Source organism: Phreatobacter stygius (assembly GCF_005144885.1).
GTDB classification, from domain to species: Bacteria; Pseudomonadota; Alphaproteobacteria; order Rhizobiales; family Phreatobacteraceae; genus Phreatobacter; species Phreatobacter stygius.
This window is the reverse complement of record NZ_CP039690.1, coordinates 1,866,382-1,917,500: the sequence shown is the minus strand read 5'-3', so window position 1 is coordinate 1,917,500 and position 51,119 is coordinate 1,866,382. Positions and strand designations below refer to the sequence as shown.

The 51,119-nt window shown below is 66.1% G+C and carries 54 protein-coding genes and 1 pseudogene (1 of these 55 running past the window's edge); 35 read left to right on the top strand and 20 right to left on the bottom strand.

The window, feature by feature from the left end:
* Positions 1-361: 361 nt before the first annotated feature.
* The 4 genes from upp to E8M01_RS08770 form a co-directional block, all read right to left on the bottom strand.
* On the bottom strand, positions 362-991 hold the full coding sequence (gene upp, locus E8M01_RS08785; protein WP_136959782.1) for a uracil phosphoribosyltransferase: 630 nt from the start codon (positions 989-991) through the stop codon (positions 362-364).
* 38 nt (positions 992-1,029) lie between these two features.
* Positions 1,030-2,268: a URC4/urg3 family protein gene (locus E8M01_RS08780; RefSeq protein ID WP_136959781.1), complete on the bottom strand. Its 1,239-nt coding sequence runs from the start codon at positions 2,266-2,268 to the stop codon at positions 1,030-1,032.
* Positions 2,269-2,270: 2 nt separating this feature from the next.
* A complete protein-coding gene (locus E8M01_RS08775; protein ID WP_136959780.1) occupies positions 2,271-3,524 on the bottom strand; it encodes a GTP cyclohydrolase II in 1,254 nt (417 codons plus the stop codon).
* Positions 3,525-3,676: 152 nt separating this feature from the next.
* Complete coding sequence (locus tag E8M01_RS08770) at positions 3,677-5,467, bottom strand: cation:proton antiporter domain-containing protein (protein WP_136959779.1); 1,791 nt, start codon at positions 5,465-5,467, stop codon at positions 3,677-3,679.
* A 709-nt stretch (positions 5,468-6,176) separates the two neighbouring features.
* On the opposite strand from E8M01_RS08770, the gene E8M01_RS08765 reads away from it, so the two are divergent.
* The 3 genes from E8M01_RS08765 (at position 6,177) to E8M01_RS08755 (ending at position 8,456) form a co-directional block, all read left to right on the top strand.
* Positions 6,177-7,322: a type III PLP-dependent enzyme gene (locus tag E8M01_RS08765; RefSeq protein WP_136959778.1), complete on the top strand. Its 1,146-nt coding sequence runs from the start codon at positions 6,177-6,179 to the stop codon at positions 7,320-7,322.
* Positions 7,323-7,438: 116 nt separating this feature from the next.
* Positions 7,439-8,020 carry a GNAT family N-acetyltransferase gene (locus E8M01_RS08760; protein ID WP_136959777.1) on the top strand — a complete coding sequence of 194 codons (582 nt, stop codon included), beginning with the start codon at positions 7,439-7,441 and terminating at the stop codon, positions 8,018-8,020.
* A gap of 103 nt (positions 8,021-8,123) precedes the next feature.
* On the top strand, positions 8,124-8,456 hold the full coding sequence (locus E8M01_RS08755) for a hypothetical protein (protein ID WP_136959776.1): 333 nt from the start codon (positions 8,124-8,126) through the stop codon (positions 8,454-8,456).
* A gap of 63 nt (positions 8,457-8,519) precedes the next feature.
* On the opposite strand, the gene E8M01_RS08750 is transcribed toward E8M01_RS08755, so the two are convergent.
* Both E8M01_RS08750 and E8M01_RS08745 read right to left on the bottom strand, forming a co-directional pair.
* Positions 8,520-9,533 carry an ABC transporter substrate-binding protein gene (locus E8M01_RS08750; RefSeq protein ID WP_136959775.1) on the bottom strand — a complete coding sequence of 338 codons (1,014 nt, stop codon included), beginning with the start codon at positions 9,531-9,533 and terminating at the stop codon, positions 8,520-8,522.
* Positions 9,534-9,651: 118 nt separating this feature from the next.
* Positions 9,652-10,803, bottom strand: coding sequence for an iron-containing alcohol dehydrogenase (locus E8M01_RS08745; RefSeq protein WP_136959774.1), 1,152 nt, complete (start codon positions 10,801-10,803; stop codon positions 9,652-9,654).
* Between the two features lie 115 nt (positions 10,804-10,918).
* Between E8M01_RS08745 and E8M01_RS08740 the strand changes: the two genes are divergently transcribed.
* The 3 genes from E8M01_RS08740 to E8M01_RS08730 are packed head-to-tail and all read left to right on the top strand — an operon-like array spanning position 10,919 to position 12,651.
* Positions 10,919-11,392, top strand: a complete 474-nt coding sequence (locus tag E8M01_RS08740) for an Lrp/AsnC family transcriptional regulator (RefSeq protein ID WP_136959773.1) — start codon at positions 10,919-10,921, stop codon at positions 11,390-11,392.
* A gap of 58 nt (positions 11,393-11,450) precedes the next feature.
* A complete protein-coding gene (locus E8M01_RS08735; RefSeq protein WP_136959772.1) occupies positions 11,451-11,840 on the top strand; it encodes a RidA family protein in 390 nt (129 codons plus the stop codon).
* Between the two features lie 4 nt (positions 11,841-11,844).
* Positions 11,845-12,651 (top strand): creatininase family protein, encoded by an 807-nt coding sequence (locus tag E8M01_RS08730; protein ID WP_136959771.1) that lies wholly within the window; start codon positions 11,845-11,847, stop codon positions 12,649-12,651.
* Between the two features lie 12 nt (positions 12,652-12,663).
* Here E8M01_RS08730 and E8M01_RS08725 read toward each other — a convergent pair whose 3' ends face one another.
* The 3 genes from E8M01_RS08725 to E8M01_RS08715 all read right to left on the bottom strand — a co-directional run bounded on the left by E8M01_RS08725 (position 12,664) and on the right by E8M01_RS08715 (position 15,254).
* Positions 12,664-13,191, bottom strand: a complete 528-nt coding sequence (locus tag E8M01_RS08725; protein WP_136959770.1) for a DedA family protein — start codon at positions 13,189-13,191, stop codon at positions 12,664-12,666.
* A 103-nt stretch (positions 13,192-13,294) separates the two neighbouring features.
* The gene (locus E8M01_RS08720) at positions 13,295-14,386 is read right to left on the bottom strand and encodes a transketolase family protein (RefSeq protein ID WP_170181835.1); all 1,092 of its coding nucleotides are present in this window, start codon (positions 14,384-14,386) and stop codon (positions 13,295-13,297) included.
* Between the two features lie 13 nt (positions 14,387-14,399).
* A complete protein-coding gene (locus tag E8M01_RS08715) occupies positions 14,400-15,254 on the bottom strand; it encodes a transketolase (RefSeq protein WP_215908871.1) in 855 nt (284 codons plus the stop codon).
* A 208-nt stretch (positions 15,255-15,462) separates the two neighbouring features.
* Here E8M01_RS08715 and E8M01_RS08710 point away from each other — a divergent pair, with 208 nt between their 5' ends.
* Complete coding sequence (locus E8M01_RS08710; RefSeq protein WP_136959768.1) at positions 15,463-16,443, top strand: phosphoribosylaminoimidazolesuccinocarboxamide synthase; 981 nt, start codon at positions 15,463-15,465, stop codon at positions 16,441-16,443.
* 163 nt (positions 16,444-16,606) lie between these two features.
* Here the strand turns inward: E8M01_RS08710 and E8M01_RS08705 are convergent, their stop codons facing one another.
* From E8M01_RS08705 to E8M01_RS08695, 3 genes are all read right to left on the bottom strand, one after another.
* Complete coding sequence (locus E8M01_RS08705) at positions 16,607-17,230, bottom strand: 2,3-bisphosphoglycerate-dependent phosphoglycerate mutase (protein ID WP_136959767.1); 624 nt, start codon at positions 17,228-17,230, stop codon at positions 16,607-16,609.
* Between the two features lie 16 nt (positions 17,231-17,246).
* Positions 17,247-18,062, bottom strand: a complete 816-nt coding sequence (gene dapB / locus E8M01_RS08700) for a 4-hydroxy-tetrahydrodipicolinate reductase (RefSeq protein ID WP_136959766.1) — start codon at positions 18,060-18,062, stop codon at positions 17,247-17,249.
* Between the two features lie 134 nt (positions 18,063-18,196).
* Complete coding sequence (locus E8M01_RS08695) at positions 18,197-19,432, bottom strand: M20 family metallo-hydrolase (protein WP_136959765.1); 1,236 nt, start codon at positions 19,430-19,432, stop codon at positions 18,197-18,199.
* A gap of 181 nt (positions 19,433-19,613) precedes the next feature.
* Between E8M01_RS08695 and E8M01_RS08690 the strand changes: the two genes are divergently transcribed.
* Both E8M01_RS08690 and E8M01_RS08685 read left to right on the top strand, forming a co-directional pair.
* Complete coding sequence (locus E8M01_RS08690; protein ID WP_170181834.1) at positions 19,614-20,258, top strand: DUF1007 family protein; 645 nt, start codon at positions 19,614-19,616, stop codon at positions 20,256-20,258.
* Between the two features lie 5 nt (positions 20,259-20,263).
* Entirely contained in the window at positions 20,264-21,250 is a 987-nt protein-coding gene (locus E8M01_RS08685; RefSeq protein WP_136964522.1) for a nickel/cobalt transporter, read from the top strand.
* A gap of 2 nt (positions 21,251-21,252) precedes the next feature.
* Here the strand turns inward: E8M01_RS08685 and E8M01_RS08680 are convergent, their stop codons facing one another.
* A complete protein-coding gene (locus tag E8M01_RS08680; RefSeq protein WP_136959763.1) occupies positions 21,253-21,789 on the bottom strand; it encodes a GcrA family cell cycle regulator in 537 nt (178 codons plus the stop codon).
* Between the two features lie 388 nt (positions 21,790-22,177).
* Here E8M01_RS08680 and E8M01_RS08675 point away from each other — a divergent pair, with 388 nt between their 5' ends.
* The 3 genes from E8M01_RS08675 (at position 22,178) to argF (ending at position 25,455) form a co-directional block, all read left to right on the top strand.
* Positions 22,178-23,221 (top strand): alpha/beta hydrolase family protein, encoded by a 1,044-nt coding sequence (locus E8M01_RS08675; RefSeq protein WP_136959762.1) that lies wholly within the window; start codon positions 22,178-22,180, stop codon positions 23,219-23,221.
* A gap of 78 nt (positions 23,222-23,299) precedes the next feature.
* The gene (locus tag E8M01_RS08670; protein ID WP_136959761.1) at positions 23,300-24,496 is read left to right on the top strand and encodes an aspartate aminotransferase family protein; all 1,197 of its coding nucleotides are present in this window, start codon (positions 23,300-23,302) and stop codon (positions 24,494-24,496) included.
* Entirely contained in the window at positions 24,493-25,455 is a 963-nt protein-coding gene (gene argF / locus E8M01_RS08665; RefSeq protein ID WP_136959760.1) for an ornithine carbamoyltransferase, read from the top strand. The genes E8M01_RS08670 and argF overlap by 4 nt, the downstream gene beginning before the upstream one ends.
* A gap of 21 nt (positions 25,456-25,476) precedes the next feature.
* Here argF and E8M01_RS08660 read toward each other — a convergent pair whose 3' ends face one another.
* Complete coding sequence (locus E8M01_RS08660) at positions 25,477-25,815, bottom strand: NIPSNAP family protein (protein ID WP_136959759.1); 339 nt, start codon at positions 25,813-25,815, stop codon at positions 25,477-25,479.
* Positions 25,816-26,030: 215 nt separating this feature from the next.
* Here E8M01_RS08660 and leuC point away from each other — a divergent pair, with 215 nt between their 5' ends.
* Positions 26,031-27,440: a 3-isopropylmalate dehydratase large subunit gene (leuC, locus tag E8M01_RS08655; protein WP_136959758.1), complete on the top strand. Its 1,410-nt coding sequence runs from the start codon at positions 26,031-26,033 to the stop codon at positions 27,438-27,440.
* Between the two features lie 3 nt (positions 27,441-27,443).
* Positions 27,444-28,274, top strand: a complete 831-nt coding sequence (locus E8M01_RS08650) for a hypothetical protein (RefSeq protein ID WP_136959757.1) — start codon at positions 27,444-27,446, stop codon at positions 28,272-28,274.
* Here E8M01_RS08650 and E8M01_RS08645 read toward each other — a convergent pair.
* The gene (locus E8M01_RS08645; protein WP_246088649.1) at positions 28,258-28,794 is read right to left on the bottom strand and encodes a sigma-70 family RNA polymerase sigma factor; all 537 of its coding nucleotides are present in this window, start codon (positions 28,792-28,794) and stop codon (positions 28,258-28,260) included. The genes E8M01_RS08650 and E8M01_RS08645 overlap by 17 nt on opposite strands.
* A gap of 408 nt (positions 28,795-29,202) precedes the next feature.
* Between E8M01_RS08645 and E8M01_RS08640 the strand changes: the two genes are divergently transcribed.
* From E8M01_RS08640 to E8M01_RS08580, 13 genes and pseudogenes are all read left to right on the top strand, one after another.
* Entirely contained in the window at positions 29,203-29,781 is a 579-nt protein-coding gene (locus tag E8M01_RS08640; RefSeq protein WP_246088648.1) for an invasion associated locus B family protein, read from the top strand.
* A gap of 198 nt (positions 29,782-29,979) precedes the next feature.
* A complete protein-coding gene (gene rlmN, locus E8M01_RS08635; RefSeq protein WP_136959756.1) occupies positions 29,980-31,239 on the top strand; it encodes a dual-specificity RNA methyltransferase RlmN in 1,260 nt (419 codons plus the stop codon).
* Positions 31,240-31,691: 452 nt separating this feature from the next.
* Entirely contained in the window at positions 31,692-33,134 is a 1,443-nt protein-coding gene (locus E8M01_RS08630) for a serine hydrolase domain-containing protein (protein ID WP_136959755.1), read from the top strand.
* A 106-nt stretch (positions 33,135-33,240) separates the two neighbouring features.
* Positions 33,241-33,702: a thiol-disulfide oxidoreductase DCC family protein gene (locus E8M01_RS08625; protein WP_136959754.1), complete on the top strand. Its 462-nt coding sequence runs from the start codon at positions 33,241-33,243 to the stop codon at positions 33,700-33,702.
* Between the two features lie 50 nt (positions 33,703-33,752).
* Positions 33,753-33,944, top strand: a pseudogene (locus E8M01_RS08620) (DUF4166 domain-containing protein); the annotation flags it as partial.
* Positions 33,945-34,019: 75 nt separating this feature from the next.
* A complete protein-coding gene (locus tag E8M01_RS08615; protein WP_136959752.1) occupies positions 34,020-34,478 on the top strand; it encodes a hypothetical protein in 459 nt (152 codons plus the stop codon).
* Complete coding sequence (locus E8M01_RS08610) at positions 34,475-34,774, top strand: cupin domain-containing protein (RefSeq protein WP_136959751.1); 300 nt, start codon at positions 34,475-34,477, stop codon at positions 34,772-34,774. The genes E8M01_RS08615 and E8M01_RS08610 overlap by 4 nt, the downstream gene beginning before the upstream one ends.
* Positions 34,775-34,917: 143 nt before the next feature.
* Positions 34,918-36,570: an ABC transporter substrate-binding protein gene (locus E8M01_RS08605; RefSeq protein ID WP_136959750.1), complete on the top strand. Its 1,653-nt coding sequence runs from the start codon at positions 34,918-34,920 to the stop codon at positions 36,568-36,570.
* Between the two features lie 96 nt (positions 36,571-36,666).
* Positions 36,667-37,650, top strand: coding sequence for an ABC transporter permease (locus tag E8M01_RS08600; protein ID WP_136959749.1), 984 nt, complete (start codon positions 36,667-36,669; stop codon positions 37,648-37,650).
* A gap of 7 nt (positions 37,651-37,657) precedes the next feature.
* Positions 37,658-38,608 (top strand): ABC transporter permease, encoded by a 951-nt coding sequence (locus E8M01_RS08595; RefSeq protein ID WP_136959748.1) that lies wholly within the window; start codon positions 37,658-37,660, stop codon positions 38,606-38,608.
* Between the two features lie 14 nt (positions 38,609-38,622).
* Entirely contained in the window at positions 38,623-39,606 is a 984-nt protein-coding gene (locus E8M01_RS08590) for an ABC transporter ATP-binding protein (protein WP_136959747.1), read from the top strand.
* On the top strand, positions 39,603-40,604 hold the full coding sequence (locus tag E8M01_RS08585; protein WP_246088647.1) for an ABC transporter ATP-binding protein: 1,002 nt from the start codon (positions 39,603-39,605) through the stop codon (positions 40,602-40,604). Before E8M01_RS08590 ends, E8M01_RS08585 begins: the two co-directional genes overlap by 4 nt.
* Before the next feature lie 39 nt (positions 40,605-40,643).
* Positions 40,644-41,795, top strand: a complete 1,152-nt coding sequence (locus E8M01_RS08580) for a hypothetical protein (protein WP_136959746.1) — start codon at positions 40,644-40,646, stop codon at positions 41,793-41,795.
* A gap of 9 nt (positions 41,796-41,804) precedes the next feature.
* On the opposite strand, the gene hppD is transcribed toward E8M01_RS08580, so the two are convergent.
* Positions 41,805-42,935, bottom strand: a complete 1,131-nt coding sequence (hppD, locus tag E8M01_RS08575) for a 4-hydroxyphenylpyruvate dioxygenase (RefSeq protein WP_136959745.1) — start codon at positions 42,933-42,935, stop codon at positions 41,805-41,807.
* Between the two features lie 126 nt (positions 42,936-43,061).
* On the opposite strand from hppD, the gene E8M01_RS08570 reads away from it, so the two are divergent.
* The 6 genes from E8M01_RS08570 (at position 43,062) to E8M01_RS08545 (ending at position 47,092) form a co-directional block, all read left to right on the top strand.
* Positions 43,062-43,538 carry an Lrp/AsnC family transcriptional regulator gene (locus E8M01_RS08570; protein WP_136959744.1) on the top strand — a complete coding sequence of 159 codons (477 nt, stop codon included), beginning with the start codon at positions 43,062-43,064 and terminating at the stop codon, positions 43,536-43,538.
* A gap of 88 nt (positions 43,539-43,626) precedes the next feature.
* Positions 43,627-43,989, top strand: a complete 363-nt coding sequence (locus E8M01_RS08565; RefSeq protein ID WP_136959743.1) for a nuclear transport factor 2 family protein — start codon at positions 43,627-43,629, stop codon at positions 43,987-43,989.
* Between the two features lie 122 nt (positions 43,990-44,111).
* On the top strand, positions 44,112-44,744 hold the full coding sequence (gene eda / locus E8M01_RS08560) for a bifunctional 4-hydroxy-2-oxoglutarate aldolase/2-dehydro-3-deoxy-phosphogluconate aldolase (RefSeq protein ID WP_136959742.1): 633 nt from the start codon (positions 44,112-44,114) through the stop codon (positions 44,742-44,744).
* Between the two features lie 87 nt (positions 44,745-44,831).
* Positions 44,832-45,899 carry a tellurite resistance TerB family protein gene (locus E8M01_RS08555; protein ID WP_136959741.1) on the top strand — a complete coding sequence of 356 codons (1,068 nt, stop codon included), beginning with the start codon at positions 44,832-44,834 and terminating at the stop codon, positions 45,897-45,899.
* A gap of 144 nt (positions 45,900-46,043) precedes the next feature.
* Positions 46,044-46,598, top strand: a complete 555-nt coding sequence (locus E8M01_RS08550; RefSeq protein WP_170181833.1) for a permease — start codon at positions 46,044-46,046, stop codon at positions 46,596-46,598.
* Positions 46,595-47,092: a hypothetical protein gene (locus E8M01_RS08545; RefSeq protein ID WP_136959739.1), complete on the top strand. Its 498-nt coding sequence runs from the start codon at positions 46,595-46,597 to the stop codon at positions 47,090-47,092. The genes E8M01_RS08550 and E8M01_RS08545 overlap by 4 nt, the downstream gene beginning before the upstream one ends.
* A 9-nt stretch (positions 47,093-47,101) precedes the next feature.
* Here E8M01_RS08545 and E8M01_RS08540 read toward each other — a convergent pair whose 3' ends face one another.
* Positions 47,102-47,854, bottom strand: a complete 753-nt coding sequence (locus E8M01_RS08540; protein ID WP_136959738.1) for an SDR family NAD(P)-dependent oxidoreductase — start codon at positions 47,852-47,854, stop codon at positions 47,102-47,104.
* Between the two features lie 168 nt (positions 47,855-48,022).
* Here E8M01_RS08540 and E8M01_RS08535 point away from each other — a divergent pair, with 168 nt between their 5' ends.
* Positions 48,023-48,844, top strand: coding sequence for an AAA family ATPase (locus E8M01_RS08535; protein ID WP_136959737.1), 822 nt, complete (start codon positions 48,023-48,025; stop codon positions 48,842-48,844).
* Positions 48,845-48,887: 43 nt separating this feature from the next.
* Here E8M01_RS08535 and E8M01_RS08530 read toward each other — a convergent pair whose 3' ends face one another.
* The 3 genes from E8M01_RS08530 to E8M01_RS08520 form a co-directional block, all read right to left on the bottom strand.
* Complete coding sequence (locus E8M01_RS08530; protein ID WP_136959736.1) at positions 48,888-50,072, bottom strand: pyridoxal phosphate-dependent aminotransferase; 1,185 nt, start codon at positions 50,070-50,072, stop codon at positions 48,888-48,890.
* Positions 50,073-50,111: 39 nt separating this feature from the next.
* Entirely contained in the window at positions 50,112-50,327 is a 216-nt protein-coding gene (locus E8M01_RS35515) for a PIN domain-containing protein (RefSeq protein ID WP_342778693.1), read from the bottom strand.
* Between the two features lie 171 nt (positions 50,328-50,498).
* On the bottom strand, positions 50,499-50,780 hold the full coding sequence (locus tag E8M01_RS08520) for a hypothetical protein (protein WP_136959734.1): 282 nt from the start codon (positions 50,778-50,780) through the stop codon (positions 50,499-50,501).
* Between the two features lie 216 nt (positions 50,781-50,996).
* Here E8M01_RS08520 and E8M01_RS08515 point away from each other — a divergent pair, with 216 nt between their 5' ends.
* Positions 50,997-51,119, top strand: the beginning of a protein-coding gene (locus E8M01_RS08515) for an IlvD/Edd family dehydratase (RefSeq protein WP_136959733.1). 1,683 nt of this gene lie beyond the right edge of the window; the window shows 123 of its 1,806 coding nt (coding positions 1-123); it begins with the start codon at positions 50,997-50,999; its stop codon lies beyond the right edge, outside the window.

Below are 51,119 nucleotides of genomic sequence, written 5' to 3'. Positions count from 1 at the left end.
GCCGGTCGATGAGCGGAGCGCCGGCAAGGTGGCCCTGCCGTGGCGCCGGCAGGCGAAGAGGCGGAGGCGCTCCGGCATCGAGGGGCTCTCCGGAGCCGCAGCTCCTGACCGCGCCCGAAGCCCGGCCAGGGCCGCGGCCGAAAAGAAAAGGCCCCACTCCGTGGGGGCGGAGTGGGGCAGATTGGGAGGAAGAAACCGCGATTCGCGGCCGTCGGGCACCTAGACCTCGCATATATAAGCTGAGAATCAGCTGACATAGAACAAGATCTAATACCGATATCCTGCCCGTTTCGCCGGGCAGACGCAAGCTGCTCGATCGGAGGGCCCAGGACATCGGCGCGCGGTTGCTCACATGCTTGGGCTACTTGGTGCCGAACATGCGGTCGCCGGCATCGCCGAGCCCCGGCACGATATAGCCGTGTTCGTTCAGGTGGCTGTCGATCGCAGCCGTCCAGATCGGCACTTCCGGATGATGGCCATGGAAATTGGCGATGCCTTCGGGGGCCGCGAGCAGGCAGACGAAACGGACATTGGTGACGCCGCGCTCCTTCAGGCGCTCGACCGCGGCGATCGCCGAATTGGCGGTGGCGAGCATGGGGTCGGTGACGATGACCAGGCGGTCGGCCACGTCCTCGGGCGCCTTGAAGTAATATTCGACCGCGGTCAGCGTCTGCGGATCACGGTAGAGGCCGATATGGGCGACGCGGGCGGAGGGCACCAGCTCGAGCATGCCGTCCATGAAACCGAGGCCAGCCCGCAGGATCGGCGCGAAGACCAGCTTCTTGCCGCCGATCTGCGGCGCCATCATCGCGCCGAGTGGCGTCTCGATCTCGACCTGCTGCAGCGGCAGGTCGCGTGTCACCTCGTAACACAGCAGCATGCCGATTTCATGCAGCAGCTGGCGGAAGCCCTTGGTCGATCGGCTCTTGTCGCGCATCAGCGTCAGTTTGTGTTGCACCAGCGGATGCTCGACGACGGTCACATTGTTCATCACTACCCCTCCCGGTCTTTCGCCGGCTACTAAAGTCTCTAGAAAACGGTTCCGTCGCTCACCACCCGGATCGGCGGGCCGCCATCGGCACGCTTCTCGCGGGCCAGCCTGCGGCCGGCGGACCACGTGCCGCCCTCGAGCACGCGCGCCAGCGGAAAGGCTTCGGCGTCGACGCCCAGCCGCTCACGCACCAGCGGCGCGATGCGGTCAAGCAAGGCAACCGTCAGGCCGCGCCATTCGACAACCAGCGCCGAATCGACCGTGTTGGGCGCGTCGGCGGCAGCCGGGTCGCGCAAGGCCAGTACGCCCATATCGACGAACAGCCCGCCATTGCGATATTCAGGCAGACCGGTCAGGCCGTCGACCTCGGTCACCGTGATACCGCTCCATTGCAGCGGCTCGATCAGCGAATAAGAAAGCCACTGGGACAGCTTGTGGAACGGGATCAGCCCGTCGCTGGCATCGCCGGCCTGAATCAAGGGATGGCGCCAGGTGTCGCCGAGTGCGATGCCGCCGAGCGTGATCCGGCTCGGCCAGATCGCGCCGAGATGGGCGAGCACCGCGGCCAGGATCTTGGTCGCCGGCAGGGTCGCGGTCTCGGCCTGGGCGCTCAGATGATCGAACAGTCCGCCCGGCCGCGGCGTATCCCGGGCGCCAAACACTTCCGGGTTGGCCGCCACGGTATCGCCGAGCCGGCAAAGAAGTCGCGCGCGACCCTCCAAGCCGACCAGCGGATTGGTCTCCGAGACCTGGAAGCCGCGGGCGATATCGTCGGCCGTCAGCGCCGAAAGGCGCGCCGCGTCGGCCCGGAGGCTCTGTCCGTCGCCGGCAAAAGCGCCGGCTTCGGCCATCCGGAGCGATGCCACCGCGAGGCCTTCGGATTTCGACATCTCGATCCCGGTGCCCGCATCGCGGTAACGCCAGCCCATGCCGGCGCCGGCATCGAGCAGGACCGAAGCGATGGCGAGGTCGAAAGCCGCGCGGCCGCGTTCGGCCGGGTCGGCAATGTTTGCCAGCGCCTCGCGGCCGAGATCGCGGCCGGCGGCGACGAAATGACGCCAGCGGGCATGGAAGGGAATCTTGAGGTCCGGATAGTTGGCGCGGATCACCTCGACCACCAGGTCGGCGGCGGCCGGCAGCCTGGCCAGGTCGACGGTGAAGGCGGTCAGCTTGCCGTCGAGACCGAGCGCCAGCATCTTGGCGGCCCGCTCCCGCACGGCCGAAGTGGTCAAGAGCGCGCGGGCGGCGCGCGGCGCGTCGAGTTGTGCGAAAGCCATGCTCAGAAGTCTTCGATCTTGCGGCCAACCACCTTGGCCAGGTCGTCCTGGCTCGGCGGAGCCTCGGGGGTGAAATAGCCGGCGGCCTTCTTGGCCTCCATCTCGACCGACGCGTCCTGCGGCACCAGATCATCGGGGATCGGCACGCGCTCGACGACGTCGACGCCGGAAGCCACCAGCGCGTCGTATTTCATGTTGGACATGGACATGAAACGGTCGATGCGGCGGATGCCGAGCCAGTGCATGACGTCGGGCATGAGCTGCTGGAAGCGGGCGTCCTGGACGCCCGCGACACATTCGGTGCGCTCGAAATAGGTCGCGGCCTGGTCGCCGCCTTCCTGGCGCTTGCGCGCGTTATAGACCAGGAACTTGGTGACTTCGCCGAGCGCCCGGCCTTCCTTGCGGTTATAGGCGACGAAGCCGACGCCGCCTTTCTGGGCGTCGCGGGCGGCTTCCTCGATGCCGTGAACCAGATAGGGCCGGCAGGTGCAGATGTCGGAGCCGAACACGTCGGAGCCGTTGCACTCGTCATGCAGGCGCCCGGAAACGAAGGTCCTGGGGTCGCCGAGCTTGGCGACGTCGCCGAACAGATAGACGGTGATATTGCCGATCGGCGGCAGGAACACGCTCATGTCCGGGCGGGTGACCAGCTCCGGATACATGCCGCCGGTCTGCTCGAACAGGGTGCGGCGCAGGTTGGTCTCCGAGGTGCCGAACCGCTCTGCGATGCCGGGCAGGTACCAGACCGGATCGATGGCGATCTTGACGCAGGCGATGTCGCCGCTGTCGCGCACGATCGTGCCGTCGGGTTTCAGCCGCTTGCCGATATGCTCCTTCAACTCGGGCAGCGTCAGCCGCGCCTTGGTGATGGCGATCGAGGGGCGGATATCGACGCCCTCGGCGATCTGCGGCCGGAAGGCCTCGCCGACCATGTGGCCCCAGGGGTCGATCGAGACGATGCGGCCGGGTTCCGACCATCGCGGGAAGGGGCCGATCTGCACGACCGGATGGGTGTTGGTCAGATCCGGCCGCTGGATCGGATTGAGCGCGCCGGCCGAGACGGCGAGCGCCCGGTAGAGCGCATAGGAGCCGCCATGGGTGCCGATGGCGTTGCGGTCGGGGCCGGCATTGACCGTTGCGACGACCGGGCCGCGCAGCGCGGCGGTCTTGGCGCCCCAGGCAATCTTGAACCGCGACGGCGTGCCGGCGCCGGGGTGGGAGGTGAGCCGGATATGGCTCGACTTGTTGACGCTCATCCTGTCCTCGATGGCCCGATGGCCTCATGGAACGGATACGGCCCCCCGTCGGGATTGGCGGAGGGCCGTCAATGAGCAATTGATCATGGCGCAGGAACGCGAAGCCCGCAAGACAATCCCGCGCGAGGTGGAGAACCGGATTTTGAGGCGGTTTACAGCGTCTTGCGCGAGCGCACGGCGTGCTTGATGCGGCTCTCGTCGGCGCCGGCTTCCTGCAACTCCTTGCGGAACACGTCGCGCCGTTCGTGCACCGAGGCGATGACCAGGCCCGCGGGCACGCCGAGGTCGAACAGCACGGCTTCCGAGAGCTGCAGGCTCGCCTCGATGGTTTCCGGCACGGCGTCGGTGACGCCGAGCTTGTAGAGCGCCTTGGCGTGGTCGGCGTCGCGGGCGCGCGCGATGATGGTCAGGTTCGGGCAGATCGATTTGGCGAGGCCGGCGATCTCGTCCATGGCACCGGCGGTGTGCAGGGTCAGGACCAGGGCCGCGGCTTCGCGCAGGCCGCAGGATTCGAGGAAGGCCTGGTTGTTGGCATCGCCATAATAGACCTCGTGGCCGGCTCGCCTGAGGTCAGAGATCTCGCGCGCATCGCTGTCGACGGCAATGAACGGTACCTTGTGATGGGCGAGCATTTCGCAGACGAGCTGGCCGACCCGGCCGTAACCGACGACGATGACCCGCTTGTCCGGCGTTGTCGGCGGCGCGACCAGCAGGGCCGGATCGATCGGCGCCACCGGTTTGATGCGATCGGCGAAACGGGCGCCGAGATAGTCGAGCAGCGGCACGGTGGCCATGCTGAAGGCGGTCAATGTGGTGACGAAGGCGCCGGTTTCGGTGGCCACCACGCCAGCGGCGGTGGCAAGCCCCATGGTGACGAAGGCGAACTCGCCGGCGGGTCCGAGCAGCAGGGCGCTGCGCACCGCGACCGTCCAGCTCTGGCCGAAGGCGCGCACCAGCGGCACCAGCACCGCGATCTTGACGCCGATCAGGACCACCAGGGCGCCAACGAAGACGATCGGCCGGGTGGCGATCAGCGACAGGTCGATCGACAGTCCGACGGAAAAGAAGAAGGCGCCGAGCAGCAGGCCCTTGAACGGCTCGAGGGTTGCCTCGATCGCGCGGCGATATTCGGTCTCGGCGAGCAGCAGGCCGGCGACGAAGGCACCGAGCGCCATCGACACGCCAAAGGCGGCGGTCACCACGCCCATGCCAATGGCGATCAGCACGGTGGCGGCCATGAAGACCTCCGGGCCGTCGGCGGAGGCGACGAGACGCAGGAACGGCCGGAGCACGAGGCGGCCGACAAGCACCACCAGGGTGACCGCAGCGACACCCTGGGCAACCGCGATCACCAGGCCGAGAACGACCGAATCGCCGCCGCGGGTGGCGAGCGCCCCGACCAGGAACAGGAGGGGGATGACGGCAAGGTCCTGCAGCAGCAGGATCGCGAAGCTGGTGCGCCCGGTCGTGGTGGCGAGCCGTTTGGTCTCGGCGAGCTGTTCGACCACGATGGCCGTCGAGGACAGGGCGAGCGCGCCGCCGATCAGCACCGCCGCGGCGATCGGCTGGCCAGCCCACCAGGCGACAAGTGCGATGATGCTGGTCGAGGCGACCACCTGTGCGGTGCCGAGGCCGAGCACCAGGCGCTTCATGCGCGTCAAGCGCTCATAAGACAGTTCGAGGCCGATCAGGAACAGCAGGAAAACCACGCCGAGCTCGGCAAAGACCGAAATCTCCCGGCTGTCGGTGACCGCGATCCATTTCAGCCAGGGCAGGCCGTCGACCAGCCGGCCAACCCCGAAGGGGCCGAGCAAGGCGCCGATGCCGAGAAAACCGATGACCGAACTGATGCCGAAACGGGCAAGAACGGGGACCGTGACCGCAGTGGTGCCGAGGATGATCAGGACATCCTTATAAGCCGCGAGATCGACGGTAGCTGCCACGCTACGCTGTCCTTCGGTTTGTGCGAATCCTCCAATCTTTATGCATTCTTTATGCCGTCGGTGCCAAGCGCTCGATCGCGGTCGCCGAAAGGCTTTCCCGCCATGGTTCCGGCGCTTTTCTGAACGGTTGTTAACACCATGACCGGACAGGCGAAATTTCTTGAGGCCGGGGGCCGAAAAAGGTCTTGCGCAGGGGGCGGAATCTGCTATCTGTCGCCTCGCCCAATTTCGCACGTGCCTGTGGTTGCGTGCCGGTTGGTGGGCATCCGGACAAGAGGCCGGACAGCCGCCCGAAGACTTGGGAATGCGCCGGCGCTCGTCGGGCCGTATTCCAGGGGCGTCGCAAGACGCGGGGTCTTCGATACCTAACCGGCAGCCGGAGGCAAACCGGCGAACTCTGCCCTCCGCAGAGGACGCGACTTGAAGCAACGACGATCGGGCTTTTTTGGTCTCAGCCGGTGTCCAGAGCCGGCGACTGAAGAGGCTTGTTCTTCTTGCCGGCCGTGCGGTTCGGGGTCATTCCCAAGCCAAACGAAGGCGTCCTTTTTTGTACCGGCCGGCAACGGTCAGTGCGTGATGTGATGTCTCGGCGAACGTCATCGGGTTGTGACCGTCACCGGTGTTCCGTCTCCAAAGCGGACCCGGGAAACGTTTCGCTCCCATGGGTTCAACCCTTTCCAGATCCAGGGGGATCTGAGGGGAGGCTTTAATGACCGACCGTATCCGCGATTTCCTGCGCAGCCGCCGCGAGGACGGGCCCATCCTGGTCGTCGACCTGAACGTCGTCGCCGAGAACTTCATGAAATTTGCCCGGGCTCTGCCGGATACGCGCGTGTTCTACGCCGTGAAGGCCAATCCCGCGCCGGAAATCCTGAACCTGCTGGCCGAAATGGGCTCGTGCTTTGACTGCGCTTCGGTGGTCGAGATCGAGCAGGCCATGGCGACGGGGGCTTCGACCGACCGCATTTCCTTCGGCAATACGATCAAGAAGGAAAAGGACATCGGACGCGCGCTGCAGTACGGCGTGCGCCTGTTCGCGGTCGATTGCGAGGCCGAGGTCGAGAAGATCGCGCGGCAGGCGGCGCTTCTCGGCGCCCGCGACGTCAAGGTGTTCTGCCGCTTCCTGCAGGACTGCGAGGGCGCCGAATGGCCGCTGTCGCGCAAGTTCGGCTGCGCCGCAGAGATGGCGCCTCGCGTTCTCGAGCTGGCTCACCGGCTGGGTCTCTCCGCCTATGGCCTGTCGTTCCACGTCGGTTCGCAGCAGACCAATATGGGCGCCTGGGACCTGGCGCTGACCACGGCCTCGTCGATCTTCCGCACGCTTGCCGAGCGGGGCATCGAGTTGAAGATGGTCAATATGGGCGGCGGTTTTCCGACCAAGTACCTGAAGGACGTTCCGGCGGCGGAAGCCTATGGCGCGTCGATCTTCGAGGCGCTGATCAAGCATTTCGGCAACCGCATCCCGGAAACGATCATCGAGCCGGGCCGCGGCATGGTCGGCAATGCCGGCATCATCGAGACCGAGGTCGTGCTGATCTCGAAGAAGTCCGACGCCGACGAGGTGCGCTGGGTCTATCTCGATATCGGCAAGTTCCACGGCCTCGCCGAGACCATGGACGAGGCCATCCGCTATCCGATCCGCACCGATCACGACGCGGACGAGAAGGTGCCCTGCGTGCTCGCCGGACCGACCTGCGATTCGGTCGACGTGATGTACGAGAAGGTGCCCTACATGCTGCCGTTGTCGCTTGAGATCGGCGACAAGGTGCTGATCGAGGCGACCGGAGCCTATACGACGACCTATTCGACGGTCGGCTTCAACGGCTTCGCGCCGCTCGCGAGCGTCTGCATCTGAGACTTTCCCGCCCGGGCTACCGGGCGGGTTTCCCCCACCAAAAAAGTCCCGACCGGCCGGACCTTGTCCGGCACGAGGGCTGTCGTCTGTCTCGAACCTTGAGAAGGACCGCGGCCATGACCGTGCACGCCACCGATTTCCCAGGCTCCGCCATCGTCGTCGCCGACGAGCGTGACTGCCACATCGCCGCCCGCGAGGCGCTGCTTGACGTCGCCTTTGGCGCGGATCGCCGCGAGAAGACCTCCGAACGTCTGCGCGAAGGCCGGCGGCCGGCCGACGGCCTGGCTCTAGCCGCGACCTCGGCCGACCGGCTGGTCGGCACGGTCAGGCTGTGGAATGTCACGCTCGGCCCAGGCCGCCCGGCCTTGCTGCTCGGCCCGATCGCGGTCGATCCGGCGCTGCGCTCGGCAGGCATTGGCGGACGCCTGATGAACGAGGCCGTGGCCCGGGCGGCAGCGCTCGGCCATCGGGCGATCGTCCTGGTCGGCGACGAGCCCTACTATCGGCGTTTCGGTTTTTCGACCGCCAGGATGGACAAGCTCTGGCTGCCCGGCCCGGTCGATCGCGCCCGTCTGCTCGGGCGTGAGCTCGTCGACGGCGCGCTCGACGGCGTGCGCGGCCTGGTCAGCGCGACCGGTGCCAGCATGCCGCGCTGGCGCGGTTGGGAGCTCGCCGCCGACGCGCGCGTTGCCGCCTGAAGCGAGGCGATCCGACGGTCACACATCGTCAATCTGTGATCGTCATGCTCTCGACCAGGACGCAAGGGAACGGTAGACTTCCCTGCAGCATCGGGAGTCGATCATGATCCGCAATGTCGCCGCTGGCCTTCTCGCAGCAATCGCTGTTTTTGCCGTCGAAGCGGCGACCCACGATGCGGAGGCGCGTTCGCGCCGCCGCGCCGTTCCGGAGGTGCGGGTGAGCCGGCCGAGCTGGCTGGTGACACCGAAGGTCGAATTCCCCGGCAACCACATGACGATGCGCCCGGACATCCGCTACGCCTCGGATTCGGCGACCGGCGATCTGGCGGTGATGTCGACCAGCATGCGCGGCGCGGCCGGCGCGGACCGTTTCTGGGGCCAGCCCGGCTGGACCGTGCAGTGGCCGTGGCCGGCGGCGTTCTACGCGCGCGACTGAGCCAACGGAACGGACGACACGAACGAAAGCCGGTCCTCGAGGCCGGCTTTTTGCTGCCGGCATCTAGAGCGCCTTTCTGAGTTCGCGGCCGAGGCCCCGGTTGACGAAACGCGGGTCGAAGGCCTGACGCCAGTCGAGCGTCGGCCTGGCGATGCCGGATTTGACCAGCTTGTCGAAGAAGCCCTTCACCCGCGCCTCTGTCACGGTGCCGATGCCGAGCGTCAGGCTGTCGCCGGAATCGACAATGCCGTGCTCGCGCATCCGCGCCAGCGCATAGGCGATCTTGCCGTCATCCATGTCCGGGTTGGCGCGCTTGATCAGGCCATTGGCCGCGGAATTGTCGCCATAGACATAGTTGTACCAGCCGATGATCGAGGCCTCGACGAAACGCTGCACGGTGGAGGCACGCTCGGTCAGCATGGCGCGGCGGATCTCGATCGTGCTGCCATAAGGGTCGAAGCCCTGGTCGGCGAGCAGGAAGACCTTCGGCGTGAAGCCCGCGGACCGCTCGATCGCATAGGGCTCGGAGGTCAGATAGCCCTGCATGGCCGACCGCTTGTCGGCCAGGAACGGCTGCGCGTTGAACGTATAGGGCTTGAGCTGTTCGTCGCGAAAACCGTGCTCGGCCTTCATCCATTGCCAGAAGGTGGCAACGCCGGCCTGCGAAATGAAGATGGTCGGCAGCCGCTTCAGGTCGGCGAAGCTCTCGATGCCTTGGCCGGGATGGGCGATCAGCACCTGCGGCTCTTTCTGGAACAGCGCCGCGACCACGGTCGTCGGCACGTTCTGATCGACCGCGGCAAAGGCCTGGATCATGTTGCCGCCCATGTAGAAATCGAGCCGGCCGGCGGCGAGCAACAGGCGGTTATTGACCTGCGGGCCGCCGGGAACCACCGTCACCTCGAGGCCGTGGGCGCGATAGGTGCCGTCGGCGACCGCCTGGTAGAAACCGCCATGTTCGGCCTGGGCGACCCAGTTGGTGCCAAAACTGACCGGCTCCAGCGCCTGTCCCAGGGCAGCGCGGCCCGGCAGCGCCGTGGCGGCGAGACCCAGGAGAAAGCGGCGGCGGTTGGCCATGCTGTCGAGCCTCCGTCAGGGCTTCGGTCGACGACCGGCAAGCCCAACCGGCATAGCGCTCGATATTGCGTCGCACAAGAGCGCCGATCGCCGCGCCGGCATCGTCACGGCGCGGCGCTCACCAGGCCTCGCGGTAGATCGCCAGCGCATCGGCCTCGGTGACCGGCCGCGGGTTGTTGACCAGCAGCCGGGTCTGTTTCATCGCGTCCGCCGCCAGCATTGCGAGATCGGCCTCGGGCACTTTCACGTCGCGCAGGCGCGGCTGAAGTCCGAGTTCCAGCGACAGCCCCGCCATGCGGTCGGCGAAAGCATCCGCCGCGGCGGCGAGCGGCAGCCCGGCTAGGTCCGGGAACAAGATCGGCGCCAGCTCGCCATAACCGGTGGCCGCGGCCGGCGCATTGAAGCGCAGCACATAGGGCAGGACCAGCGCGTTGGTCAGGCCGTGGGGCAGGTGATAATGGCCGCCGAGCGGATAGGCCAGCGCATGGACGGCGGCCACCGGCGAGTTGGCGAAAGCCTGGCCGGCGAGCATGGCGCCGGTGAGCATGTCGGCACGCGCGGCGCGGTCCGATCCGGTCTTGACCGCGGTGCGGATGGCGCCGCCAAGCAGGCGCAGCGCCTCTCGTGCCAGCGCCCGCGACAGCGGATTGTTGTTGGGGCTGGCCGAGGTATAGGCCTCGATGGCGTGGACCATGGCGTCGATGCCGGTGGCCGCCGTGACATGCGGCGGCACCGACAGTGTCAGGTCGGGATCGAGCAGAGCGATATCCGGCAGGATCGCCGGCGAGACCACGCCCATCTTGGTGTGAGCGCCGGTGGTGATGATCGAGATCGGAGTGACCTCCGAACCGGTGCCGGCGGTGGTCGGCACCAGGATCAGCGGCAGGCGCGGGCCCTTGGCATTGCCGACCCCATAGATGCCGGCGAGCTCCTCCTTCTCCAGCGCCAGCAGCGCGACCAGCTTGGCGACGTCCATGGGCGAGCCGCCGCCGAAGCCGACGACGCCCTGGACCTTGGCTTCGACCGCCATGGCGACCGCCTTCAGCACGATGGCCTCGGGCGGGTCGGCCACCACCTCGTCGAACACGAAGGCCTCGCAGCCAGCCGCCTCGAGGCTTTTCAGCGCATGGTCCAGCAGGCCGGAGGCGATGATGCCCTTGTCGGTGACGACCGCGACCCTTGTGCCCATGGTCCGGGTCGCGAGCGTGCCGAGCTCGGCGATCGCGCCGGCACCGGAAACGATTGATTTGGCCGTATTGAAGGTGAACATGGGTGGTTCTCCAAATTCCTGCCCGGCGCCTCGGCCGCTCGCTAAGAGCCGATTGACCGGCTAAATCGAAAACCGTCAAGCCGCCCGCATGCCCGAACCCGAGGGATCAAGCCGAATGGACGATACAGATCGCCGCATCCTCACCGTCCTGCAGACCGACGCGTCGCTGTCGATCGCCGAGATCGCCTCGCGGGCCGGGCTGTCGACGACGCCGGCCTGGAAGCGCATCCAGAAGCTGGAGGCCGAGGGCATCATCCGCGGCCGTGTGGCCTTGCTCGATCCGAAGAAGCTCGGCCTCGGCCTGACGGTTTTCGTCTCGGTGGAAACCTCGGATCATTCGGAGGCCTGGCTCGCCCGTTTTGCCGAACTGGTCTCGGCCATGCCCGAGGTGATGGAGTTTTACCGCATGGCCGGCGATGTCGATTACATGCTGCGGGTCGTGGTCGCCGACATGGATGCCTATGACGGCTTCTATAAGCGGCTGATCGCCCAGGCGCCGTTGAAAAATGTCACCTCGCGCTTCGCCATGGAGCGAATCAAGCAGACCACCGCCTTGCCGCTCAATGTCCGGCCGACGCCGGACAAGTAAGGCCGAGGCTCCCGACTTTCGCCGTTGTCCAGGCAACCAGAGACGCTACGATCCCCTCATGCTCGACAAGCGCACCCCCGCGGCGATGCCCGCGCCTTTCGCCAAATATTCCCATGCGGTGATCGTGCCGGCCGGCACCCGCATGCTGTTCTGCTCCGGCCAGCTCGGTGTCAGTGCCGATGGGACGATCCCCGAGGATGCCGGGGCACAGGCCGACCTCTGCTTCACGGCAATCGGCCATATGCTCGAGGATGCCGGCATGGGCTTTGCCGATATCGTCAGGATCAATGCCTTCGTCACCGATCGCGCTCATATGGCCGGCTACATGGCGTCGCGCGACCGGCACATGCCGAACCCGCCGCCGGCCTCCACCTTGATGATCGTCACCGGCTTCACCCGGCCGGAGTTCAAGGTCGAGGTCGAGATCGTCGCGGCCAAGGTGGACTGATCAGATGCTGCCGAAACAGCTCTGGGCCGAGATGACCACCGAGGAGTTCCGCATGGCGGACACCTCGCGCTGGATCGCCGTGCTGCCGATCGCGGCGGTCGAGCAGCATGGGCCGCATTTGCCCGTACTGGTCGATACCGCGATCGCCGAGGGCAATGTCCAGGCGGTGCGCCGGATCCTGCCGGAGCACCTGCCGGTGACCTTCCTGCCGACGATGTGGGCCGGCAAGTCGAACGAGCACATCCAGTTTCCCGGCACGATCACGCTCAGCGCCGAGACCCAGATCCGCTTGCTCACCGAGATCGGCGACAGCGTGGCGCGGGCCGGCGTGAAGAAGCTGGTCATCGCCAATTCCCACGGCGGCAATGTCGCGGCCATGGATATCGTCACGCGCGACCTGAGGGTGCGCCACGGCATGCTCGCGGTGCAGGTGTCCTGGCATCGGCTGGGCGCGCCGGAAGGGCTGTTCTCGGCCGAGGAGACCCAGCACGGCATTCACGCCGGCGAGGTCGAGACCTCGCAGATGCTGCATTTCCGGCCCGATCTCGTGCAGATGGACAAGGCGCGCGATTTCGTCTCGGCGGCGGTGGCGATGGAACAGGCCTACCGCCATCTGCGCGCCATCACCCCGGTCGGCTTCGGCTGGATGAGCGAGGATCTCTCGACCGCCGGCGCGATCGGCAATGCTGCCGCGGCGAACGCCGAGAACGGCCGGCTGGCGACCGAGTTCACCGCCGCGGCCTTTGTCGCCCTGCTCGATGATGTCGACCGGTTTCCGGTCGACAAGCTCGGCACCGGGACGACCGTCTGAGGCCGGCGCGGCTCAGCCGAACCAGTGCAGATAGCGGCCAAGGAAATTGCCCGGCGCCAGAAGGGCTGCGGCCCAGATGAAGGCCGAGACGACATTGGCGACCTGGAATTTCACCTGCGGCATGTTGACGATGCCGGCGACCAGCGGCACCGAGGCGCGCAAGGGCCCGGAGAAGCGGCCAAAGAAGATCGCCCAGACGCCCCATTTTTCGAAGAAGGCATGCCCCTTCGGCAGCATTTCCGGATATTTCGACAGCGGCCAGACATTGCCGATGCTGTCCTTGAAATAACGGCCGAACCAATAGGAGATCCAGTCGCCGGCAGCCGCCCCCAGCGAGGCGGCGATCAGGATCGGCCAGAACGGGATGCCGCCGGCGCCGATCAGCGGGCCGAAGGCGACGATCATGGCCCAGGCCGGCACGATCAGCGACAGAACGGCGATCGATTCGGCGAAGGTCAGCGCGAAGATGATGGCGGGCGCCCAGGCCTGGTTGGCTTTGACGAATTCGATGATAGGGCCGGCATAGCTCTGGAGGTCCATAGAGATCTCACGACGACAGGTCAGCGACCCAAGACGATCGCAGGTTGCCGGTCAAGCGTTTCGGTCTCACGCCGTTGTCGCAGCGCGCCGGCGCCATTTCGTTTCAGGCCGTCGGCCGAGCCGCGTCCAGCGCCTTGCGCACCGCCGCGGCCACGCCTTCGCCGTCGAGCCCGTAGTGGCGATAGAGATGGGTCGGCGGTCCGAGCACCGAATAGGCGTCGGGCATGCCGACCTTGGTCAGCCTCACGCCCAGACCCTCGTCGACGATCACCTCGGCCACCGCCGCGCCGAAACCGCCTGTCACATTGGCCTCCTCGGCCGAGATGATCGGGCCGCGCCTGGCGGCGGCGCGGATCGGCTCGCGGTCGATCGGGCGGATCGAATACATGTCGACAACGGTCAGCCCGATGCCTTCGCGGGCAAGGATATCGTGGGCGTCGAGGCTCGCCTTGACCAGGTTGCCAATGGCCAGAACCGTGGCGTGCCGGCCCTCGCGCAGCGTGTTCGAGCCGCCGATCCGGAAGTCGAAGGGGCTGTCATAAACGACCGCCTCGCGGCCCCGGCCGGCGCGGAAATAGATCGGCGCGGGGTGTTTGATTTGGCTGCGCAAGGCCGAGGTCAGGGCAGTGCCGTCGCACGGCGCCATCAAGATCAGGTTGGGGATGGCGCGCAAGGCCCCGATATCCTCGCAGCAATGATGGCTGGTGCCGTAAAAGCCCATGGCGATGCCGGAATGGGTGCCGACCATCTTCACCGGCAGATGGGTGTAGCAAATGTCGTTGCGGATATTCTCGACGCCCATCAGCGCCAGGAAGAACGAATAATTCGAGATGACCGGCGTCAGCCCCATGGTGGCGAGGCCGGCGGCGGCCCCGATCATGTTGCGTTCGGCAATGCCGAAATTGAAATAGCGCTCCGGATAGGCCTTGCCGAAATCGATCACCTGGGTCGGCCGGCCAAGGTCGGCGGTGCAGACCACGATGTCGTCATGGCCTTCGCCGGCGAGCTCGATCAGGGTCTTGCCGGTGGTGAGCTGGCGCGACAGGCCAAGCGACACGACCATGTCCCAGGACCGCTCGTCGAAATCATCGGTGACGGTCGATTCCGTGAGGTCGATGGTCTGTTTCAGCTCGGCCGACATATAGGCCATGCCGGGAGCCGGCGGATGGGCACGGTATTTGTTGGTCTGGCTCATGATCTCGTTTCCCTCAGCCGATGTCGCCGGCGTCGATCTCGGCATAGGCGCGGGCGATGTCCTTCGGGCCGAGGAAGCCGAGGTGCCACTGCCAGGTGCCTTCCATGAAGGAGACGCCCTTGCCGGCAACCGTATAGGCGAGCACGCAGGTCGGCTTGCCGTTCGGCGCGTTGAGCGCCCGGTTCAAGGCATCGAAGGTCTGGTCGATGTCGTGGCCATCCTCGAGCACGACGACATTCCAGCCGAAGGCCTGCCACTTGTCCTTCAGCGGCTCGGAGCGCAGCGTCTCCTGCGCCACGCCATCGGAGCCGGCGCCGTTGATGTCGACAATGCCGACGAGGTTGTCGAGCCGGTAATGGGACGCGGCCATGGCGGCTTCCCAGATCTGGCCCTCGTTCTGTTCACCGTCGCCCATCAGGCAGACGGCGCGCGCCGGCGATTTGTTCAGCCGGGCGCCGAGCGCCATGCCGACCGAGACCGACAGATTGTGGCCAATGGAGCCGGAGGAGAAGTCGATGCCGGGCGTCTTCTTCATCTCCGGGTGATCGCCGAGCGGCGAGCCCATGCGCGAATAGCTGTCGAGCCAGGCCTCAGGAAAGAAGCCCTGGTCGGCGAGCACCGGGAACAGGCCGATGGCCGCGTGGCCCTTGCCCATGGTGAAGCGGTCGCGGTCGGCCCATTTCGGCCGGCCCGGGTCGACATGCAGGAGCTGGTAGTAGAGCACCGCGACGATCTCAGCCATCGAGAAAGCCGAGCCATAGTGGCCGGAGCCGCAGATGTCGGTGAGCCGGACGGTTTCCCGGCGGATCAGCCTGGCCTTGTCCTTGACCAGCTCTTTCGGGACATTCTTCACCGCGCGCGACGGCATGGCTTCCTCTCCGCTTCGTTTTTTTAAATCGATTTAGATGAGGCTAGCAGCCGATCCGCGCGGCGGCAAGACCCGGCGCGAACCGGCACGGGATGGTCGACGCCGGCGACCGCGCCGGTTAAAGACAGGTTCGCCGGGCGGCCATGGAAAATGGGCGGAACGCGCGGCGGATATCATCCATGACCGGCATGGACGAGGAGACAGGACCATGGATGTGACGGCTCTGAAGGCGCATGCCGGCCAGGTGCTCAATGACGCGACGATCGCCGAACTGCCGAACCATTATCGGGGCAAGGTGCGCGACAATTACGACCTCGCCGACGGCAGCCGCATCATCATCGCGACCGATCGGATCAGCGCCTTCGACCGGATCCTGGCGGCCATCCCGTTCAAGGGCGAGGTGCTGACCCAGACGGCGCGCTACTGGTTCGAGCAGACCCGCGACATCTGTCCCAATCACGTCATTGCCTATCCCGATCCCAATGTCGTGGTCGGGCAGCGGCTGGACATCCTGCCGGTCGAGATCGTGGTGCGTGACTATCTCGCCGGCACCACCGCGACCTCTATCCTGACCCTCTACAAGGCGGGCCAGCGGCAGATGTATGGTGTGACGCTGCCTGACGGCCTGAAGGCGAACCAGCGCCTGCCGCAGCCGATCATCACGCCGACCTCCAAGGCTTTCGACGGCGGCCATGACGAGCCGCTGACGCCCGACGAGATCCTGGCCCAGGGGCTGCTGACACCGGCGCAATGGCGGACCCTGTCCGACTATGCCTTCGCGCTGTTCGCCCGGGGCCAGAAGCTCGCCGCCGAGCGCGGCCTGATCCTGGTCGACACCAAATATGAATTCGGCACGGCACCGGATGGCAGCATCGTGCTCGCCGACGAGATCCATACGCCGGATTCGAGCCGCTATTGGCGCCAGGCGAGCTACCAGGATCGCTTCGCCCATGGCGAGAAGCCGGAGAGCTTCGACAAGGATTTCGTGCGCAACTGGGTGGTCGCGCGCTGCGATCCCTACAAGGACGCGATCCCTGATATCCCGCAGGATGTCATCCTGGCGACTGCCGCGGTCTATATCGAGGCTTTTGAAACCATCACCGGACAGGTCTTCGACCCGTCCAAAAATATCGGCCCGGTGCTGCACCGGATCCGCCGCAATCTCGCCGGCTATATGGCGGCCGGCTAGCAAGTTCGCGCCGGCGATCGGGACCGCCATGATCGGCAATGCCGGCCACGACCTGACGATTGCCGAGGTCGTGCACGTCAACACGGCCATGCCGGATTTTCTGAAGGCGGCCTGAACCCGGCGCTCGCGCAAGGCGATCGCCGGGGCGGGGCCTCGGCGGGGCTCAGCCCTCCAGGATCTGCTTGGTCGCAACCGTCGTGTCGGCATTCAGCCGGTAGACCAGCGGCACGCCGGTCTTCAGCTCCATCGACGGAATGGTTTCGGCATCCAGGCCGTCGAGCACCATGACCAGGGCGCGCAGCGAATTGCCGTGAGCGGCCACCAGCACGCGCTCGCCGCGCATGGCGCGCGGCAGGATCTCGCCGACATAATAGGGCAGCACGCGTGCCACCGTGTCCTTCAGGCTTTCGCCGGCCGGCGGCGGCACGTCATAGGAGCGGCGCCAGATATGGACCTGTTCAGCGCCGTATTTCTCGGCGGTCTCGGCCTTGTTGAGGCCGGAGAGGTCGCCATAGTCGCGCTCGTTCAGGCGCCAGTCCTTGATCGTGGCAAGGTTCGGCTGGCCGATCTCTTCGAGCATCAGTTCGCAGGTGTGCTGGGCACGCCCCAGCGCCGAGGTGAAGGCGATGTCGAAGCCAATGCCGAGCGCCTTGAGCTGGCGGCCGGCGCGGCGGGCTTCGTCGACGCCTTTCGGCGTCAGCCCGGGGTCCTTCCAGCCGGTGAACAGGTTCTTCAAATTCCATTCGCTCTCGCCGTGGCGGGTGAGCACGAGAAGCCGTTCAGTCATAAGGGGATCCTGGTTCTCAGACGTCGGAAAGGCCGAGCACGTCGGCCATGGAATAGAGCCCGGCGGGCCGGTTGCGCGCCCAGAGCGCGGCTTTCAGCGCACCCCGGGCGAACAAGGCCCGGTCTTCGGCAATATGGGTCAGGCTGATGCGTTCGGTCGGACCGGCGAAGGTGACCGTGTGCTCGCCAATGACGGTGCCGCCGCGCAGCGCGGCAAAGCCGATGGCGCCGCGCCTGCGGGCGCCGGTCTGGCCGTCACGGCCGCGCTCGGAATGGTCGGCGAGGGCGATCTTGCGGCCTTGCGCCGCGGCGCCGCCAAGCAGCAGCGCGGTGCCGGAGGGAGCGTCGATCTTGCGGTTGTGATGCATCTCGACGACCTCGATATCGAAGTCCTCGTCGAGCGCCTGGGCGGCTTTCTTGACCAGCGCGGCGAGCAGGTTGACGCCAAGCGAGAAATTGCCCGACTTGACGATGGTCGCGGTGCCGCCGGAGGAGGCGATGGCGTCATCCTCGGCCGGGCTGAAGCCGGTGGTGCCGACAATATGCACCTTGCGGTGCTTGGCGGCGAGGCCGGCGAAATGGACCGAAACGCCGGGAATGGTGAAATCGACCAGGCCGTCGGCTGCCGCCAGCGCCGCCTCGGCATCCGAGGTGATCTGCACCAGCGCCCGCCCGGCGCCGGCGATCAGGCCGGCATCCTCGCCGAGCGCCACATGGCCCGATGGTTCCAGCGCGCCGGTCAGTTTCAGGCCCGGCATTTCCTGGACCAGGCGGATCAGCACGCGGCCCATGTGACCGGCGGCTCCAGCGACGACCAGGCGCATCTCGGACATGGCTTCCTCTCGGGGCTCGGGCCTTTGGGCTCGCACTCTCGGGTTCGGACGGCAGTACGGCTTGCCGCGCGGTCTAGCAGCGACGCCGACCAATGAAAAGCGGCGCGCCCGAGCGCCGCTCCTCGCCGCCGTCGTCAGGTTCGTGCGTCATAGGCGAGCACGGCCTCGAGCAGCACCTGCGCGCCATGGGCGCAGTCCTCGAGGGTCGAGCTCTCCGCCTCATTGTGCGACAGGCCTTCCTTGCAGGGTACGAAGATCATCGAGGTCGGGCAGACACGGGCGACATACATGGCGTCGTGGCCGGCGCCCGAGGTGATCTCGCGCGCTTCCAGGCCAAGCTTCTCGGTGGCGCCGCGCACCATGGCGATGCAGGTCTTGTCGAACGGCGTGGCCGGCGAATCCTGCAGCGGCTTGATCTCATGGGCGCCGAAATGGCGGGCGGCCGCCTCGGCAATGGCGATCTTCGCCTTGGTCACCATGACCGCCAGTTCGTCGTCGCTCGGGTTGCGCATGTCGAGGGTGAAGCGGACCTCGCCCGGGATGATGTTGGGCGAGCCCGGATGGGCCGAGACGATGCCAATGGTGGCGAGGCCGTTGGGCGCATGGTCGAGCGCGATCTGGCGAATGGCGGTCGCGGCTTCGGCGAAGGCGGCCAACGCGTCGCGCCGGTAGGGCATGGGCGTGGTGCCGGCGTGGCTCTCGCGCGCGGTGATGCTGACATTGAACCACTTGATGCCCTGGATGCCGGTGACTATGCCGATGGTCTTGGCTTCTTCCTCCAGGATCGGGCCCTGCTCGATATGCAGCTCGAAATAGGCCTGGAAGCCGAGCGCACCGGGCTTGTCCTTGCCGCGATAGCCGATGGCGTCGAGCGCCTCGCCTTGGGTGATGCCGTCGCCGTCCTTGAAGGCATCCATTTCGGCCTGGCTATAGGCTCCGGCATAGACCGCCGAGCCGACCATCGAGGGGGAGAAGCGCGCGCCCTCCTCATTGGTCCAGTTGACCAGGGCGACCGGCGCATGGGTCTCGAAGCCGGCATGATGCAGCGTCTTGAGCACTTCCAGGCCGCCCAGCACGCCCAGCACGCCGTCGAATTTGCCGCCGGTCGGCTGGGTATCGAGATGGCTGCCCATGGCGATCGGCTTCCTGGTATTGTCCTTGCCCGGCCGGATCGCCACCATGTTGCCGGCGGTGTCGAGATGCACAGTGCAGCCGAGCGCCTCGCATTCCGTCCTGAACCAGTCGCGCACGCGCCGGTCCTCGTCGGACAGTGTCAGGCGCCGGATGCCGCCTTTCGGCGTGCCACCGATGGCGGCGGTTTCCATCAGCATGTCCCAGAGCCGGCGGCCGTCGATGGTAAGGTTGCTCATGGGGTCTCCGGTCAGGCGTTGATCACAGGGGCGCGACCATTTCACCGCGACCCCCCTCAAGGCAAGTGCCGCAGGCAAAAGCCCGCCATGCACGTTTCGTTAACCATGATGCTCGCCTTATCTTGGCCGCCTTCGCCGCCTTTGAGTGATGGCGTTTTCTTCAAGTCCCAAGGACCTTGCCGTGCCGCGCTTCCGGCTGCCACTCGTGATCGGCGTCTTCGCTGCCTGTTGGGTGGCGCAGCCCGCCATGGCGCATCCGCATGTGCAAGTGCAGACCGAGACCCGCATGGTCTTCGATGCCCAGGGCCAGACCGTCGCCGTGGAGCAGATCTGGACCTTCGACGAGATGTATTCGTCCTTCGCGATCCAGGGGCTCGATACCAACCGCGACGGCACCTACTCGCGCGAGGAGCTCGCCGAGCTGACCAAGATCAATATCGAGAACCTCGGCGAGCAGAAATATTTCACCGTGCTGCGCCATGAGCGCCGCTTCGTCTCCTTCGGCGCGGTGCGCGACGCCTGGTCCGAGGTGCGCGGCGGCAAACTCACCCTGCATTTCACCGTGCCGGTGGCGACGCCGTTCAGGCCTGGCGGCAAGCCGCTGGTGGTCGAGGTCTATGATCCCGAATATTTCGTCGCCTTCGAGCCGGCCGATGGCGAGCCGATGCGCCTCGTCGATGCGCCGCAGGGCTGCAAGCTCGACTACACGCCGCCGCGCAGCGCCGGTGCTGCGGCCAACCTGTCCGAGAGTTTCTTCCAGTCGCTCAATGCCAGCGCCAATTTCGGCCAGCAATTCGCCGGCCGCTACACGGTGAACTGCCCGTGAGCGACATGCGTCTGGCCGGCCGCGTGATGCTCGCCGTCGCGCTGGCGCTCGCCGCGGCGGTGGTCCTGGTGCCGCTGCTCATCGACCCGGCGCTCGCCCAGTCGCCGCCGTCGGCCTTTGGCGGGCCGGCGCGCGCGCCGACCGCTTCCGGCTTCTTCGCGGTGATCATCGAGCAGCAGGCGATGTTCTACCGCCAGCTCTCCGGCGCGGTCCGGGCGATCCGGACCGGTGACCGGGGCGCCTTCGCGACCCTGGTCGGCCTGTCCTTTCTCTATGGCATCTTCCACGCCGCCGGGCCCGGCCACGGCAAGGCGGTGATCTCGTCCTATATCGTCGCCACCGGCGAGACGGTCCGGCGCGGCATCACGCTGGCTGCGCTCTCGTCGATCGTGCAGGCGGTGACCGCGATCTCGCTGGTCGGTGTGCTGGCGCTGGTGCTCGGCACCACGGCCCGTACCATGGGCCGGGTCGTCGATTGGATCGAGATCGTCGCCTATGGCCTGATCGTGCTGATCGGGCTGCGCCTTTTATGGGCCAAGGGTAAGGCCTTCGCCGCGCGCTTTGCTTCCTGGCGGTCCGGCCGGCCGGTGGCCGGCATGGCCTGCGACGACGGCTGCGCCCATTTGCCGGCGGCCGAGCAGGTGGCGCGTGCCCATTCCTGGCGCGAGACCCTGGCCATCGTTTTGGGCGTCGGCCTGAGGCCCTGTACCGGTGCGGTGCTGGTGCTGGTCTTCGCCATGGCGCAGGGCATCGTCTATGCCGGCGTCGTCTCGGCCTTCGCCATGGCGATCGGCACGGCGATCACGGTGGCGGCCATCGCAACACTGGCGGCCGGCGCCAAGGGCCTGGCGGTCCGGCTAGCCGCCGCGCGAACCGGCTTGACCACCGTCGTGCTCAGCGCGGCGGAGGTCGCCGCCGCAGTGATCGTGGTCCTGTTCGGCGCCGGTCTCCTGACCGGTTATCTGGTCATGGAACGGACCATGCCTTTCTAACGTTAGCGCGCGACGGCCGTCTTGCTGCGGTCGCGCCGCCGGTCGGCGACCGGCTGGTAGGCGATGCGGCAGTGATAGGCGCAATAGGGCAGGCCGGTATTCGACCGCGCGCCGCAATAACGGAAGTCTTCCTTGCCGGGATCGCCGATCGGCCAGCGGCAGGAATATTCCTTCAGCTCCATGATCGTGCAGCGCTCGCCCATCGGCACGACATTGTCGATTTCCGGCAGCGGCGCGAGGTCGAGATCCGGGCTCGACGAGGGCATCGCATGGGGCTTCAGCGCGAGATTGCCGCGCGAGGCTGGCATTGACGGACGCGGCGGAGCCGAAGGGGTCGCACGCGGCGGCTTGCGCGGGCGCGGCGTCGAGGACGACGGTGCCTTGGCCCGGCCGGAGAGGCCGAGGCGATGGACCTTGCCGATGACGGCGTTGCGGGTGACCGAACCGAGTTCTCCGGCGATCTGGCTGGCGCTCAGGCCGTCGTTCCACAATTTCTTCAAGAGCTCGACCCGTTCGTCGGTCCACTGCAGTTGCTGCATCTGGTCGTCTCCTCCTGGGTTGAGCATCGCGTACGGCTTGAATCCCTCGGCCCACGCCAACTCAAAAGAGTTGCCGCTGGAATGCCTTTACTCGGGAGATCAGGTCCGCCGCACGAGATGTCGTATGCCGACGCCCGGACATTACGCTACTCGTTGAATCTCATGCAAGAGTCTGGGGAATCGGCGACCCGTTTTCCCCAAAAGCTTCGCCGCGACCGGAAATTCATCCACAAGGTGTTAATGTCGATTCAGAAGTCAGAGTCATAACAAGACCTTACTTTCGCGGCGGCATGCCGGTTATCGGTTGAAACGGGCCTCCGCAGCCGGTCGTTGCGGGTCGGCGCGTTGCGTCATCCTTCGCGACTGTTGCAAAAATGTCGGTGTCGCCATGGCGGAAAACCGGTCCATCGATGTCAGCTTCCGGGGCTCCGGCGGCACCGCACTCGCCGGCACCCTGCAGCTTCCAGCCGGCGCCGACGGGCGTCGCGTGCCGGCCGTGCTGCTGGTCCAGGGCAGCGGCCCGACCGATCGCGACGGCAACCAGCCGCCGGCCCTGATCACCGATCTCCTCCAGCAGATTGCCGGGACGCTTGCCGGCTTCGGCATCGCCAGCCTGCGTTATGACAAGCGCGGCATGCACGCCAATGCCGCGAGCCTGCCGCGCGATCCGGAGGCGCTGGCGGAATTCGTTCGCTGGCGGCATTTCGTCGAGGATGCGGCGGCGGCATTCCGCGCGCTCAAGAGCCGGCCTGAGATCGACCCCGCGCGTGCCGGCCTGTTCGGTCATAGCGAAGGCGGGTTGATCGGCCTCGCCATGGCCGCCCGGCCGGGCGGCGATGCGGTGCCGGCCGCGCTGGTTCTGGCCGCGACGCCGGGCCGGCCGTTGGGCGTGGTCCTGCGCGAGCAATTGGAACGGCTCGGCCGGTTGCAGGGCGCGCCCGACGCGATCCTGCAGCCGCTGCTCGACCAGAACGACCAGATCGTCGCGCGCCTCGAGGCGACCGGCGAGCTCATGCCCGACATTGCGCCGGGCCTGCGCGCACTCTACCCGCCTTATCTCAGGTTGTTCTGGCAGGCGGCCGCGGCGCTCGATCCGGTCGCGTTGGTCGCCGGATATGGCGGGCCGGTCCTGGTGCTGGCGGGCGGGGAGGATTCCCAGGTCTCGCCCGATCGTGACGCGCTGGCTCTCGGAGCCGCCCTGGCGCGCCGGTCCTTGCCGGTCAACGCCTATGCCATCGGCATCGTGCCCGGCGTCAGCCACAACCTGAAACCGGTTTCCCGGCCCGGCGACCCGGGCTTTGCCGGGCCGGTCGCGGAGGCCGTCACGACCGTGTTGCATGGCTGGTTTACCGGGCTGGGCTGGGCCTCGCCGTCTTTGCAGGTAGCCGGTCAGCAGGGCAGGCGGTCGCCATCTTCCTTGACATTCCGCTGATCTGTCCTAGCTTTCCGCCGTGCCGCCCTTCGGGGCGGCCGTTTTCTTTGCGCCATGGAGTCCTTGGAGGAGATCGAAGTGATTACGCCTTTGATGCCGAACTATGCACGGTCCGAACTCGCCTTCGAGCGGGGTGAAGGGTGCTGGCTGGTGACGGCGGGCGGGCGACGAGTCCTCGATTTCGGCTCCGGTATCGCGGTCAATGTGCTCGGTCACGCCCATCCCCACCTGGTGGAGGCGTTGACCGAACAGGCCAAGAAACTGTGGCATGTCTCGAACCTGCATCAGATCCCCGATGGCGAGCGGCTGGCCCGCCGGCTGGTCGAGGCGACTTTTGCCGATTCCGTGATGTTCTGTAATTCCGGCGCCGAGGCCAATGAAGGCGCCATCAAGATGGCGCGCAAATATCACGCGTCGCGCGGCGAGCCGAACCGCTTCCGGGTGATCACCTTCGAAGGTGCTTTCCATGGCCGCACACTGGCGACCATCGCCGCCGGCGGGCAGAAGAAATACCTGGAAGGCTTCGGCCCGAAGGTCGAGGGCTTCGACCAGGTGCCGTTCGGCGACCACGACGCACTGAAGGCGGCGATCGGCCCGGATACCGCGGCGCTGATGATCGAGCCGATCCAGGGCGAGGGCGGGCTGCGCGTCGTGCCGAACGAGGAGCTGCGCTACCTGCGCGAGCTTTGCGATCAGCACGGGCTCCTGCTGATCCTCGACGAGGTGCAGTCCGGCATGGGCCGCACCGGCAAGCTGTTCGCCCATGAATGGGCGGGCATCACGCCCGATATCATGTCGATCGCCAAGGGCATTGGCGGGGGCTTCCCGCTCGGCGCCGTGCTGGCGGTGGAAAAATGCGCGGCGGTGTTCACGCCGGGCACGCATGGCACGACCTTCGGCGGCAATCCGCTCGGCATGGCGGTCGGCAATGCCGTGCTCGACGTGGTGCTGGCGCCGGGCTTCCTGGAAAACGTCCAGCGGGTGTCGCTGGTGTTCAAGCAGAAGCTTGCCGGCCTGATCGACGGGCACCCCAAGGTGTTCGAGGAGGTCCGCGGCTTCGGCCTGCTGACCGGCATCAAATGCGCCTTGCCGAACGGCGACGTCACCAATGCGCTGCGCGACGAGGGGCTGCTGGTGGTGCCGGCGGGCGACAACGTCATCCGTCTCATCCCGCCGCTGATCGTATCGGAGGAAGAGATCGGCCTGGCGGTCGACAAGCTCGAAAAGGCCGCGCGCCTGATCGAGGCGTCCCTGGTCAAGGGAGCCGCCGAGTGACCACTCAGCCCAAGACGGCAACCGCTGGGGGCGATCGGCCCGCAGCGGACCGGCCGAAGCATTTCATCGATCTCAGCGATTTCGCCGGGACAGAGCTGAGGGCGATCCTCACCCGGGCGCGCGACCTGAAGCGCGTGCGGCGGACGCCCAAGGCCGACAAGCCGCTCGCCGGCAAGGTGCTCGCGATGATCTTCGAGCGGCCGTCGACCCGCACCCGCGTGTCGTTCGACGTCGGCATGCGCGAACTCGGCGGCGAGACGATCATGCTGACCGGCGCCGAGATGCAGCTTGGTCGCGGCGAGACCATTGCCGACACCGCACGCGTGCTGTCGCGTTATGTCGACGCCATCATGATCCGCATGCTCGACCACAATGCGGTGAAGGAACTTGCCGACGCCGCCAGCGTGCCGGTGATCAACGGCCTCACCAAGATGTCGCATCCGTGCCAGATCATGGCCGACATCCTGACCTTCGAGGAGCACCGCGGCTCGATCCGCGGCAAGACGATCGCCTGGGCGGGCGACGCCAACAATGTGCTGGGCTCCTGGATTCAGGCGGCTTCGCGTTTCGGCTTCAAGCTGAACATCGCGACGCCCGAGGAACTGGCGCCGCGCCGGGAGCTGATCGCTGCGGCCCAGCGCGAGGGCGCGGAGGTGACCTGGTCATCCGATCCCTATCACGCCGTGGAAGGCGTCGACTGCATCGTCACCGATTGCTGGGTGTCGATGGGCGACGAGGATGCCGGCCGCCGGCACAACCTGCTGAAGGCCTACCAGGTCAACAAGCAATTGATGACGGCGGCGAAATCGGATGCCCTGTTCATGCATTGCCTGCCGGCGCATCGCGGCGAGGAAGTCACCGACGAGGTGATGGACGGACCGCAATCGGTGGTGTTCGACGAGGCCGAAAACCGGCTGCACGCGCAAAAGGGCGTGCTGGCCTGGTGTTTCGACGCCTGAGTGCTCGGCAAGCCCGGCCGTTCAGGCCGGGCGACCGGGAACCGGGGAATAGTCGGTCAGCCGCAAGATGCGGTCTTCGACCGCGCCGACCAGGCTGCCGTGCTCGGCCGATGTCCGCCGCTTGATCTCGGCCCATTCTTCGTCAGCCATGAAAGCCGCCCAGGCGCCGGTCTTGGTCTCCTCGTCCGGCCAGCGCAGAATGTAGATGAATTCGATCCGGTCGGCGCCGGCGCTCTCCCACATGGCGACGATGTCGAAGCCGTACCGGCTCATGATCCGTGCCGCGTGGTCGCGAAAACGGGCATGGAAGGCCGGCTTGTTGTGCGGGAAGATCTCGTAGATGCGCAGTTGATGGATCATCGTGCGGTCCCATGTCGCGTGCCGTCACCTCCGCGACATCTAGTGATGGCCGCGAGGGAACGCCATCTATCGGGGACGGATATGGCAATCTTGCGCGTGGCGACCGGCCATTTCGATCATGGCACTCTGCCATGCAGGAGGTTTGCGCCTCTTCTCACAAAACGAATTCAACGATATGAGACCAGCCACGTTGGAATGATCGTAAGAGGTCCGCCATGACCAAGGCCCGCACGTTGTACGACAAGATCTGGGACGACCATGTCGTCGACCAGCAGGACGATGGCACCTGCCTGCTCTATATTGACCGGCACCTGGTCCATGAAGTGACCAGCCCGCAAGCCTTCGAGGGCCTGCGCAATACCGGCCGCAAGGTGCGCGCGCCGCAGAAGACGCTCGCCGTCGTCGACCACAACGTGCCGACCACCAGCGATCGCGTCCTCGGCATCAAGGACGAGGAAAGCCGCCTGCAGGTCGAGGCGCTCGCCCAGAACGCCGCCGAGTTCGGCATCGAATATTACGACGCGGCCGACATCCGGCAGGGCATCGTCCATGTCATCGGGCCGGAGCAGGGCTTCACCTTGCCCGGCACGACCATCGTCTGCGGCGACAGCCACACCTCCACCCATGGCGCCTTCGGTGCGCTGGCCCATGGCATCGGCACCTCGGAGGTCGAGCATGTGCTGGCCACCCAGACGCTGATCCAGAAGAAGGCCAAGAACATGCTCGTCCGGGTCGACGGGCAGTTGAAGGACGGGGTCACGGCAAAAGACATCATCCTCGCCATCATCGGCGAGATCGGCACGGCCGGCGGCACCGGCTCGGTCATCGAATATGCGGGCGAAGCCATTCGCGCCATTTCGATGGAAGGCCGCATGACCATCTGCAACATGTCGATCGAGGGCGGCGCCCGCGCCGGCCTGATCGCGCCGGACGAGAAGACCTATGCCTATCTGAAGGGCCGGCCGAAATCGCCGAAGGGCATGGCCTGGGACATGGCGGTCAAATATTGGGACGCGCTCTATACCGACGAGGGCGCGCATTTCGACCATACCGTGGTGCTGGATGCGGCCAACCTGCCGCCGATCGTCACCTGGGGCACCAGCCCCGAGGATGTCATCTCGATCTCCGGCGTGGTGCCGAACCCGGACGAGATTGAGGACGAGAACAAGCGCCTCTCCAAGTGGCGTGCGCTCGACTATATGGGCCTGAAGCCGGGCACGAAGATCACCGACATCCGTCCGGAAAAGGTGTTCATCGGCTCCTGCACCAATTCGCGCATCGAGGATCTGCGCGAGGTTGCCCGCATCGTCAAGGACCGCAAGGTCGCCGCGTCCGTCTCGGCGATGATCGTGCCGGGCTCGGGCCTGGTGAAGGAACAGGCCGAGCAGGAAGGCCTCGACAAGATCTTCCTCGCCGCCGGTTTCGAATGGCGCGAGGCGGGTTGCTCGATGTGCCTGGCGATGAACCCGGACAAGCTGAAGCCCGGCGAGCGCTGCGCCTCGACCTCGAACCGCAATTTCGAGGGGCGCCAGGGCTATAAGGGACGCACCCATCTCGTCTCGCCGATCATGGCGGCGGCCGCCGCCATCGAGGGCCATTTCGTGGATGTCCGCCACTGGGGGTGATGGGTGGCGACACCCGAGAGCGACAACCGAAGCGATCGCCTGGTCCGGTGGGCCCGCTGGCTCACCGGCATCTGGCTGGCTTTGGGGGGGCTGGTCGCCTTCCTCAAAAGGGACACGCTCGCAGGCCTGGCACTGAATGACATCGGCGACGCGCTTGCCGGGCTTTGCGCGCCCATCGCCTTTCTCTGGCTGGTGATCACCGCGCTGTTGCAGAAGTTCGAGCTGGAGGCGCAGCGCGCCGAGCTGAAGCAGAACCGCGAGGCGCTGCTCCTGCAGGTCCAGCAGCTCAACAATTCGGTCGAGCAGCAGGCGGCGCAGACCCAGATCATGAAAGACGAGTATGAGCGCTCCTTGCAGGCGTCGCTCAACTCGCAGCTCCGCCGGATCCTGATCGACGACCATTCCTGGTACATGTCGGAATTGTCCAATCTGGGCGCCCGGACGCTTGGTTTTGTCGAGACCGGCGGCGCGGTGACGCTGAGCCACGATTTTTCCAATGTCAGCGCCAAGCTCCTGGCCGAGAACCGGATCTCCGAGGCGATCATCGGCATCGATGCCGAGCTCGACGCGATCGCCGGCCTGTTCGACGGAGCGGGGCGTCGTTACGATCCGGCGACGCTGGCGCTGATGGGGGCGCTGTCATCCATTGTTCAGGCGTTCCACCACTCGCTCGCAGCCGCCGTCCAAAGCCATGACGGGTTTCAGCGCAATGCCGTCGCAGCGGCGGATTACGAGTTGGGTGTCAATGCGCGGACCAGCCGTCTTGCCGCGCTCCACGACCGGCTCGTGCGCGACACCGCTGCCGTCGCGGCCGCGGTCACGCCTCCTGCCTGATCCCGCTCGCTTCGAGCGTCCGGCGCAACCGCGTGAAAGCGAGCCGGATGCGGCTCTTGACGGTGCCCAGCGGCAAATGGAGCTGGCCGGCGATCTCGGAATGCGACATGCCCTCAAAAAAGGCGAGACGAACCAGCGAGAGTTGCTCTTCGGGCAGATGCGCAAGCGCCGCACGGACGGTTTCCTCGCGGTGGGCGAGCGAGATGGCGTCGTCCATGTCGGGTTCGGCTGACGGCATCAGCATGGGCTCGTTGATGTCGATGCAGTCGCTCCGATCGCGTCGGAGCACGTCGATCCGGCGGTTGCGCGCCACCCGGTAGAGCCAGGTGGCAACCGACGACTTCGACCGGTCGAACAGCGAAGCCTTGTGCCAGAGCGTGGTCATGGCTTCCTGGGTCAGCTCCTCGGCGGTCGCCGGGTCGGCGCCAAGCCGCATGAGATGAGCAATGAGCCGCGGCGCGAAGTGGTCGAACAGGGCACTGAAGGCCTGTCGGTCGCGCTTGCGAGCTACCGCATCCACTAAGTCCGCCAGTTGGTCACGCGATACCAAGGACCTACCCTCACGCAGACGAGAGGCTCCTCACCCCCGAGCACAACCAAACCTAGCATAAAGACCGCATGCCGCGGGAGGTATGATAGTATATGGTTTGTTAACATGGTTACATGTGGCGGTCGCGATTCGACGCCACGGCCTGCGTCCCGAGCCGTTTCGGTGCGCCAGACGGGCTTTGCCATTGTCTTGCCCGGATTGGCTGGTGAGTACCACACTCCAGAAGCGAGACGCCGCTTCGTCACCTGCCTGTCGCGCGCCTTTCACATGGATCTACCTCATCCTTTACCCCATCTTTACCGTGATCTTCGAAAGCTACGGGAATATGGGGCGGAACCGATCCTGCCCGGTGCCCAACGAACCCGTAGAGTCAATGCGATGCTGCGCTCCACCCCTTTCCTGATGATCCTGGCTCTCTCGGCCGCCGCTGTTGCCACGGTGACCGCGGCGCAAGCGCAGCAGCGAGCGCCCGATGGCGGCCGTGCGGCCACGGCGCAGGCTGCCCGTCCGGCCGCCGGCGGCCAGCAGGGCGCGGCGGTTGCCCAGTTCGGCGATTGGGGGGTGTTCACCTCGTCCACCCAGCGCGGCAAGGTCTGCTACGCCGCCTCGCAGCCGAAGACGCGCGCACCGGCCAATCTGCAGCGCGACCCGGCCTTCTTCTTCATCACCTCGCGTCCCGGCGAGAATGTCCGCAACGAGATTTCGCTGACCCTCGGCTTTGCGCTGCGCGGCGATGCCACGGTGGCGGTCGGGCCGACCAGTTTCGCCATGTGGACCCAGGAGAAGGGCGCTTGGGTCAAGAACGCGGCGGAGGAGGGTCGGATGATCACGACCATGCGCTCCGGCTCGCAGCTGACGGTCCGCTCGACCTCACAGCGCGGCAATGTCACCACCGATACCTATTCGCTCACCGGCCTCGGCCAGGCGCTCGATCGGGTCGCGCAGGAATGCCGCTGACGCATTGAACCCAGGCTTCGGCGCCGGGTCCTGTCGAAAGGCTGCCTTTGGGCGGCCTTTCGTGTTATAGGCGCCGCTAACGCGTTCTCCGGCTTCGCGGAAGCGGAGCGATGCAGCAACCCATTCCACCATGGCATGTCCCGCGGGCGAACCGGTGCCGATGTCGCCCGACAATGCCATGGCCAGAGGCCTGACCCGATGCCGACGCTCGATCTGACGAATGCCAAGCCCACTGTTACCCCGCCGCCGGCGGCCGCGATCCGGCCGCTGCCGGTAAAGCGTTCGCTTGTCGGTCTCGACCGCGATGGGCTGAAGGAGGCGCTCGGTGCCATCGGTATCGAGGGCAAGGAGACACGCATGCGCGTGTCGCAGCTCTGGGCCTGGATCTATCAACGCGGCGCCAAGACCTTCGCCGAGATGACCAACGTCTCCAAGCATCTGCGCGCGGCGCTGGACGAGGCCTATACGCTCGACCGGCCTGAAGTGGTGGTCGAGCAGGTGTCGAGCGACGGCACGCGCAAGTGGCTGCTGCGGATTCCGCCGCAGTTCGAAGGCGAGAAGTGGCACGAGATCGAAACCGTCTACATCCCGACGCGGGATCGCGGGACGCTGTGCATTTCCAGCCAGGTCGGCTGCACCCTCACCTGCACCTTCTGCCACACCGGCACGCAGAAGCTGGTGCGCAACCTGACCGTCGATGAAATCGTCGCGCAGATCATCGTGGCGCGCGACCAGCTGGGCGACTGGCCCGGCCAGGAGGCGCCGGAGGGCGCCTTCGTGCCCGATGACGGCGGCCGGTTCGTCACCAATATCGTGCTGATGGGCATGGGCGAGCCGCTCTACAATGTCGAGAACGTCACGACCGCGCTGAAAGTGATGCTCGACCAGGACGGCCTGCAATTCTCCAAGCGCCGCATCACGCTGTCGACCTCCGGCGTCGTGCCGATGATCGAGCGCATCGGCGCCGACACCGGCGTGTCGCTGGCCATTTCGCTGCATGCGGCGACCGACGAGCTGCGTGACGAGCTGGTGCCGCTCAACAAGAAATATCCGATTGCCGAACTGCTCGACGCCTGCCGGAACTATCCGGTGCTGTCGAACGCCCGGCGCATCACTTTCGAATATGTGATGCTGAAGGACGTCAATGACAGCATCGACGATGCGCGCCGGCTGGTGCGCCTGTTGAAAGGCATTCCGGCCAAGATCAACCTGATCCCGTTCAATCCCTGGCCCGGATCGCGCTACGAATGTTCCGACTGGGAGCAGATCGAGCGCTTCTCGGACGTGGTGTTCGACGCCGGCTATTCGTCGCCGGTGCGCACCCCGCGCGGCCGCGACATCCAGGCCGCCTGCGGCCAGTTGAAGAGCGAGACCGAGAAGCTACGCGCCAAGGATCGCGCCGCGCTGATGTCGAAGAGCGAGCAGGACGCCTTCCGCGCCATGGCGATGGTCGACTGAGCAACGCCGCGTCGCTCTCCTGAGGCGCTTCGCCGCCAGCTTGAGGCTGGCGCGGCGAAGCGCCATTATTTTTGCCGCCTGTCAAAATCCGGTCGGCCGGAACGTCACTGAACCGGCGGCGCGCGATGTGCCGCGACCGGACCAGGAGACCGTCATGCAATAGCTGCTGCTGATCGACGAGGACGAAACCAGGCGGCGCGGCGCGAGCGAAGCGGCCATCGGACAGGTGATCGCCGCCCATACCGAAGCGATGAAGGCCGCCGGCCACGATCTGGGCGGCAACCGTCTGAGGCCCGCCGCGTCGACGCCATGACGGATCCGGCGCCCACGGCCTGACGACCGGCCAGCGATAGGGCGGGCCGGCTTGACCCATCGATGGTTCCAGTGGTGAGTTTGGCCGAGCCGGCGGCAAGACCGGACAAGGTTCACTCCATTGATCCCGGGAGGATCCCATGCGGTTGGTACGCCCGAGCGCTGCGGCGCTCGTTCTGACGCTCGCTTCCGTCCTTTTGTCCGATGCCGCGCAGGCCCAATTCGGCCCCGGTCCCGAGCGTGGCCCAGGCCCGGATCGCGGCTTCGACCGCGTGCCTGGTTTCGAGCGTGGCCCCGGCTTCGAGCGTGGCCCTGGCTTCGAGCGCGGCCCTGGCTTCGAGCGTGGATCCCGGCGTGAGCGTGGTCGCGGCGGCGGGCCGGACGGCGGCACCGTCCTCGGCCTGTCGCGCGAGCGCCTGGCGCGCATCGCGCCGGTCATGCGTGGCGAGGTCGATCGCGGCATGTTTCCGGGCGCCGTGACGCTGATCGCGCGTGGCGGCCGGATCGTGCATTTCGAGGCGCATGGCTTCCGCGACGCGGCCAAGACCGTGCCAATGACCCGCGATACGCTGTTCATGCTGGCCTCGATGACCAAGCCGATCGTCTCGACCGCGGCGGTCATGCTGATCGAGCAGGGCAAGATGAAGCTCTCCGACCCGATCACCACCTGGCTGCCGGAGCTGCGTGACCTGAAGGTCGAGGCGCGGCGCACCGGCGCCGATGGCCAGACCACCAGCGAGGACGTGGCGCTCGACCGGCCGATCACCGTGCAGGACCTGCTGCGCCACACCGCGGGCTTTTCTTATGCCGGCTCGGTACGCTCGTCGCGGCTGAAGGAGCTCTATGACCAGCAGAATATCGAGGCGCGCGCGGCCAATATTTCCGGTGACGAAATGTTGCGTCGGCTCGGCCAGATCCCGCTGGCGAACCAGCCGGGCACCGCGTTTGAATATTCGATCTCGGTCGACGTGCTCGGCCTGCTGCTCGAGCGCATCAGCGGCAAGCGGCTGGATATCCTGATCAAGGAGATGATCCTCGACCCGCTCGGCATGCAGGACACGTCCTGGTATGTCGCGCAAGGCCAGCGTGCCCGGCTCGCCGAAGCGCTCGACTCCGATCCGCAGAAGGCGGTGATGTGGCCGGGCTACCGGATCTTCGACAATCCGGCCGAGAACAGCCAATATTTCAAGGGCGGCGCCGGCATGGTCTCGACCGCCGAGGATTATTTCAAGTTCGCTCAGGCGATCCTCAACGGCGGCGAGTTCGAAGGCCGCCGGCTCCTGTCGAAGAAGTGGGTCGATTTCATGCTGTCGAACCACCTGGTTGGCATGGGCGGTACGACCGCGGCCTCGACCGGACCGGGTTACGGCTTCGGTCTCGGCTTCGCGGTCAGGCTGCAGGAGGGCTTCGCGGTCGCGCCGGGCTCGACCGGCGATGCCATGTGGGCGGGCGCCTGGGGCACCAGCTTCACCATCGACCCGCGCGAGCAGATCGTCGGCATCCTGATGGCGCAGGGGCCGTCGAACCGTGTGCATACGCGCATGCTGTTCAAGAACCTGATCTATGGCGCGGTGGTCCGCTGAAGCGGCATCGCGCCAATGACCCCGGGGCCGCTGCAGACGGGCCCGGGACGGCGCCTGCGACAGGACGGCAATTGCCCCGATGGAGGTGGGGCCTTAGGCTCAGCCCATGCGTGCAGGTGAGGTCAGGGAGCCCTATGGCTGGCGCCGCGATCCGGCGGTGCCGGCCTTTCCGGACGACCGCCCGGTCATCGTCTTCGACGGCTATTGCTCGTTCTGCTCGGGTTGGGCGCGCTTCATCATCAAGCACGACAAGGCAAGGCGGTTCCGCCTGCTGCCGGCGCAATCGCCGCTCGGCGAAGCATTGTTCCGCCATTTTCAGCTCGATCCGCATGACTATACCACCAGCATCCTGATCGCGGACGGCAGGGCCTTTCTGAAGGCCGAGGGCATCCTGCGCATCTTCGAGGCGCTGGGCCTGCCCTGGTCGCTGATCCGGGCCGGCCGGCTGCTGCCGCTCGCCTGGCGCGACCGGGTCTATGACCTCATCGCCCGCAACCGCTTTCGCCTCGGCCGGCGCGACCGCTGCTATCTGACCGAGAAGGGCGACGAAGACCGGTTCCTGGCATGAAGCCTGGGCATCTGCGTGTTCTCATCCTCGGCGGTTATGGCACCTTTGGCCGGCTCAGGCTCATTCCGCGTCGATGGTCGGTGCTCGGCGTGCCGCTGCCATTGGTGCTGGCGCCCGGCGGCGAGGCCTTCGAGACCGCGGCGGACGGCCGGTTCCACTTCCATGTCGAGATCGGCCACCGGCTGTTCGGGCTGGCGGTGCGTTGTCGCGGCTGGCTGGAGCCGGTCGCCGATGACGGCTGAGAGATCGCCGCGGCGGAGGGCTCCCGTGACCAAAGCAGGCTTCCAACGGATAAGGGCGACAGCTACCCTCGCGGGATGAATCGCTTCGCCCATTATCTGCTTCGGCTGCTGCGCGTGTCCTTGGGTTTCGCCCTGGCGGTGGCGGCGGGATGCGCGATCGTGCTGATCTTCGATCTCAACGAGGGCCGGATCCCGGAACTGCTCGCCGGCAGCTTCTTTGTCGGGTTCCTGGTGGTTCAGGTCGCCGGTTTCATCTGGCCGCTGCTGCTGGTCGAACTGGCGGCGGAGGTCGGGCACTGGCGCGGGCTGGTCTTGCACCTCGGGGTCGGGCTGGCCGGCGCGCTCGGCGCGCTTGGCTACGTGGTCCTTCAGGCCGCCGGCGAACCGGTCGACGACCTGCTCGGCGACGGACCGGCCTTCACGGTCCACCGGCTGGCCATTCATCTCATCGCCGGCCTTGCCGCCGGCTTGCTCTACTGGCTCGTCGCCGGCCGTTCCGCCGGCATTCAACCCGTCGAAGGATCGAAAGCATGACGTTCACCTGCCGCACGCCCGCCGAGCCGGATGTCCTGGTCGACAATGACAAGGTGAAGGTGACGCGCTGGAATTTCGCCGACGGCGCCGAGACCGGCTGGCATCGCCACGGCTGGGACTACGTCGTGGTGCCGCTGGCCGACGGCAAGCTCGTCGCGGAACTGCCCGGCGGCACGTCGTCGGAAGCGGTGCTGACCGCCCATGTGCCCTACTTCCGCAGCGAAGGCGTCGAGCACAACATCATCAATGCCTCGGGCAAGCCTTATGCGTTCATCGAGATCGAAATAAAGCCCTGACATTTGCTGCGCCGCGGTAGAATATTGGCCTGTTCCGTGGCCTTTTGTCGCTTGTGATCCGTCCGTGACTCCGTCAAGCGCATTGCTATGATCCCCCCAGCCGCCGGGTTGCTGTCCCGGCAGATATTCATCTGGAGGGGTCCATGGATTTCGGACGGGGTTGGCGTTCCAAGGGAACGCGACGCTTCAACAGGATCTGGCTGGCCGGCGCGCTGATCGCGGCCGGCCTGCTGACGACGGCCGGCGCCGAGGCGCGCACGGTGCGCTGGGCCCGTTCGCTCGATGCCCAGACGCTCGACCCGATGTCGGCCAATATCGGCCCGACCACGGTCGTCGCCCATCAGCTGTACGAGCCGCTGGTCCATCGCGGCTATGACGGCAAGCTGGTGCCGACGCTTGCCACCGAGTGGCGCAACCTGCCCGACGACCCGACGGTCTGGGAGGTCAAGCTCCGCCAGGGCGTCAAGTTCCACAACGGCACCGATTTCACCGCCGACGACGTGCTGTTCTCGTTCGATCGCGCGCGCTCGCCGAATTCCGATTTCCGTGGCCTGATCACCTCGATCGAAAGCGTCACCAAGATCGACGCCCATACGATCCGGATCAAGACCAAGGCGCCGAACCCGCTGCTGTTCGAGAACCTCACCAATATCTTCATGATGTCGAAGGCCTGGGCCGAGGCGAACAATGCGGCACTGCCGCAGAACATCCGCGAGCGCCAGGAAAATGGCGCGACCCGCCAGGCCATGGGCACCGGCGCCTTCCAGCTGATCTCGCGCGAGCCGGACGTGCGCACCGTGATGCGCCGCTTCGAGGGCTATTGGGGCCGCAACCAGTTCCCGCTCGAAGTGTCCGAATTGATCCTGGTGCCGATCCAGCAGGACGCCACCCGGATTGCCGCCTTGCTGTCGGGCGAGGTCGACGTTGTCCACGACGTGCCGGTGCAGGACATCAGCCGCCTGCAGCAGAGCCAGGGCGTCAAGGTCAACACCGGCCCGGAAAACCGCGTCATCTTTCTCGGCTTCAATGTCGGTCCGGCCGAACTGAAAACCTCCGACATCAAGGGCAAGAACCCCTTCGCCGACCGGCGTGTCAGGGCCGCCGTCAATATCGCTGTCAACCGCGAGGCGATCACCCGGGTGGTCATGCGCGGCCAGGGCGTGCCGATCGGTTATGTCGGCACCAATTTCATCTCCGGCTATTCGCCCGAGATCGCGGCGGTGCCGCGCCTGGATGTGGCGGCCGCCAACAAGGCGCTCGACGAGGCCGGTTATCCGCGCCGGGCCGATGCCGGCAACACCCGCTTCTCGGTGTCGCTGCAATGCCCCAACAACCGCTATGTCGCCGACGAGAACATCTGCCAGGCGGTGGTGGGCATGATGGGCCAGATCGGCATCAAGGTGAACCTGGTCGCCAAGCCGGCCGCCCAGCACTTCCCCGAGCTGCAGCGCGAGGAGCTCGACTTCTACCTGGTCGGCTGGGGCATTCCGACCTATGACGCCGAATATGTGCTGACCTTCATGTTCCACACCCGCTCGGCATCGAACGGCACCTGGAACGGCACGCGCTATTCCAACCCGTCGCTCGACACCCGCATGATCGCCCTGCAGACCATGCCCGATGTCACCAGGCGCAATGCCGAAATCGCCGAGCTGCAGCGCATCCTGAAGGAAGAGACCATCTACGTGCCGCTGCATGTCCAGTCGATCAGCCACGCCATGCGCGGCGGATTGCAGATGCAGGTGCATCCGGATGCGCAGGCCTGGTTCAAGTATTTTCGCTTTGTGACGTCGTGACCGCGTTCGGTTGAGTTCGGATCCCCGGCCGTCGCCCGCCGCCGTTTTTCGGCGGCGGGCGACGCGCCTCGCGATGTTGTCGGGACGGATCGAACCATGATCGTCTATGCCGTGAAGAGCCTCGCGCAGGCTGTCCTGGTCATGCTGGCCGTGGCGCTGGTCGCCTTTTCCATGTTTCGCTTCGTCGGCGATCCCGTGTCGAACCTGGTCGGCCAGGAGACGACGATCGCCGACCGCGAACAGCTGGCGCGCGACCTGGGTCTCGCCGACCCGATCCCCGTGCAATTCGCCCGTTTCGTCGGCAATGCCGCGCAATTGCAGTTCGGCGTCAGCTATCGGCAGGGCCGGCCGGTCATCGATCTGATCAAGGAGCGGCTGCCGGCGACCGTCGAACTGGCCGTGCTGTCGGCCCTGTTCGCGCTCGTCGCCGGTGTCGTGCTCGGCGTGGTCACCGCGATCCGCCGCGACGGCTTCCTGTCGCATGCCATCCTGTCGATCTCGCTGATCGGCGTGTCGCTGCCGACCTTCCTGATCGGCATCGGGCTGATCTGGCTGTTCGCGGTCGAGCTGCGCTGGCTGCCCTCGTTCGGACGTGGCGATGTCGTCAAGATCGGCTGGTGGACCACCGGCCTGCTCACCGCCTCCGGCCTCAAATCGCTGGTCATGCCGGTGCTCACCCTCGGCTTCTACCAGCTCACCTTGATCATGCGGCTGGTGCGCGCGGAAATGCTCGAGACGCTGCGCACCGACTATGTCAAATTTGCCCGCGCCCGCGGCGTTCCCGAGCGCACCATCTGGTTCCGGCACGCCCTGAAGAACACCATGATCCCGGTCACCACGGTGGTTGGCCTGCAGCTCGGTTCGGTCATCGCTTTCGCCATCGTCACCGAGAGCGTGTTCCAGTGGCCAGGCCTCGGCGCACTGTTCGTCAATGCCGTGCAATTCGTCGATATTCCGGTCATGGCGGCCTATCTGATGTTCGTCGCCTTCGTCTTCGTGGTGACCAACCTGGTCGTCGACCTGCTCTATTTCGCGCTCGACCCGCGCCTGCGCGGCGCCGGCTCGGCCGCGGCGCATTGAGGCCGCGATGACCCTCTCGACCAACCCGCCCAAGCCGAGCTTCAGGACCAGACTGGCGAAAGCCTGGGATTCGGATATCGCCTGGAGTTTCCGCCATTCGCCGGTGGCGATCATCGCCGCCATCATGACGGTGATCCTGATCCTCGCTTCGGTCTTCGCCAATCACCTGGCGCCGCAGAATGCCTTCGATCCGGCGGTGCTGAACCTGCTCGATGCCTATACCAGGCCGGGCGAGGCCGGCCTCGGCTCGAACACGGTCTATTGGCTCGGCACCGACAACCAGGGCCGCGACCTGTTCTCGGCCATCCTCTACGGTTCGCGCGTCTCGCTGTTCGTCGGTTTCGCGGCGGTGTTCTGCTCGGTGACCATGGGGGTCACGCTCGGCCTCATCGCCGGTTATCTCGGCGGCCGGACCGATGCCTTCATCATGCGCGTCGCCGACATCCAGCTGTCGTTCCCGGCGATCCTGATCGCGCTCCTGTTTTTCGGCGTCGCCCGCGGCGTGATTGCCGCGGCAAACCACGAGCAGGTGGCGATCTGGGTGCTGATCGTGGCGATCGGCCTGTCGCATTGGGCGCAATATGCCCGCACCGTGCGCAGCTCGACCATGGTCGAGCGCAACAAGGAATATGTCCAGGCCGCCCGGGTGATGGGGCGCTCGCCCTTTCTGATCATGCTGCGCCACGTGCTGCCCAATGTGACCGGGCCGGTGCTGGTGATTTCGACCATCAATCTGGCGCTGGCGGTGATCGAGGAAGCGACGCTGTCGTTCCTCGGCGTCGGGGTTCCGCCAACACAACCATCTCTGGGAACGCTGATCCGCTTCGGCCAGCAGTATCTTTTCTCGGGAGAATGGTGGATTTTGTTCTTTCCCGCGCTGGCCCTGGTGCTGCTGGCCTTGTCGATCAACCTGTTAGGTGATTGGCTGCGTGACGCTCTGAATCCCAAGCTGCGTTGAGTTGACGAGTTGAAATGACGACACCCGTTCTGTCCGTCCGCGACCTGGTCGTCGAGTTCCCGACGCGCCGCGGCATCCTCACCGCGGTGGACCATATTTCCTTCGACATCCAGCCCGGCGAAGTGCTCGGTGTCGTCGGTGAATCGGGTGCCGGCAAGTCGATGACCGGCACCGCCGTGATCGGCCTGCTCGAGCCGCCGGGCCGCATTGCCGGAGGCCAGGTCCTGCTGAAGGGCGAGCGCATCGACAACCTGCCGGCCGAGGCCATGCGCAAGCTGCGCGGCAGGCGCATCGGCATGGTGTTCCAGGACCCGCTGACCTCGCTCAATCCGCTCTATACGGTCGGCGAGCAGCTGGTCGAGACGATCCGCACCCATTCGACGCTGTCGGCCGCGCAGGCGCGCGACAAGGCGATCGATCTTCTGGCCGAGGTTGGCATTTCCGCGCCGGAAAAGCGTATCGACGCCTATCCGCACCAGTTCTCCGGCGGCATGCGGCAGCGCGTCGTGCTGGCGCTGGCGCTCTGCGCCGGGCCCGAACTGGTGATTGCCGACGAACCGACGACGGCGCTCGACGTCTCGGTTCAGGCGCAGATCATCACGCTCCTGAAAAAGCTCTGCAAGGATCACGGCACGGCGGTGATGCTGATCACCCACGACATGGGGGTGATCGCCGAGACGGCCGATCGGGTGGCGGTGATGTATGCCGGCCGCATCGCCGAAATCGGCCCGGTGCAGGACGTCATCAAGCGCGCCCGCCATCCCTATACCGAGGGGTTGATGGGTTCGATCCCAACGCTCGACAGCAGCGCCGACCGGCTGGTGCAGATCCCCGGCTCGATGCCCAGGCTGACCGCCATCCCGAACGGCTGCGCCTTCAACCCGCGCTGCCCCAAGGTGTTCGCCCGCTGCCTGGTGGAGCGGCCGGATCCGATCCCGGTGGGGGCAACCGCGGTCGCCTGCTGGCTCTATGCCGAACCCAAGGAGAAAGTGGCGTGACCGAGCCGCTCGTGACCGTGCGCAACCTGTCGCGCACATTCGACGTTTCGAAGCCCTGGCTCAACCGGATGATCGAGCGCGAAGAGAAGCGCTTTCTCCGGGCCGTGCAGGACGTGTCCTTTTCGATCGACCGGACCGAGACCTTCGCGCTGGTCGGCGAGTCCGGGTCGGGCAAGTCGACGGTCGCCAATATGGTGGTCGGCCTGCTGCCGCCATCCAATGGGTCGATCACCATTGACGGCATCGACATGTGGAAGCGCGACGACCAGAGCAAGCTCAAGGCGCTGCGCAAGAAGATCCAGATGATCTTCCAGTCGCCCTTCGCCTCGCTCAATCCGCGCTGGCGGGTCGACCGGATCATTGCCGAGCCGATCCGCGCCTTCGGCCTGATCCGCGACAACGGCGCGATCGAGGCCGAGGTTGGCCGCCTGCTGAAGACGGTCGGACTCGATCCGGCCGATGGCGGCAAATATCCGCATGAATTTTCCGGTGGCCAGCGCCAGCGGATCGCCATCGCCAGGGCTTTGTCGTCGCGGCCGGAATTCATCGTCTGCGACGAGCCGACCTCGGCGCTCGACGTCTCGGTGCAGGCGCAGATCCTCAACCTGATGCGCGACCTGCAGGACGAGTTCGGCCTGACCTACCTGTTCATCTCGCACAATCTGGCGGTGGTCCGGCACATGGCGAGCCGGATCGGCGTGATGTATCTCGGCCGCCTGGTCGAGGTCGCGCCGGCCAAGCAGATGTTCAAAGCGCCGCGCCACCCCTATACGCGCATGCTGCTGGACGCCGTGCCCGACCTCGAAATGTCGGGCCGGGCGCGCAAGCCTGTGGATGGCGAAATCCCCAATCCGATCACCCCGCCGCCGGGTTGCCCGTTCAATCCGCGCTGTCCCCTGGCCAATGGCCGCTGCCGGATCGAGATGCCGGCGGCCGTTACCGACGCGTTCGGCACGGTCGCCTGCCACGCGGTCGCCGAGGGGAGGCTTGCCGCCTGAGAAACAAATTGTTACGTGCCACGTCGGGGGTGACGGGGCATGACCGCAATCGATTCGAGATCGGCCGATCTGGTATCGGTCTATCGGATGATCGTGCTGATCAATCTGCTGGCCTTCGCCGTGGTGGTCGCCCATCGCTGCGTCACGCCGCTGCCGGATTCGGAATATGTCCATCGCCTGGTGACCTATGAACAGGGGTTGATCCGCCGCGGTCTGATCGGCGAGATCTATTCCTGGTTCACCCACCTGGTGTCACCCTGGGCCGTCCGGATCGAAGGCTTTCTGGCCATCGCGGTCGCCGGAACTCTGTTCGCGGCGATCTTCGTGAGGACCTATCGGCTCAAGTTTCCGGAAGCCCTGGTGCTCGGCTGCTTCCTGTTCGGATCGCCGCTGCTGTTCAAGAATTTCGTCGGCAATCTCGGCAAGTTCGACGTGCTCGGCGCGATCGTCGCCATGCTGGCCGTGCTGCTGCCGCTGACCCGCTGGACCTATGTCGCGATCGGCGCGCTCAGCGCGCTGCTGCTGTTCATCCACCACGTGCACGCAACAATCTACATCCCGACGATCTATGGCATCCTGCTGGTGCGCGCGCTTGGACGCCATGGCCGGTTCCGCCCGGTGGATCTTGCCATGATCGCCGGCTCGCTCGCCCTGCTCGCCGGGCTGTTCGGCTATCTGCTCGCTTGCACTGCCGCCAAGATTCCGGCCGAGACATTTCTCGACAGTCTGCGCGATCGGGCGATGCAGCCGGTACCCGACCGGCAGGCCTTCATGTGGTATTCGAGCATCGACGAAGAGATCCGCATCTCGCTCGGCATGTTCCCCGAACACCTGAAGCGGCTGCCGATCTATGCCGCGATCGTGCTGATCCACGTGCCGGTCATCGCCTTTTTTGCCCGGCGGATCGCCTCTCTCAGGACAACCCAGCCGCTCGCCTATCGGAGTTATCTGGCGGTTGCGGCGATCGTGCTCGGCGGCTTTCTGGTGACCAATATCATCACCTTCGATTATGCCCGCCACCTTGGCAATCTGGCGCTCTGCTTCATCCTGCTGAGCCAGGCCCAGATCGTCGCGACCAGCGGTCAGGTCACCGCCGCCGACGACCTCGATCCCGGCAACAAAAAAGTCATCGCCGCCGCGGTGATCGCGGCGGCGCTGCCGTGGGTCGGTGTGGTCTATCCGCTGATCTGAGACTGCCGGTCAGGCGGCCTTGCCGCCGATCACGCCGCGACGGATCTGGTCTTCCTCGATCGATTCGAACAGGGCGCGGAAATTACCTTCACCGAAGCCGTCGTCGCCCTTGCGCTGGATGAACTCGAAAAAGATCGGGCCGAGCACGGTGCCGGAAAAGATCTGCAGCAGGACGCGCGACATGCGCCCTTCCTTGTCGCCGACCGCCACCGCGCCTTCGCCGTCGATCAGCACGCCGTTCTTCCGCATGCGCTCGACGTCCTCGCCATGGCCGGGCACGCGCGCGTCGACCTTCTCGTAATAGGTCGTCGGCGGCGAAGGCATGAAGGGCAGGCCATTGGCGCGCAGCGCCTCGACGGTCGCGTAGATGTCGCGCGAGCCGCAGGCGATGTGCTGGATGCCTTCGCCCTTGTATTGCTTGAGGTATTCCTCGATCTGGCTCTTGTCGTCGAGGCTTTCGTTGATCGGGATGCGGATCTTGCCGCAGGGGCTGGTCAGCGCCCGCGAGATCAGGCCGGTCAGCTTGCCCTCGATGTTGAAGAAGCGGATTTCGCGGAAGTTGAACAGTTTCTCGTACCAGCCGGCCCAATGGTCCATGCGGCCGCGATGGACGTTGTGGGTGAGGTGGTCGAGGTAATAGAGGCCGGCGGCTTCGGGATGCGGATCGCGTTCGGCGGCCCAGACGAAGTCGACATCCCAGATCGAGCCCTTGTCGCCGTAGCGGTCGACGAAATAGAGCAATGATCCGCCAATGCCCTTGACGGCGGGAATGGCCAGTTCCATTGGTCCGACCTTGCCGATATGGGGCTCGGCGCCGAGCGAGATCGCCCGCTCATAGGCCTGTTTGGCGTCCTGGACGCGGAACGCCATGGCGCAGGCGCAGGGGCCATGTTCGGCCGCGAAGCCCTGGGCAAACGAATCCGGCTCGGCATTGACGACATAGTTGACGTCGCCCTGGCGGTAGAGCGTGACGTTCTTGGACCGGTGCTTGGCGACCGGCTTGAAACCCATCAGTTCGAGCACGCGGCCGAGTTCGGCCGGATCGGGATGGGCGAACTCGACGAATTCGAAACCATCGGTCCCCATCGGGTTCTGCTCGGTAATGGCGGATGGCGGCGCATCGTGCGGGAACGGGCCCATGGCGGTCTCCTCGGCGGCGGTTCTTGGCGATGGGACCAGTGTCGTGCAGAACCGATGCAAGGGGTGTGAAAAGCGCGCCGGAAACCAAGCTCGACATGCACGTTCCGTGTGCTAAACTCTCTCCTCATGAACACTTCTGTCGAGATTGACGGCTTTGACCTGCGCCTGCTCGATGCTTTGCAGGCTGACGGCGCACGAACCAACCAGCAACTGGCCGACCTGGTCCGGCTGTCGCCCTCGCAGGTGTCGCGGCGGCGCCAGCGGCTGGAGGAAACCGGCCTGATCCGGCGCTACCGCGCCGATCTCGACGCCACGCGCCTCGGCTTCGGTGTCACCGTGTTCATCTTCGTGTCGCTCGCCACCCATTCCGGCCTCAATGCCAAGCGCTTCGGCGATCTGGTGCGCGCGATGCCCGAAGTCCAGGAGGCCCACGCCATGACCGGCGACGCCGACTACCTGATGAAACTGGTGGTGCGCGATCTCAAATCGCTGTCGGCGCTGGTCAACGAGGTGCTGCTGCCGCACGAAAGCGTGGCGCGGGTGCGCTCTTCCATCGTGCTGGAGACCTTGAAGGACGATCCGCGCCTGCCGCTGTCGCGCTAGTCACAAGTCCGCATCGTTCCCGATATACGCGGCGGCCCGGCATCGGTCAGGTTGCGCCGCCAAGGACAAGACACAAGGGATCGACATCATGCCCAGCCGTGAAACCGTCGAGAAATTCATCGCCATCGTCGAGGCCAACGAGCACGTCCGCGCCATCGAGGAGTTCTACACCGAAGACGCCTCGATGCAGGAGAACACGCAGGCGCCGCGGGTCGGGCGCGACCTCTTGGTGGCCCACGAAGCCGCGGTTCTCAAGCGCATCAAGATGAACACCCACAAGGTGACCACCTTTCTGGTCGACGGCGACCATGTCGCGATCAACTGGGTGTTCGAAATGACCGGCCCGGATGGGGTCACCCGCAAGCTCGACGAACTGGCGCTCCAGCTCTGGCGTGGCGACAAGATCTTTCGCGAGCGGTTCTTTTATGACCCGGCGGCGCTCGGCCGCTAAAGACTGGCTATCGCGCCGGTGGCGAGATCAGCATGATGTCTCCGGCGACGGCGCGCCCGCCCGGCGCCGGCCCGTGTGAGCAGTTCGGGCTAGTCGTTTCGAGCCTTCAATCGGGATTGCCCATGCCGGTCATCGACGCCCGCCCGCTGCTCGCCATCAGCCCGGTCATCCCGGTGCTGACCATCAAGGATGTCGCCGTCGCGGTGCCGCTGGCCCGCGCGCTCGCGGCCGGTGGCCTGAGCGTGCTTGAGGTGACGTTGCGAACACCACAGGCACTGGAAGCCATCGCCGCCATGCGGGCCGGCGTGCCCGACGCGATCGTCGGTGCCGGCACCATCACGCGGCCCGACGATATCTCACGGGCGCTGGCGGCGGGTTCGCAATTCCTGGTCTCGCCCGGCACGCCGCCAGAGCTCGCGACGGCCCTGGCCGCCGCCGGCGTGCCGGTGCTGCCGGGCTGCGCAACGGTCAGCGAGGCCATGGCGCTTGCCGGCCGCGGCTTCACCTGCCTGAAGTTCTTTCCGGCCGAACCGTCGGGCGGTGTCGCCTTCCTGAAGAGCCTGGGCGGGCCGCTGCCGGGGCTCGCCTTCTGCCCGACCGGCGGCATCGACGCGGCCAAGGCGCCGGCCTATCTGGCGCTCGCCAATGTCGGCGCGGTGGGCGGATCCTGGGTGGTGCCGGAGGAGGCGATCGCGGCCGGCGACTTCGGCCGTATCGAAGCCCTGGCGCGGGCGGCAAGCGCTTTGCGCGCCTGACACGAAACGGGCGTAGTTCTCCCTCTTGCTGCTCGCGGGTTGCATGCCATCATGCGTCCCGGGGATAGGCATTCAGGGAGAAGTCATGTGACCGATATCTCGAAGATTCTCACCTCCATGCTGTCGGGCGGCACCCAGCCGGGCGGCGGCGGCGGATTGCTCGGCCAGCTCGCCGGGATGGCGGGACAGGCCGGCCAAGCGGGCCAGGCGGGCCAGGCGCAGGGCGGCTCGCTGCTCGAACAATTGGCGCGGGCGCTGCAGGGCGCCCAGGGTCAGGCCCCAGCCCAGGCGCCGGGCGCTCAGGCCGGCGGACCAGGCGGCCTCGGCGGCGGTCTCGGCGGTGGTCTCGGCGGTGGTCTCGGCGGTCTTGGCGGATTGCTCAGCGGGCTCGCCAATGCCGCCCAGTCCGGCGCCAGCACCGCGCAGACCCAGGCCGGCAATATTTTCGGTGATCTGGCCGCAGGCCTTCAGAAGGCCCAGGCCGAAGGCAATCTCGGCGGTTTCCTGAAACAGGCGGCCGAGACGCTGCAGCAGAACAGCGGCGGTTTCGCCGGGGTCGCGGGCGCCGGCACGCTGGCCGGCCTGCTGCTCGGCACCGGTGCCGGCCGCCAGATCGCCGGCGCCGCGGCACGCCTCGGCGGGCTCGCCGCCATTGGCGGCCTTGCCTATGTGGCGCTGCGCAATTTCCAGCAGGGCAAGCCGGTCGTCCAGGGCACGATCGACGACGTCACCTCGATCCTCGGGCTCGGCAAGCCGCCGCAGGGCTTTGCCGATGCGGCCGGCACGGTCGACGAGACCGCCGCCATCCTGCTCCGGTCGATGGTGGCCGGCGCCTATGCCGATGGCGAGCTGAGCCCGGATGAGCGCGCCATGATCGTCGGCCAGCTCGACGCCATGGGGCTCGGCACCGCCGAGAAGTCCTATCTCGACGGCGTGCTCGCCGCGCCCTTGAGCCTGCGCATGATCGCGGCCTCCTGCACGACCGACGAGATGAAGGCCCAGGCCTATCTCGCCGCTCACCTCGGCATGACGTTGGACAATCCGGCCGAGACGAAATTCCTGCAGGACTTCGCCTCCGCCCTTGGCCTCGATCCGCAACTGGTCGCTCATCTCGACCAGGCGGCGGCGGAAGCCAAGGCAGCACGGGCAGGCTGATCGCCGTCCGGGCGGATCCCCCGATCGGGGCTTCGGTCCGGCAATGCAGGGCTGCTCCGCAAGCTTCGGCTTGCCGATGGCGTCTGGCTGACTAGGGTGCGGGTGGGCTGGTCAGCCCGCCCGCCTCATGCCCGGCCTGCCTCCTTGCCCGCCCCAGACACTCCGAAAAAGTCCCGCAAGATCGTCGATATCTCGACGCTGGTCGTGCTCGCGCTGGTGCTCACCGGCGCGTTCTTCGTCTATCGCCGGGAGGGCGCCCGCGGGCTCCTTGAAATCCTCGGCGAGGACACCTGGCTGTTCGTCGAGATCCTGCCCAAGGTGCTGGCCGGCTGCCTGATCGGCGCCTTCGTGCAATTGCTGCTGCCGCGCGAAGTGGTGTCGCGCTGGGTCGGCGGTGATTCCGGCCTGACCGGGCTGATCATCGCCACCGCCATCGGCGCCATCCTGCCGGGCGGCCCCTTCACCATCTATCCGCTGGCCGGCGCTTTCCTGGCGATCGGCGCCGGCGTCGGGCCGGCGGTCGCTTTCGTGACGAGCTGGACGCTGATCGGGCTCAATCGGGCGATCATCTGGGAGGTGCCGTTCTTCGGCATCGATTTCGTCATTCTGCGCACCATCGCCTCGCTGCCCTTGCCGATCCTGGCCGGGCTCGGCGCCCATTTCCTGGCCAAGCTGGTGCCCGGCGGGCCGCGCGCATGATCGTCTTCGTCCTGTCGGTCGCGCTCTGGTTCATCGTCATCGTGCTGGTCGGGATCGCCTGGCGGCGCGGCGAGGACGTCCTCAAGGCCGGCCTCAGGTCCGGGACCTTCGACTTCCTGCACCTGCTGCCGCGGCTCGCCATCGGCGTGATCGGATCAGGCTTTCTTGCCGCCCTGCTGCCGCCGGACGTCGTGCGCTCCTGGCTCGGTCCGCAATCCGGGATCACGGGGCTGCTGCTCGCAACCGTCGCCGGCGCGCTGACGCCCGGCGGCCCGGTGGTCGGTTTCGCCATCGGCTCGACCGCGCTGAAAAGCGGCGCGGGCCTGGTGCCGGTGGTCGCTTATGCCACCGCCTGGGCCTTGTTCGCGGTGCAGCGCCTGTTCGTCTGGGAACTGCCGGTCATGCCGGCGCGGGTGGTGTGGCTGCGCGTCGTCGCCTCGCTGCCGCTGCCGTTCCTGGCCGCCTGGGGGGTCATGCTGCTCGGCGGGCGCTGATCCGCCAACCTAGTGAATATGGCTGCCGCCATTGATGTCGAGCTCCGATCCCGTGACGTAACCCGCGAGGTCGGATGCCAGGAACAGGTAGCAGCCGGCAATTTCGTCGGCCGTGCCGAGCCGGCCCATGGGAACGGTCGCGACAATGCCGGACATCTGGGCGGTCGACAGCGTGCCGCCGGTAATGTCGGTATCGATCATCGACGGGCAAATGGCATTGACCCGGATATTGTCGGGGCCGAGCTCGCGTGCCGAGGCCTTGGTGTAGCCGAGGATGGCGGACTTGGCCGCGGCATAGGCCGAGCCGCCGAAAATGCCGCCGCCACGCTGGCCGGAGGCTGAACTCATATTGACGATGGAGCCGGATCGCTGCGCGCGCATGGCCGGCACCACGGCCTGGGTCATCTGGTAGGTGCCGCGCATGTTGACGTCCATGATGCGGTCATAGGTTGCCGCGTCGGTGTCCATCAGCCGCTTCGGCGAGGTGATGCCGGCATTGTTGATGAGCACGTCGATGCGGCCGAAGCGGGCCAGCGTGCGGGCCGCGACCTTGTCGCAATCGGCGCGCCTGACGACGTCACATTTGAGCGCCAGATGGCCACGTCCCTTAAGCGTCTTCACGGCGTCGCGCGCGCTTGCCAGGTCAAGGTCGGTGAGCACGACCTTGGCGCCGTGTTCGGCGAACAGGCGGGCGGTGGCAAGCCCCAAGCCGCGTTTCGACGCCGCTCCGGTGATGATGGCGATCTTGCCCTTGAGCAACATAATTTCGTCTCCAGATGTCATTTCAATCGATTTATTTCGCCATTCTTTCACGGAAAGGCCGTTTCGAGAAGTGACCTCTGTCATCGGCTGACCTGCCTTGCCCGCTTGGCGCGGACGCCGGGCGCGTATAATTCGGGGTCTGAGAGTCCAGGCTCGTTTGGAGGCTCCATGGCGAATGACCGGCGTGGCCGGCAAAGGCCTTATGACGAGGATGAGGATGCCGAGCTGGACCGGCTGTGGCGTCATCCGCAGATCCTGTTCCGGGCGCGGCTCGACCATGCCGACGGCTGGGACGACGAGGCCTATCCGTTCAATCTCGATTCAGTCCGCAACACTGCAAGCCTTGCCTTCCATCCGAAGGTGACCTTTTTCGTTGGCGAGAACGGCTCGGGCAAATCGACGCTGCTCGAAGCGGTGGCGCTCGCGCTCGGTTTTCGCGCCGAGGGTGGATCCTTGCAGGCCAAATCGGCGAGCTATCCCGCCCATTCCGAGCTGCATCGCTTCCTGCGGCTGGAGCGCACCCGGCGGATCGTCAAGGAAGGTTTCTTCCTGCGCGCCGAGAGCTTTTTCAACTTCGCCTCGATCATGGACCGCGCCGCGGCGGAAGCGGGCCCGCGACCGAACCCGCTCAACGCCTATGGCGGGGTCTCGCTGCATGAGCAGTCCCATGGCGAGAGCTTCATGGCGCTGATGGAGCACCGGTTCCGGGCCAAGGGCATCTATCTGCTCGACGAACCGGAGGCGGCCCTCTCGCCGACCCGGCAGCTGCGCTTCCTGCGCCGGCTCCACGAATTGGCCGCCAAGGACTGCCAGTTCATCATCGCGACTCACGCGCCGATCCTGCTCGCCTATCCCAACGCCTGGATCTACGAGTTCGGCGAAAACGGGCCGAGGCAGGTCGGCTACGAGGAGCTGGACCATGTCCAGGTGACGCGCCGGTTCCTGGCCGATCCGGCCAAGTTTCTCGACACGATCCTCGGGGACGATTGAGCGGTCGCGATTATCAGTCCATGGCGGTCGATCCGGAGCGCCTTTACGGCGCGTTCCGCCGCTCCAGGAAAGCCTGCATGCGGTCGAGCGCCTTCAGGATATTCTCGGCCGAGTTGGCATAGCTGAGGCGGATATAGCCTTCGCCGAACACTCCGAAATCGGGCCCGCCAATGGTGGCGACGCCGGCATCCTCGAGCAGTGCCGAGGCGAGCGGTTTGGCCTTCCAGCCGGTCTTGGAGACATTCGGAAAGGCATAGAAGGCGCCCTTCGGCACGATACAGGAGACGCCCGGCAGCTTGTTCAGGCCTTCGACCACCAGCTTGCGCCTGGTGTCGAACTCGGCGACCATTTTGCCGACTTCAGTTTGCGGGCCGGTCAGCGCCTCGAGCGCTGCATATTGCGACGGCGCATTGACGCAGGAGAATGAGTTCACCGCCAGCTTGCGGGCATAGTCGTAGAGTTTGCCGGGCCAGACCGAATAGCCAAGGCGCCAGCCGGTCATGGCATAGGTCTTCGACCAGCCGTTGAGCAGGATGGTCCGGTCACGGATCGACGGGTAGGACAGGAGGCAGACGTGCTGCTCGCCGTCATAGACCATCTGGTCGTAGATCTCGTCGGTCAGGACGGCGACATCGGGCCATTTCTCCAGGCCCTTCACCAGCTTGTCGATCTCCACCTTGGGCGTGACGCCGCCGGTCGGATTGGCCGGTGAGTTGACGATGATCAGGCGGGTCTTCGGGGTGATCAGCGACAGGAGTTCGTCGGCCGAGAAGGCAAAGCCGTTCTCTTCGCGGATCGGCACCGGGATCGGCGTCGCCCCGGTATATTCGATCATCGAGCGGTAGATCGGAAAGCCCGGATCCGGATAGAGGATCTCGGCGCCCGGCTCGCCGAACATCAGGATCGCCATATACATGGTGACCTTGCCGCCCGGCACGATCATCACCTCTTCGGGCGAGACCTGGACCTTGAAGCGGCGGTCGAGATCGGCCGCCACCGCCTCGCGCAGCGGCAGGATGCCGTTGGCCGGCGTATAACCGTGATGGCCGTCGCGGATTGCCTTGATCGCCGCTTCGGCAATGTTGCCGGGGGTGGCGAAATCCGGCTGGCCGATGCCCAGATTGATGACATCCTTGCCTTCGCGCATCAGCGCGGTGGCGCGCGCCAATACGGCAAAGGCGTTCTCCTCGCCGATGCGGTCGAAATGCGGGACGGTCTGGAATGTCATCGGGCTTCCTCGGGATTATTTCGCTTGAGCGGCCAAATGTCAGAGCGCGGCCTGGACATCGGTATGGCGGAAGTCATCGCCCTTGAAAAGCAAGGGCGCGTCCAGCCGCATGGCGGTTGCATAGGCAAGGCAATCGCCAAAATTGAGCTTGGCGGGATGGCCGATGGCCTTGCCAAACCGTTCAAAGGCATCGGCGGCCAGACGGGCAATCGGCTCGTCGAGAGACGTAAACGGGACCGAAAAGTCGGCGATCAATTGATCGAGACCGCGCCGCCCATGCGCGCATTGCAAGCACCATGGAGGCTTCGAGATAGCACGAGGCCGGGACGGTTGATGGCTGGAGAAGTGCGAGGCGCGCCAGTCGCCGAGGCGCTTTCGGCTCGCCGACGATGAGCGCGACGAGAGCCGGCGTATCGACGACGGTTGTCACTTCGGCACCCCAGCGTCGTCGTGACGCCCCTTGTCGAGGTCCCTGGCGATCCTGCGATCGTCCTCCGTGGTGTTCGCCGCCATGTCGGCAAGGAAGCTGTCAATCAGCGCCTTCCGCCGCACGATCTCCTCCGGCGGAAATTGGTTCCTGCCGGTGGTGTCGGCTTGCATCGCCCGCTCGACGACCTCGGCGATGACCGCCGACGGCCCCTTGCCCAAACGCCGGCCAAGGCGCCGGATCTGATCTTCGACCTTCTTGTTGCGCGGCGTGATGGCCATCAGAGCTCTCGTGGAAGCATATGCTTCCGAAGCACAAGATGGCCGCGGAGGACGATCCCGGCAAGCAACTCCGTCGGGTCGTTGCCCGCGCATGAGCGCCTTCCGCGTTTCGCCGTTGATTTCCTGATATCTCCAGGTTCAACTCATTCTCAACGACGATGCCGGGGCCGGTTCAATCGATTTGGATCCCCGGCGCATCCCTAGGGAGGACAATGCATGGCTCCGCGCCGGAAGAAGATGCCCAAGGCCCTGCGGTCGCGGCAGTGGTTCGACAATCCGGACAATCCGGGCATGACCGCGATCTATCTCGAGCGCACGGTCAACTGGGGCCTCACCGTC

Excerpts from the sequence above, each read along its gene's own strand:
- upp (WP_136959782.1), bottom strand. The coding sequence starts at position 991 with ATGAACAATGTGACCGTCGTCGAGCATCCGCTGGTGCAACACAAACTG.
- E8M01_RS08780 (WP_136959781.1), bottom strand. The coding sequence starts at position 2,268 with ATGGCTTTCGCACAACTCGACGCGCCGCGCGCCGCCCGCGCGCTCTTG.
- E8M01_RS08775 (WP_136959780.1), bottom strand. The coding sequence starts at position 3,524 with ATGAGCGTCAACAAGTCGAGCCATATCCGGCTCACCTCCCACCCCGGC.
- E8M01_RS08765 (WP_136959778.1), top strand. The coding sequence starts at position 6,177 with ATGACCGACCGTATCCGCGATTTCCTGCGCAGCCGCCGCGAGGACGGG.
- E8M01_RS08760 (WP_136959777.1), top strand. The coding sequence starts at position 7,439 with ATGACCGTGCACGCCACCGATTTCCCAGGCTCCGCCATCGTCGTCGCC.
- E8M01_RS08755 (WP_136959776.1), top strand. The coding sequence starts at position 8,124 with ATGATCCGCAATGTCGCCGCTGGCCTTCTCGCAGCAATCGCTGTTTTT.
- E8M01_RS08750 (WP_136959775.1), bottom strand. The coding sequence starts at position 9,533 with ATGGCCAACCGCCGCCGCTTTCTCCTGGGTCTCGCCGCCACGGCGCTG.
- E8M01_RS08745 (WP_136959774.1), bottom strand. The coding sequence starts at position 10,803 with ATGTTCACCTTCAATACGGCCAAATCAATCGTTTCCGGTGCCGGCGCG.
- E8M01_RS08740 (WP_136959773.1), top strand. The coding sequence starts at position 10,919 with ATGGACGATACAGATCGCCGCATCCTCACCGTCCTGCAGACCGACGCG.
- E8M01_RS08735 (WP_136959772.1), top strand. The coding sequence starts at position 11,451 with ATGCTCGACAAGCGCACCCCCGCGGCGATGCCCGCGCCTTTCGCCAAA.
- E8M01_RS08730 (WP_136959771.1), top strand. The coding sequence starts at position 11,845 with ATGCTGCCGAAACAGCTCTGGGCCGAGATGACCACCGAGGAGTTCCGC.
- E8M01_RS08725 (WP_136959770.1), bottom strand. The coding sequence starts at position 13,191 with ATGGACCTCCAGAGCTATGCCGGCCCTATCATCGAATTCGTCAAAGCC.
- E8M01_RS08720 (WP_170181835.1), bottom strand. The coding sequence starts at position 14,386 with ATGAGCCAGACCAACAAATACCGTGCCCATCCGCCGGCTCCCGGCATG.
- E8M01_RS08715 (WP_215908871.1), bottom strand. The coding sequence starts at position 15,254 with ATGCCGTCGCGCGCGGTGAAGAATGTCCCGAAAGAGCTGGTCAAGGAC.
- E8M01_RS08710 (WP_136959768.1), top strand. The coding sequence starts at position 15,463 with ATGGATGTGACGGCTCTGAAGGCGCATGCCGGCCAGGTGCTCAATGAC.
- E8M01_RS08705 (WP_136959767.1), bottom strand. The coding sequence starts at position 17,230 with ATGACTGAACGGCTTCTCGTGCTCACCCGCCACGGCGAGAGCGAATGG.
- dapB (WP_136959766.1), bottom strand. The coding sequence starts at position 18,062 with ATGTCCGAGATGCGCCTGGTCGTCGCTGGAGCCGCCGGTCACATGGGC.
- E8M01_RS08695 (WP_136959765.1), bottom strand. The coding sequence starts at position 19,432 with ATGAGCAACCTTACCATCGACGGCCGCCGGCTCTGGGACATGCTGATG.
- E8M01_RS08685 (WP_136964522.1), top strand. The coding sequence starts at position 20,264 with ATGCGTCTGGCCGGCCGCGTGATGCTCGCCGTCGCGCTGGCGCTCGCC.
- E8M01_RS08680 (WP_136959763.1), bottom strand. The coding sequence starts at position 21,789 with ATGCAGCAACTGCAGTGGACCGACGAACGGGTCGAGCTCTTGAAGAAA.
- E8M01_RS08675 (WP_136959762.1), top strand. The coding sequence starts at position 22,178 with ATGGCGGAAAACCGGTCCATCGATGTCAGCTTCCGGGGCTCCGGCGGC.
- E8M01_RS08660 (WP_136959759.1), bottom strand. The coding sequence starts at position 25,815 with ATGATCCATCAACTGCGCATCTACGAGATCTTCCCGCACAACAAGCCG.
- leuC (WP_136959758.1), top strand. The coding sequence starts at position 26,031 with ATGACCAAGGCCCGCACGTTGTACGACAAGATCTGGGACGACCATGTC.
- E8M01_RS08640 (WP_246088648.1), top strand. The coding sequence starts at position 29,203 with ATGCTGCGCTCCACCCCTTTCCTGATGATCCTGGCTCTCTCGGCCGCC.
- rlmN (WP_136959756.1), top strand. The coding sequence starts at position 29,980 with ATGCCGACGCTCGATCTGACGAATGCCAAGCCCACTGTTACCCCGCCG.
- E8M01_RS08630 (WP_136959755.1), top strand. The coding sequence starts at position 31,692 with ATGCGGTTGGTACGCCCGAGCGCTGCGGCGCTCGTTCTGACGCTCGCT.
- E8M01_RS08625 (WP_136959754.1), top strand. The coding sequence starts at position 33,241 with ATGCGTGCAGGTGAGGTCAGGGAGCCCTATGGCTGGCGCCGCGATCCG.
- E8M01_RS08615 (WP_136959752.1), top strand. The coding sequence starts at position 34,020 with ATGAATCGCTTCGCCCATTATCTGCTTCGGCTGCTGCGCGTGTCCTTG.
- E8M01_RS08610 (WP_136959751.1), top strand. The coding sequence starts at position 34,475 with ATGACGTTCACCTGCCGCACGCCCGCCGAGCCGGATGTCCTGGTCGAC.
- E8M01_RS08605 (WP_136959750.1), top strand. The coding sequence starts at position 34,918 with ATGGATTTCGGACGGGGTTGGCGTTCCAAGGGAACGCGACGCTTCAAC.
- E8M01_RS08600 (WP_136959749.1), top strand. The coding sequence starts at position 36,667 with ATGATCGTCTATGCCGTGAAGAGCCTCGCGCAGGCTGTCCTGGTCATG.
- E8M01_RS08595 (WP_136959748.1), top strand. The coding sequence starts at position 37,658 with ATGACCCTCTCGACCAACCCGCCCAAGCCGAGCTTCAGGACCAGACTG.
- E8M01_RS08590 (WP_136959747.1), top strand. The coding sequence starts at position 38,623 with ATGACGACACCCGTTCTGTCCGTCCGCGACCTGGTCGTCGAGTTCCCG.
- E8M01_RS08580 (WP_136959746.1), top strand. The coding sequence starts at position 40,644 with ATGACCGCAATCGATTCGAGATCGGCCGATCTGGTATCGGTCTATCGG.
- hppD (WP_136959745.1), bottom strand. The coding sequence starts at position 42,935 with ATGGGCCCGTTCCCGCACGATGCGCCGCCATCCGCCATTACCGAGCAG.
- E8M01_RS08570 (WP_136959744.1), top strand. The coding sequence starts at position 43,062 with ATGAACACTTCTGTCGAGATTGACGGCTTTGACCTGCGCCTGCTCGAT.
- E8M01_RS08565 (WP_136959743.1), top strand. The coding sequence starts at position 43,627 with ATGCCCAGCCGTGAAACCGTCGAGAAATTCATCGCCATCGTCGAGGCC.
- eda (WP_136959742.1), top strand. The coding sequence starts at position 44,112 with ATGCCGGTCATCGACGCCCGCCCGCTGCTCGCCATCAGCCCGGTCATC.
- E8M01_RS08545 (WP_136959739.1), top strand. The coding sequence starts at position 46,595 with ATGATCGTCTTCGTCCTGTCGGTCGCGCTCTGGTTCATCGTCATCGTG.
- E8M01_RS08540 (WP_136959738.1), bottom strand. The coding sequence starts at position 47,854 with ATGTTGCTCAAGGGCAAGATCGCCATCATCACCGGAGCGGCGTCGAAA.
- E8M01_RS08535 (WP_136959737.1), top strand. The coding sequence starts at position 48,023 with ATGGCGAATGACCGGCGTGGCCGGCAAAGGCCTTATGACGAGGATGAG.
- E8M01_RS08530 (WP_136959736.1), bottom strand. The coding sequence starts at position 50,072 with ATGACATTCCAGACCGTCCCGCATTTCGACCGCATCGGCGAGGAGAAC.
- E8M01_RS08520 (WP_136959734.1), bottom strand. The coding sequence starts at position 50,780 with ATGGCCATCACGCCGCGCAACAAGAAGGTCGAAGATCAGATCCGGCGC.